Raw genomic sequence first — 54,863 nt, 5'->3', positions numbered from 1 at the left:
GCGCCAGCGCCGGGGTCGACCCGGACGTGATGGGCATCGGCCCGGTCCCCGCCGTCCGCCGGGTGCTCGCCCGTACCGGGCGCGACATCGGCGGCCTGGACACCGCCGAGTTCAACGAGGCGTTCGCCGCGCAGGCGCTGGCCTGCGTCCGGGAACTGGGCGTCGATCCGGAGCTGGTGAACCCGCAGGGCGGCGCCATCGCCCTGGGCCACCCGCTGGGCGCCTCCGGCGCGCGGCTGCTGACCACCCTGCTGCACCGGATGGCGCGCGAGGACCTCCGCCGCGGCCTCGCCACCATGTGCGTCGGCGTCGGCCAGGGCACCGCGGTGCTCGTCGACCGCGACTGACGGCGACTGACCGCGACTCACGAAGACTCTGCTGCTCGACCAGTGTTGCTCGAACCGCGTATTCCAAGGAGCTTTTGATGACCCGTTTCACCGGCAAGGTCGCCGTCGTCACCGGCGCTGCGCAGGGCATCGGCGCGGCCACCGCGCTGCGTCTCGCGGAGGAGGGCGCGGCGGTCGCCGTGATCGACCTGACCGCCGAGCGCGCCCGGGGCACCGTCGACGCGATCACCGCCAAGGGCGGCACCGCCCGCGCCTACGGCTGCGACGTCACCGACTACGACGCCGTCGAGGCGGTGTTCGCCCAGGCGGCCGCCGACCTGGGCGGGATCCACATCCTGGTCAACAACGCCGGGATCACCCGCGACAACCTCTTCTTCAAGATGCCCAAGTCGGACTGGGACGCGGTACTCACGGTCAACCTGACCAGCGCCTACAACTGCGCCCACGTCGCCCAGACCTACATGTGCAAGCAGAAGTACGGCAAGATCGTCTCGCTCAGCTCCCGCTCCGCGCTGGGCAACCGGGGCCAGGCCAACTACGCCGCCGCCAAGGCCGGTATCCAGGGCCTGACCGCCACCCTGGCCATCGAGCTCGGCCCGTTCAACATCAACGTCAACGCCGTCGCCCCCGGCTACATCGCCACCGGGATGACCGCCGCGACCGCCGAGCGGGTCGGCGCGACCGCCGAGGAGCACCAGGCCGCGGTGGCCGAGCGGACCCCGCTGCGGCGGGTCGGCCAGCCGGAGGAGATCGCCTCGGTGGTCGCCTTCCTCGCCTCCGAGGACGCCGCCTACGTCAGCGGCCAGACCCTCTACGTCAACGGCGGGGCCCGCTGATGATCACGCTGTCGCTCGCCTCGGTCCTGGCCGAGAACGCCCGCCGCCGGCCGGACCACACCGCGCTGGTCGAGGGTGCCACCCGGCTCACCTTCGCCGAGCTGTGGCAGCAGTCGCTGGCCCAGGCCGCCGCCCTGGTCGAGCTGGGCGTACGGCCGGGCGACCGGGTCGCGCTGATGGCGCCCAACGTCGCCGAGTTCCCGCGTGCGTACTACGCGATCCTGGCGGCGGGCGGTGTGGTGGTGCCGGTGCACCTGCTGCTCACCGCCGAGGAGGTCGGCTATGTGCTGCGGGACAGCGGCGCCACGGTGCTGCTGAGCCATGTCGCCATGGCGGCGGTGGCGGCGGAGGCCGCCGGGATCGCGGACGTCCCGCTGCTGACGGTGGGCCCCGAGGTCCCGGTGCCGGGGTCGAAGGGCCGCCTGGAGCAGCTGGCCGAGCAGGTGACGCCGCTGACGCACTTCGTCGGCCGGAAGCCCGAGGACCCGGCCGTGGTCTTCTACACCAGCGGCACCACCGGCCGGCCGAAGGGCGCGGTGCTGAGCCACCTCGGCCTGGTGATGAACGCCACCGTCAACGCCTTCGACGCCAACGACATCCGGCAGACGGACGTGGCCCTGGGCGCGCTGCCGCTGTTCCACACCTTCGGGCAGACGGTCAGCATGAACTCCACCTGGCGGGCCGGCGCGACCCTGGTGCTGCTGCCCCGGTTCGACGCCGCGCAGGCGATCGAGCTGATGCTGCGCGAGAAGGTCAACACCTTCCACGGGGTGCCGACCATGTTCATCGCGCTGCTGGAGGCCGCGAAGGCCGCCGCCGAACTGCCGGAGCTGCGGGTGTGCATCTCCGGCGGCGCCTCGCTGCCGGTCCCGGTACTGGAGCGGTTCGACACGGTCTTCGGCACCAGCATCTGGGAGGGCTACGGCCTGTCCGAGACCTCGCCGACGGTCGCGGTCAACCAGCCCGACTTCGGCACCCGCGCCGGGACGGTCGGCCATCCGGTGTGGGGCGTGGACGTGGAGATCGCCCGCGCGGAGCTGGACGACCGGATCGAGCTGCTGCCCACCGGCGAGCTCGGCGAGATCGTGGTGCGCGGCCACGGCGTCTTCCTCGGCTACCTCGGACGCCCGGAGGCCACCGCGGAGGCGCTGGTCGACGGCTGGTTCCGTACCGGCGACCTGGGCACCAGGGACGCCGACGGCTTCGTCGCCATCGTCGACCGCAAGAAGGACGTGGTCATCAGGGGCGGCTACAACGTCTACCCGAGGGAGGTCGAGGAGGTCCTGCTGCGGCACCCGGCCGTCGCCGAGGCCGCCGTCATCGGCCTGCCCGACCCCCTGCACGGCGAGGAGGTCTGCGCGGTGCTCGTGCTCGTGGTTGCCCCGGACGTGGAGCGGCCGAGCGCGCAGGAGATCGTCGACTGGTCGAAGCTGCACCTCGCCAAGCACAAGTACCCGCGCCGGGTCGAGTTCGTCGACTCCTACCCGCTGGGCCCCAGCCACAAGGTGCTCAAGCGCGAACTCCGGGCCCGCTACAGCGCTTAGTGGTCGACGCTGGAAGTCCTTCGGGGGTTGATCAGACTGCCGGGGCGATGGGGGATTCTTGGTGTCGGTCGGCGGATGTGTGTTGGTCGAGCCGGGCCAGCAGATCGTCCAGGTCGGAGGTGGTGAACCTCCACTGGAACGGCTGTGCCGCGGCGTTGTATCGGTCTTCGAATACTCGGAGCCGGTCCCGGACCTGGCTCAGGTCCGTGAAGTCGTTGGGTGAGACGACCTTGCGCTGGACGATTGAGAAGAAGATCTCGATCTGGTTCGTCCAGGAGGCGTGGACGGGGGTGTGGACCATGACTGCGTTCGGAAAGGCCTTGGTCAGACGGTCTATGGCCTTCTTCCCCCGGTGGGAGGAACCGTTGTCGACGATCCAGAAGACGCGTCTGGCGCTGGCGTAGGGCTCCTGGGTCATGACTTGTTCGACCAGGGCCATGAACGGTGCGATGCCGGTGGTGGCCTCGCAGCGGCCGAAGACTCTCGCCCGGTGTACGTCGTAGGCGGCCAGGTAGGCCACGGCTCCGCCGCGGCTGTATTCGTGGTTGACGCGCATCGCCCTGGCCTGGCCCGGGGCGAGGGTCGGGTGGCAGCGGCAGCGGGCCTGGATCGAGGTCTTCTCGTCGCTGGAGAGCACGTACTCGTCCGGGCCGAGGGGTTCGCCTTCGTATGTTCGAGCGTACAGGTCAAGGACGCGCTGGGCCTTGGCGCGGAAATCCGGGTCCCGGATGAAGATCCAGGACCTGTACTGCCAGGGTTTGAGCGCGTCCTGGCGCAGCCAGCGGCGCACGGTGGAGGCCGAGACGGTGTCGGTGATGCCGCGCGCGGTCAGCTCGGCGGCCAGTTCCGGGCATGACCAGCGCGCCAGCGGTACCCCGGTCTCGGCCGGGAGTTGGCGGGCCAGGGCTTTGGCCTCGGCGACCTGCACGGGGGTGAAGCGGGCCGGGCGCCCGGAGCGCTTGCGGTCGGCCAGAGCCGGTATGCCGCCGTGGGCGAAGCGGCTCCGCCAGGTCCGCACTGTGTCCACGTGCAGGTGGGTCTCGGCGGCGATCCTGGCGTTAGCCCGGCCGCGTGCTGCGAGGAGGACGACAGTGGCACGCTGCCGGGTCTGGTGTGGGGTTTTGCTGCCGTAGGCCATCTTTTTCAGCCGGTGGCGCTCGGTGGCGGTCAGCACCACCGTCGCGGCAGCGCGTATGGGCATGTGGCAGGGCGGCCTATCTTCCGAAGGCGGTGCGCGAGGCGCGGGTCAGGGGCCGCCTGGTGCTGCCGCAGGCTGTCCTGTGGCCCGCGGCAGCACCAGGCGGCCCCTGTGCGTGGACAGCTGCTACCGCACGGCGTTCCTGCACGGCGGCTCCATGGAGTTCTCGGAGCCCGTGTTCTGAGTGGAAGACCGTGCCTGCCGATGCGGCATCGCCGACCCCGCCTGGCGTTGACCGGCTGAGCCGACACGGTCCGGGCCCAGCCCGAGGGATATCCCAGGACTGCTGGAACGGTGGTGCGTGGGTGCGTCAGGCCCAGACTGCCGCAGCCGGGTCGATGCCTCGGGCGCGGGCGTTGGCGTCGATGATGTCGCGGAGCCAGGTGCTCAGGCCCGGCTCGATCGCGTCGTAGTGGGCTGCGTAGCCGGGATCGGCTGCGTGCTTCCTCCCCAGGCAGACGTGCATGGAATGGGTGCAGTCGAAGTAGGTGCCGATGGAGGCCCGGTGTCGCTCCGCGAGGGCGTTGGCTTCCGCACTGCCCGGGGTGACGCCGGCGCGGTTGGCCGCCGCCAGGTCGTTGTTGAGCATCGTGGTGTCGTCCGCGATCTGCTGCCAGTCCTGCGGGGTCATGTGCGCGGAGCGCTCGGCGTACTGCGCCCACTGAGCTGTGCTGCCCCACCGGGCACGTGCGTCCGCGCCCCATGACGGCTGCCAGTTCTGCCCGAAGATCGCAACTTGCTCCTCCGCGGACAGCAGGATGCCGGTGCTTGCCGCTTCGATCATGCGATCGACCGCATGGACCATTCCCTGCAAACGGGAGATGCGATCGAGGAGTTGGGCGCGCTGCTGCCGCAGAGGCACGGCCGCATCGAACTTCGGGGCATCGAGGAGCTCGCCGATGGCGTCGAGGGGCAGTCCGAGCTCGCGGTAGATGATTACCCGGTGGATGCGTGCGATGTCGGCCGCTGCGTAGAGCCTGTATCCGCTTGTGGTCCGCTCGGACGGGCGGACGAGCCCGATCGCGTCCCAATGGTGCAGGGTGCGGACGGTAACTCCCACGCCCGAGGCCGCGGCCCCGACCGTCAACCCGTCGGGTTCCGCGGCCCCGTCCATTTCTGTGCTTGTCACACCCTCCAGTCTGACATTGGCGGGTTTCACTCCTTGGGGGCAGTGATGCCGACTGCTTCGAGGTTCCGTGCCTCGGCGCTGTCGGGGTCCACGGGCCGGGCGGCGGTCATGATCACACGAGCGTTCTCCGGCGTGAGGACTTCCAACTCCACCGTGTTCCACGGGGTCTGCCGCGGTCCGCTCGTGCACCCGGGCAGCAGTGCGGCACACGCGTGCGCGATCTCGTCGACCTGGCTCAGCACGCACGCGAAGCTGATGCTCGCCGTGGGGGGTTCGGCGGGACCGTCGGCCGGGACGAGCAGAGCGTCCTGGAACGCCCACCGCCGAACGTGCGTGAGCCGGCCGGGGATCGTGAACAGGTCGATGAAGCCGAGCCCGCGGATCCAGAAGTCCACGGATGCCGCCAGGTCGGATGTCGGCACGGTGACGAACATCGGCATGCCGTAGATACCCCGGTAGACCTCAGGCGGCTTCACGTCGAGCGCGGGCGCAGGGACAGGGCTGATTTCGAATGCGTTGTAGAAGTCGGTCATGCGCTCATCGTGAGGCCTTACGCAACGTCAGGGTCAAGTTCCGCAGCGCTGCAACGGTCGGGACCGGCAGTGCATGATCTTGGAAGCCGTGCCTGCTGCGTTCCCGGGGCCGACCACCCGACAGATCGCCATGAACCGGATATCGCCATGTGTTCGAGGAGCGCGAGGGGGCGTCGAGGGTGGCGGGCATTGCGGCGGAGACCGGCTGCGCCGAAGCTCTGTACGACCACCGACATCTGACCAGGCACCACGTACGGCACCGGCTCCAGAGTCAACCCCCGAAGGACATCCGGAACGGACCACTTAGCCGCGATGCGCGGCGGCGGTGAGACCGCCCGAGGAGCGGGGAGCCCGCTCCTCGGGCGGCCTCACCCGTGCTCCGGGCCGGTCAGGCGTGGGGCCGGTCAGGCGTGGGGCGGGCGGCCCAGGCGGCGAGGATCGCCTGTTCCTTGTCCGGGGCCAGGCCGCGCCCCTCGGAGGGGGCGTGGTGGGGGGCGTTGGCCTCCTCCAGGCCACCCGGGGCGAACAGCCACTCCGCAGTGTCGCGGATCGACTCGGTGACCGGTCGGCACCGCAGCCCCGCAGCCACGGCCTTGGCCGAGCTGTGCTGCCAGACCGCCGCGAAATCCTCGCTCAGCGGCGACCACAGCGGCAGCTCCATCCACGGATCGACCTTCTGGTCCAGCAGGAACCGGTCGTCGTCCACCCACTCCAGGGTCGCCTTCCCGCCGGTGGCCTCGACGCAGGTGCCCAGGTACTCGCCCCAGGTGGTGTTCGGCCCCGGGCCGCCGGTGAGGTACGTGCCGGCGTCCCCGGCCACGATCCGGTCCAGGCCGAAGGCCGCGATGTCGCGGGAGTCGATCAGCTGCATCACCCGGTCCGGCGAACCCGGGGCGAGCATCCGGCCTCCCCGCGCGGCCCGCTCCAGCCACCAGGCCAGCCGTCGGGCCCGGTCGCCGGGTCCCATGATCAGCCCCGGCTGGATCACCAGCGCCCGACCGGGGAAGCCCTCGGTCACCGCCCGCTCGCAGCCCACCTTGAGCGTGCCGTAGTCGCCGTCCTCGGTTCCGGCGTCGGGGGCGCACTCGTGGCGGGGCGAGGTCTCGTCCACCGGGACGGCCGGGAAACCCGGGTAGGCGTTGATCGAGGAGATGTACAGGTAGCTGTCGGCCGACCCGGCCAGCGCGGCGACCGAGGCGCCGACCACGCGCGGGGTGTAGCCGCAGACGTCGACGACGGCGTCCCAGGGGCCGTGCGCGGCCAGCCCGGCCAGGTCCTCGGGCCGCTCGCGGTCGCCGCGCACCACGGTGACCCCGGGCTCGTCCACGCCGGACTCGCCCCGGTTGAAGGTGGTCACCTCCCACCCGCGCGCCGCGGCCTCGCGGACGAAGGCCTGTCCCAGGAACACCGTTCCGCCGATCACCAGTAGTCTCATGTGATCGAGTGTCAGGGCCGGGGCCCGCCCCGGGAACCTGTGTCCGCCGTGGGCGAAGGGTGTCAGCTGAGAGCGGACGCGGACACGGACGGGTCGAGGAAGTCCGGCGAGTCGAGGAAGTCCAGCACCAGCGGTCCGGCGAGGGCGCGGAACTCCTCGAAGTAGGCGTGCCGCGCGCCGGGGATCAGCCGCAGCCGGGCGCCGGGGATCCGGCCGGCGATCAGCGCCGCGTTGGCGGTGGGGTTGAACCGGTCGTCGTCACCGTGCAGGACCAGGGTGGGCGCGGTGATCCCCGGCAGCACGTCCCAGGCGTCGTGCCGGTTGCTGGCCACCAGGTGCCTGCGCCGGGCGTAGGGCGGCATCGCCGGGTCGCCGAGGGTGTTGAACGGCCCCTCGTGGGCGGCCTGCCAGCGGGGGGTGTACATCAGGTCGAGCAGCGTCTGCCGGGCGACGGCCGGGTCCGGTCCGGCCAGCGCCATCCGGATGTCGTTGCCGCGCTCGAAGGCATGCGGACCGCCGGGCGAGGTGCAGCCCAGCACCAGCGCGCGGACCCGCCCCGGGTGGCGGGCGGCCACCCACTGGGCGACCCTGCCGCCCATGGACGTCCCGTAGACGTCGGCCCGCTCCACGCCGAGGTGGTCCAGCACCGCGATGACGTCCTCGGCGAAGCCCTCGGTGCTGTACGCCTCGTCGGGCTTGTCGCTGTCGCCGGTGCCCCGGTAGTCCAGGGTGACGGTGCGCCGGGTGGCCTCGAAGTCGTCGCGGACCCGGTCCCACCAGCGGTGGCTGTTCGACTGCCCGGAGAGCAGCAGCAGCGGGGTGGGCCCGGCCGGGCCCCCGCCCCGGGGCTGGTAGGCGATACGGACCCCGTCGGCGGTCATGGCAAGCGGCACACCGTGCAGCCTAGCCCGTGCCCCCGCGCCCGGCCGCGCGGCACCGGCCGCCGGGCCCCGTGCGGTCGGGCCCCGTGCGGTCGGCGTCAGCTCACTGCGCCTGCGCGCGCCACGCGTCGACGCCGGCCCGCGAAGCGCTCTTGGCCTGGCGCAGCGCGCGGGTGGCGAGCTCGCTGGGCGGGGTCTCCAGCTGCTGGACCCAGCCCCGGCCGGCACTGGCCAGCGCCGTACCCGCGATCGCCGTACCGAGCATGGTGAGCAGCGCTCCCACCCCGGTGAGTACCGCGCCGGCCGTGAGCAGTCGCCGGTTCACCTTGAACGAAGCCATCTCAGAAGTCGCCATGACTCGAGTCTGGTCCGCTCCGGCCTCCCCCGCGCGGTGGGCGCCGCCGACCGGGTGGCGTCGCGCAGCTCACACCGCTCCACGTCCGGGTCCGCACCCGGCTAGAGTCGAGGGCTGGAACCCGAGGAGTTTGTCTGTGATGAGCGCAGGTGTGATGAGCGTAGGACCTGATGGCGGCGGCACGACCCTGATCGATACCCCGGCCGACGAGATGGACGGCATGTCGGTCGAGGGCGACGCGGAGGAGTACGTCGGCGGGATCGACCCGCAGCGGCTGGAGCTGGCACTGTCAGTGCTGGCCGAGCTCGACGAGCTGCCGGTCGACCACCCGGACGCCATCGCCGTACGCCGTGCCACGGCCGGTCTGTACCGGACCGTGAAGCAGCGTCGCCGCCAGGAGCGCCGGGCCTCGAAGACGGCCAACGACCGGGCCGTGACCGAGGCCACCGCGACCGGCGCGGCCGACCGTATCGACGACGAGACGCAGGGTCTGCAGCTCACCGCCACCACCAGCGGCCCGATCGCCGGGGTGCTGGAGCGTCCCCGCTCCTGCTACGTCTGCAAGACCCGCTATGTCGAGGTGGACGCCTTCTACCACCAGCTGTGCCAGCCCTGCGCCCACGAGAACCGGGCCCGGCGTGACGCCCGTACCGATCTCTCCGGCAAGCGGGCGCTGCTCACCGGTGGCCGGGCGAAGATCGGCATGTACATCGCGCTGCGACTGCTGCGCGACGGTGCCCACACCACCATCACCACCCGGTTCCCCAACGACGCCATCCGCCGTTTCACCGCGATGCCGGACAGCGCGGAGTGGCTGCACCGGCTCCGCATCGTCGGCATCGACCTGCGCGATCCCTCGCAGGTCATCGCGCTGGCCGACTCGGTGGCCGCGCAGGGCCCGCTGGACATCCTGATCAACAACGCCGCCCAGACCGTGCGCCGCTCCGCGCAGGCCTACGCCGAGCTGATCACCGCCGAGGACGCGCCGCTGCCCGCCGGGGAGCTGCCGGAGGCCGTGGTGCTCGGCGGGTTCGACCTGAGCCGCCAGCCCGCGCTGCCCAGCCAGTCGCGCGGCGAGCGTGGCTCCCTCAGCGCGCAGGCGCTCACGGCGCTGGCGCTGACCAGCGGCTCAGCCGCACCGGCGCTGGTCGAGGCGGGCACCGCGATCGACGCGGGCGGACTGGTCCCGGACCTGGACCCGGTGAACAGCTGGAGCCAGAAGGTCGACGAGGTCGACCCGATCGAGCTGCTCGAAGTCCAGCTCTGCAATGTCACCGCGCCGTTCATCCTGGTCAGCCGGCTGCGCCCGGCCATGGCGGCCTCGGCCGCCCGCCGCAAGTACGTGGTGAACGTGTCCGCGATGGAGGGCCAGTTCAGCCGCGGCTACAAGGGCCCCGGCCACCCGCACACCAACATGGCCAAGGCCGCGCTGAACATGCTGACCCGCACCAGTGCGCAGGAGATGCTGGACCAGGACGGGATCCTGATGACCGCCGTGGACACCGGCTGGATCACCGACGAGCGTCCGCACCCGGACAAGATGCGGCTCGCCGACGAGGGCTTCCACGCCCCGCTCGACCTGGTCGACGGCGCGGCCCGGGTCTACGACCCGATCGTGCGCGGCGAGCAGGGCGAGGACCTCTACGGCGTCTTCCTCAAGGACTACACACAGTCCGCCTGGTAGTCAGTCCGCCCGGTAGTCAGTCCGCCCGGTAGTTCAGTCCAGCGCAGTGTTCAGTCCAGCGCAGTGGTTCAGTCCAGCGCAGTGGTTCAGTCCAGCGCGGCGGAGGCCGGGCTGGGGACCAGCGTCCCGTTCAGGCGGGCGAGGTGCCTCAGCACGGCCCTCAGGCGCCTCTCGTCGGGAACGCTCTGACGGAGGTCGAGCAGGTCGGGCCCCAGCCGGCGGGCGTCGGCGTCGTCCTCGACGGCCCGCCAGCAGGCCTCGGCGTTGGCCGCGGCCTGGCGGGTCTCGGGGTCGTCGGCACCGCGTGCCGCGAGCAGGCTCAGCGCGACCGCCCGGTACAGCTCGGCCGCGTCGGCCTGGCGGCCGGCCAGCCGGGACACGTGCGCCCGCACCTGGCGGACCTGCAGCGACAGTTCGGCGTCCGGGCCGTGCGCGTCCAGCGCCTCCTGCTCCAGCTCGCGGGCGAAGGCCTCGGCCCGGGCGTGCTCCCCGTTGTCGGCGGCGGCGACGATGACGGCGATGGCCTGCTGGTAGTCGGCGACATCGACCAGATGGGCGGTCGGCGCGTGGGGTGGCAGCGGCGGCGTGTCGAACGGAAGGACCTCGAAAGCCACGGCATGGCTCTCCGGGGGGCCCGGGAGCTCCTCCGGCGGCAGCGGCATCTGCAGCGTCGACGCGTCCTGGCCGGGACGGCGGGCCGTGTTGCGGAACATCTCCCAGCCGGGCCCGTGGGTGATCACCAGCAGCACCTCCGGGCGCAGCACCGAGTGGACCTGCTGGTGCAGCTGTTCCGGCGTCAGCGCCTGCCCGGCGCCGGGACGTCCGCCGTGCAGCGCCTCGACCAGCGCCCGGGTGAAGGTGCCCACCTGCTGCGGGTCCGGGTTGACCGCCGCCCACAGCGGCAGCCCTGCGCCCAGCGGCGACGGAATCACCCGCAGCGGCGGCAGCACGGCCTCGTCGGCGCTGAGGTCGGCGACCAGCAGCGTGGTGGTCTCGGTGGGTCGCAGCCGCAGTTCGTCCGCGAGCGTCTGCCACGGCAGCAGTGAGTCGCCCAGGTCGAGTTGGGCCGCGCCGGTGCGGCGGTCCCGGACCAGGTGGCCGCCGAGGTGCACCAGCAGCGGCCCCGGATGCCGTACGGCGGAACGCAGATGGGCCAGGATGCTGGTCGCCGACATCGCGGCCGGCAGGTGCACGGTGTCCACCGCCTGCGCGGCGAGCAGCACCTGCGGGGCTATCGCCGCCAGTATCGCCGACAGTTCCGGTGCGGGACGGCCCGGTCGCGGCGGGAAGCGGCGCGACCGCTGACCGCTGCCGCCCTCGATCACCAGTACCCGCCCGCGCAGGCCATCGCCCAGGGGAACCGTCTCGCCCGTCGTCACCACGCCACCCCCGTCCGGCACGTCACAGCCGTACCCATGCCCACGATCCTGCTGCGACACCCTACCGTCGGGGTCAGACCGACTCGACCGCCCCCCGCAGCTCGGCCAGCAGCGCGCGGGTCTCCGGCTCCAGCGGACGGCCGGTGCTGGACGGGAGTTGCTCCAGGCGGGAGACGGCTTTGTGCAGCTGGTCGAGCGCGCCCGCGTCGGCGTAGACGCAGAGCAGATCGCGGTGCAGGAGTTCGGCGCCGGGCGCGCCGCCGAGACCCGCGAAGGCGGCGGCCTCGGCGGCCTGGTGGTCGCCGGCACGGAGGCGACGCAGCGTCAGCTCGTGCGCGGACTCGACGTCGTCGGAGTGGGGTGGGGCGGAGCCCCAGGGGTCGAGGACCGGCGCGGGGTCGCCCGCCGGGATGGCGCTTGCGCGGCCCCGGGCGGGGCCCGAGGCGGGACCGGGGTCAGACGCTCCGGCGGCGGCCGAACGGCCGGGGGCAGCAGCGCTGCCGGGGGCCGGATCGGGGGTGGACCGGCGGCCGGGAGCCGTGGTGGGGTCGATCGCGAGGCGGGAGAAGGTGCCGGGGGCGGACACCCCGCCGGGGGGCGTGCCGGGGGCGGACGGGTCGGGGTCACCGTACGGGTCGGTGGTGGGGTCCGGTGCCGTGGGGTGGGGGGTTGTGAGGTGGGGAGTTGCGGGGTGGGGGGTTGCGGGGTGCGGTGCTGACGGGGCCGGTGCGGTGGGGGCGGTCTCGTACTCTGCCTCCGCGCCGATGCCCATGAGTTCCAGCCATTCCTGGTACTCGCGGGAGCCCAGCCGTTGCAGCTCCAGGCTCATGTCCAGCCCCGGCAGGTCGGTGACGCCCCGGACCGCCAGCGTCCAGCGGGCGACCGGACCCGCCCCCGGCGGGGGCGCGGCGACCACGACGGCGACGCTGCCGCGCGGTGACGCGTCCAGCAACCGGCCCAGCGCCTCGGGGGTTCCGCCGCTCGGCGCACTCGCGCACAGCACGATCTCCGGCGCCCACGACTCGCTCGCCACCCCCCGGCCCCTGGCCTCCCTCGGCGTACCGGCCGCCGCGTCCTGCAGCGCCAGACGCACGGCCTGGTCCCGGGCGGCCACCTGCGCGACGGCCGCCTCCAGGGTCGGATGCGACCGCAGCCGGCCCTCCGACGCCTCCTCCAACTCCTGGGCCACACCCACCGTGTGGACGGTGATGTGGTCCGCGAGCGGGGTGAAGGCGAGCTCCAGGGCGAGGGTGCGCAGCACCTCGGCCACCTCGCCGGGCGGCCCGGACAGGTGCAGCAACCGCACCGCCTCCAGATCGACCAGCACGGTGCTGCCGTCGACCGAGGTGCCCAGGCTGACCAGGGCCGGAAACGGCGCCGGGACGGACCCGGCGCTGCCCGCGTCGAGAAGCTGCTCGGCGTCGGGCGTGCACCACCACACCGTGGAGGCGTGCGCGGCGCGGAACGGCGCGATGGGCACGCCCGGCGCGGAGAGGTGCAGCTCGACGGTGTGCGAGGGGGTGATCCGGACGGCGGTGAGAGCGGGCAGCCGGCGGCCCTCCCGCTGCGCGGTACGGGCGAGGGTGCGCAGGGCGCGGTCGAGCAGGTCGAGCCCGAGGGCGTCCTGACGGGCCGTGAGCGCCGCCTCCAGGTCGCGTTCCTGTCGCTCAGCGCCTGTCGTACCGGTGAGCGCCGCCACAGCTCTGCGGCGCGCCGGAGCGCGCCGGATCCGGCGGCGCAGCGCACCGAGCAGTACCGCCGCGAGCAACGCGCTCCCGCCGAGCAGCAGTTCCCCGGGGACGGACGAGGAATCGCTCCGCGCGACCGGCGTCCCGCTCGCCGGGGAAACCCCGGTCGTCGAGGGCGAGGGTGAGGGCGAGCCAGACCCCGCACCGCCCCCGCCCGCACCGACGTGCGGCGCCGTCGCCCCCGCGGACGAGGTCACGCCCCCTCCGCCGACCACCCCCGACGAGCCGCCCCCACCCCGAGCCCCCGCCCCGGACGACGCCACCCCCGACGGTCTCCCACCCCCGGCGCCTGCGCCCGCACCGGGTGACGCGCCCGCACCCGCCCCACTACCCGCGCCCGTACCGGCACTCGCTCCCGCACCGGGCGACGCCCCGCCGCCCCCTCCTGCGCCCGTACCGGCTCCCGCTCCCGCACCGGGCGAGGCGCCGCCGCCCCCGCCCGAGGGCGCGCTGCCGGCGCCTGCGCCCGCACCGGGGCCGGGGCCCGCGCTGGGGCCGGGGCCCGCGGTGGGGCCGGTGCGCGGGTTGCCGGCTGGGGGTGTGCCCGGGACGGCGCCCCGGTGGGGGGCTGTGCCGGGGAGGGTGAGCACCATTCCCGGTTCGATCAGGTCCGGGTTGTCCAGGCGCACCCCGTCGGGGGCCTCCACTCCCTTGTTCGCCTCGAACACAGCGGGCCACTTCGCCGCGTCGCCGAGGTCCCGCTGGGCGATGCCCGACAGCGTGTCCCCGGGCGCGACCACCACCGTCGCGTCCCCACCCGCGCCCGCGCCCGCACTCGCGCCTGCAGCCGCAGGGCCCACCGCGGTAGCCGACGCCGCGTCAGCGGGCAGCAGCAGGACCCAGCCCGGCTGGATCGGCCGGTCCTCGTCGAAGCGGGTGCCCCCGGCGTCCATCGGACGGCCCTGGTTGATCCGGGCGATCTCCTTCCAGCGCGCGCCGGAGCCGAGCTCCTTCTCGGCGATGCTCCACAGGCTCTCGGCCGGCCGCTGGTCCCGCACCGTGTATCTCGGCTGCTGCGGCTTCGCCGGAACCGCCGCCACCGCCGCCGTGCCGGTCCGGGCCACCGTCCCGAGTCCTGCCCGTACCGGCGCGGCGGCGACCGGCGTGTGGGCCGCGACGGTGGCGGCGGTGGGGGTGACCGCCAGGGCCGCGCCGGCCGTCGGCAGCAGCGCGAGCACCGCGCCGACCAGGCCGCCCGCCATCCGCTGGCTCCAGCCCAGCGCCGGTACCCGTCGCACCGTGCGGCCGCGCAGCTGCGCGGGCACCTCCATCAGCACGGAGACGGCGAAGCACAGCCAGGCACCCCAGCCCACCACGACCAGCGCCCACAGGAACAGGTTCCCGTCGTCGGGCCGGGTCAGCATGTCGACGACGCTCAGGTTCTGCGGCAGTGCCTGTCCGGTGACCGCGAGCGTCCCCACCGTCAGCAGTGCGGGCAGGCCGACGAGCAGGAGCAGCAGCGCGGTCAGCGCCGCCGTGCCTCGGCCGAGGGTGCGCAGCATGGGACGTACTCCCTCTGGATGGTTCCGGTACTGGTCGTTCCGCTTACCCGGTGGTGACGATCGGCGCGTCGATGCCCGGCACTATCCGGGCCACGCCGACGCCGGTGACGGTGATGGTGTCGATGCCGATCAGGCCGAGCAGGGCGGTGTGGTACGGGATGGTGACGGTGACGGTCACCGTGGTGGCGGTCGCCGTGGCGACCCCGCCCACGTTCTGGCCGCCCAGGTACGCCTCGGCGCCTGCCTTGGCCTTGGCCGGGTCGAGTGCGAAGCCCTTCCCCTGCAGCAGTTGGGCCTGGTCGACCTCCTGGCCGCCGGCCCGGGCGGCCTCCTGCGCGTACGCGTCCGCGCGCTCCATCGCGCGCAGCCGTCCGCCGCCGTCGATGACCAGCCCGGCCAGCATCAGCAGCGACACCGCGGAGATGGCGACGAACAGCGAGATCGCGCCGCGGTCGGCGCCGCGGTCCTCGTCCCGGTCGTGGTCCTCGTCCCGGTTGTGGTCCGGGTCCCGGCGGCCGGTCATCAGGCCCGGTAGCGGTCGACGACGGAGGTGAAGGCGCTGCGCAGCGAGTCGTGCCCGGGCATCCCGGGGACCGACAGGTCGGAGAGCGGGACGTCGCAGGTGACCGTCGCGGTCACCGTCCCGGTGGTGCCGGGCTGCGCGAAGGCGGGGACCACCGACACCGAGATGCTCTGGCACGACACTCCTTGCTGGGCCAGCGTCACCGCGGCCGCCTGGATCCCCGCCTGCTGCGCGGCCGCCGGGGTACGGGCCAGCGAGGCGCTGCGCGCGGCATCGCGGGCGGCCGCGTCCACCACGCCCCCGGCGGTCTCGACCCGGCCCGCCGCCAGCACCACCAGCAGGAAGAACAGCAGCACCGGGACCAGGATCGCCGCCTCGATCGCGATCCCGCCCCGATCCGTCCGATCCGTCCGATCCGTCCGGTCCGTCCGATCCGCCCGGTCGGTCCGGTGCCGGCCGCCGGTCACGGCGCCGGGACGAAGCGCTCGACCGGCTCGGAGACCTGCTGGGTGACCAGAATGCCCGGGACGAAGGGCAGCAGCGACTGGGTGCGCACCGTCACCTTCACCACCACGGTGACGCCGTCCGAGTTGATCTGCACGGTGCGGTCGGTCAGCCCGCCGCCGGCCCGGTCCAGCAGGCTGTTCGCGGCCGCCGCGCCCGCCCCCGGGGCGGCCTGGTAGCCGCGGGCCGCCTCGCCGCCCTCGCGGGCAGCCGTGAGCGCGACCTGACGGTCGTACCACCACAGCGCCGCCTGGACGGTGAGCAGGATCAGCGCCAGCACGGCCGGGAAGACCATCACCAGGCTGATCGACATCGTTCCGGCGTCCGCGCGGCGCCGGCGTTTCGCGGTCAAGGCGTCGTGCCACCCGTGCTGCCCCCCGCCGTCGCGCCGGCGGTGCCGCCGGTGGCCCCGCCGCCCCCTCCGCCGATCTGGCCCGCCTTGGACTTGACCAGATTGGTGATCGCCAGCACCACCACTCCGGCCGCGAAGATCAGCACGATCACCAGCAGTGCGAGCTCGATGCTCAGCGCGCCCCGGTCGCGTTGCTCGCGCGCCACGGTGACCCGTTGCGCGCGGTAGCGCACGTGGTGTGCGGCCATGGTGAGGATCATCAGCACGGTCAGCCTCCTTGGAACATCCGGTAGACGGCGGGAAAGGCGATCAGCAGCGTCATCAGGGTGACCAGTGCGGAGCCGGGCGCCACCATCCGCTCGCTGTCGACGTTGGCCCGGGCCAGGTCGTCGGTGAGCAGCTCGGCCCGCAGGTTGCGGGCCCGGGCCCGGAGGGTGCGGTACACGGCGGCGCCGTCGGTGCCGGAGATCCGCATGATGTCGGCGAGGTCCTGAAGCGGCGTCAGGGCGAGTTCGGCGGCGAGCACGTCGAGCCCGTCCCAGGGCGGGAGCCGGTCCAGGGCGGCCCGGTCCAGCGCGTCCGCGATCCGGCGGAACACCGTGCCCCGGCCGATCCCGGCGGCCCGGTGCAGTGCCTCGGCCGGGCCGCAGTCGGCGGCCCGCTCCAGGGCGACCAGCTCCAGGTAGGCGGCGATGCCGTGCAGGTACTCGATCCGGGCGTCCTTGGCCTCGCTGCGGACCACGGCGTCCGGGACGAACCAGAACGCGGCGGCGAGCAGCAGCGCGCCGGCGATCGGGACCAGCAGCGGCAGCGAGCCGCCCATGACCAGGTCCAGGAACTGCAGCAACGTCGGCACCAGCAGCCCGACCAGGGCGAACAGCAGCTTGTGCGCCATGAAGCGGGCCGGGGTACGCCCGATGAGTGCCAGCTCCCGGGTCGGGATCCGCAGCCCGGGCAGCCCGACCAGCCGGGCGCCGAGGCGTTCGCCGAGGTCGGGGTCGGCGGCGCGGGCCCGGCCCCCGGGGGTCGGGTCGCGGTGCAGCCGGTCCAGGGCCGAGCCCAGCTCCGGCGGCGCGGGCCGCAGCTCGGCCGCGAGCAGGGCCAGGCCCACGCCGATCACGGCTCCGGCGAGCATCAGCCAGGTCAGCATCAGCGCACCTCGGTCTTCGACGGGGTCGCGGACGCCGGGGCGTCGGCGTCCTCGGGCGGCGCGGGGAGGGGGGCGCGCCCGGTGCGGCTGCGCCGGTCGGCCTCCAGGAAGCGCGGGGTGGGTTTGTGGCTGGCCAGGTTGCGCATCCACCAGACGACGGCGAAGAACGCCAGCGCGACCAGCGCCAGCACCAGTTGCCCCAGACCGGTGCTGTAGGGGGCGGTGTAGGAGCGGTTGAGCGAGCCGAAGGCCACCACGCCGAGGATGATGACGACCAGCCAGCGCACGGTGGCCCGGTGCTTGGCCCGGTCCGCCTCGATGGCGCGCCGCTGGCGTACCTCCTCGCGGACCGACTCGGCCAGGTCGGCCAGCGCCCCGGCCAGTCCTGGCCCCCGGTCGGCGGCGCGCAGCAGCAGGGCGGCGATCACCTTGTCGGCGGTGGCGTCGTCGAACTCGTCGGCGAAGGCACGCAGCGCGTCGGCCGGGCTCCAGCGCGACTGCAGCCGGCCGGCCAGGTCGGTGATGCCGCGCTCCAGCGCGGCCGGGGCGGTGCGCCGGCTGGTGATGATCGCCTGTTCCAGCCCGACGCCGAGCAGCAGCACGTCGGCGAGCCGCTGGGTCCACTCGGCGAGGGCTTCGAGGCGCTCGATCCTGCCGGTGTGGGCGCGGGTGGAGTCCAGCAGCCACGGCACCGCGAAGACGATCGCGGGCACCAGCAGGGCGCTCAGCGGGATCCCGGTGATCAGCCAGGCGGCGGCCGCCCCGGTCAGCGCGAGACCGCCCTGCAGCCGGCGCCGTCGCATCCCGGCGACCAGGCGCTCGGTGCGCCGGGGGGCGGCGGCCACGGTCTCCTCGGGGAGCTCGGTGCCGCGCCAGAACACCACCAGGGCGACCAGTCCGCCGACCACCGCCACGCCGACCAGGACGTAACTGACCAGGTAGGGGAAGCCGTTCACCAGGCACCTCCGGAGGCGCGCACCCGCAGGTCCAGCGGCCCGGTCCAGGAGCCCTGCGGGGATCCCAGCAGCCGGGCGTCGAAGCCGACCCGGCGCAGGTCGTCCAGGCAGGCGGGCGGGGTCTGCGGCACCGCCCTGGGCTCGTCGCCGGAGGGGCCGAACACGGTGTTGAGGGCCGGGCGGCCGCTCTCGCCCATCCCGACGACCTCCAGCACATGGGAGACGAAGCGGTGCCTGCGGCCGCCGACGGCGGTCTCGTCGAGCATGGTCACGTGCACCACGAAGTCCAGGGCGTTGGCGGTGAGCCGGTAGGCCAGGGCGTCGGTCATCTGCGCGCCGTACTCCAGGCAGAGTTCGGCGATCCGGTCGACCACCATGTGCGGGGTACGGGCGTGCAGGGTGCACATCGAGCCGCCCTCGCCGTTGGTCATCACCCGGAGCATGGGCACCACCTCGGCGGAGCGGACCTCGCCGACGATGATCCGGGTGAGCGTCATCCGCAGCGCGGCGGGGATCAGCTCACCGATCGTCAGCTCACCGGCCGAGCGCCCGTCGACCCGTTCGCCGTTGCCCTCGCGGGCCTCCATCGGGACCACCTGGCGCAGATGGCCCAGGGTGTGCAGCCACAGCTCGTACTCGGACTCCAGCGTCCCGACCCGCTCGTCCTGCGGTATCTCCCCGGCCATGGCACGCAGCAGGCTGGTCTTGCCGACGCCCTGGGTGCCGGTGATCATGACGTTCTTGCGGGCCCGGATCGTGGCGGCCAGAAAGGCCGCCAGGGTGCTGTCGACCGTGCCGAGGGCGACCAGGTCGCCCAGGGTGGCGCTGGCCACCCGGTGTCGCCGGATGGCGACGTACGGACGCGGGGTGACCCCGGTCAGCGCCTGCAGCCGCATCCCGCCCTCCAGCCGCAGCGCCAGGGTGGGGCTGGCGGTGGACAGGCTGCGCTCGCCGCCGCCGTGACGGCGCGCCAGGTCCTGCAGCAGCTCGACGAGTTCCTCGTCGCTGTCGGCGATCGGCGGCACCTGGCGCAGCGGCTGGTGCGCCCGGGAGATCCAGACGTCGTCGCAGCCGTTGACCAGGATGTTCTCGATCTCCGGGTCGTCCAGGTACGGCTGCAGCCGGCCCGCCCGGAACAGCAGGTCGTAGACGGCCTCGGCGAGCGTCCGGTCCTGCTCCCGGGTCGGCGGCGCACCGTGCGTCAGCGCGTAGGCGTCCGACCAGCGCGCGACCGCGTCCTCGATCAGCGCCCGCCCGCGCTGGCGCCGGGTGGCCGGGTCGGTGGCCGTGCCGCGCTGGTCGTCCAGCAGCGCCAGCTGCTCGTGCAGCTCGGCGGCAACCTGCCGCTTCAGTACCCGCGCCACCTGCGCGTCCGCCGCCAGGGTGGCCCCCGGAACGGCGACTCCGTTGCCCACCATGCCGCTGCCGACCGTTCCGTTGCCCGCGATCCCGTTGCCCGCCGTCCTGTTGCCCGCGATCCCGTGGTGGGGCAGGCCGTTGCCCGCCACGCCGTTCCCCACCACGCCGTTGCCCGCGCCATAGCTAGCCACGGCGCACCCCCGCACCGTCAGCGTGCACGGGCCACCTCCTGTCCCGGTCCCCCGGTCTGCGGCCGGAAGGCCTCCGGCGCGGCGGGCCTCGGCGCGAAGCCCGCCAGCGGCGCACCCGCACCCGGCACGGCCCCCACACCCGGTGGCGCCATCGGCGGCATCGGTGGCGGCGCCGGCGGCACGCCAGGTGCCCCCGGCTGCGCCACGGTCCCCGGCGCGCCGGGCCGCCCGTCGACGGCCGGTCGCGCGGCTCCGAGCCGCAGCCGCCGCCGGGCGGTGAGCAGCCGGACCTCGTCCGCCGTGGTCCGCGCCCCGCGCATCAGCCCGGAGCGGACGAAGCGCCGGTCCGCGCTGTCACCCCCGTCCGACAGCACCCGGGCGCTGCGCGGCTCGTACGGCAGCAGGCCCAGCACCGGCACACCGCCCAGCGCCCGGCTGACCTCGCTCGGCGAGTACGGCCCCTCCTGCACCAGCACCACCCGCAGCGCGTCCGCACCGGTCCCCTCCGCGTCCAGGTCGGCGCCCAGCGCGGCGATGCGCGGACGTGCCCCGCTCACCCCGCGCAGCGTGGAGCGGACCACCACCAGCGCCGCGTCGGCCCGGCGGGCCAGCGCGGCCGAGGGCCCGTGGGCCCCGCTGCGGCCGAGGTCGATCAGCACGTCGCAGCCGTGGGCGTCCAGGTCCTGGCAGGCGGCCGCCAGCGGCTCCCAGGTGTAGGCGAGGCCGGCCGACTGCGCCGGATCGGTGAGCCCGGGCAGCAGCAGCCGGTCACCGGTGCCCTTCGGCGAGACGTCCACCAGCTGGGCCCAGAGCGTCTCGGCGAGCCGGCCCCTGCGGTCGGCGACGGCCAGGTGCCGCAGTCCGTAGCCGGCCTCCACCCGGCCCTCCAGCGCGCCCGCGAGCACCGCACCGCCGTCCGGGTCGCACTCCAGCAGCAGTACCCGGCGGTCCTCCTCCAGCGGCCAGGCCAGCAGCAGCGCCAGCGCGGTACTGGTCGCGCCCGGGGCGCCGGGGCCGCCGCTGATCGTGACGACCGCCATCAGCCGCCCCCCTTCGCAGCCAGCACCAGCGCGAACCTGCCGCCGGCGGCCAGATCCGCCACCGCCGCGCCCTGCGCCGCCGGGACGGCGACGTCCACCACGACGGTGCCGTCGCTGTCCGGCGCGCCGACGTCGACGACGGTGACCGTCAGCGCCGTGAGCGTGCCGGGCGCGGGAGCCCCGCCGCCACCGTTGCCGGAGGCCGACGGGGTGGCCACCAGCACCACGGAGGTGCCCGGTTGCAGCCGCACCGCGGGCAGTTGGGTGTGCTTGGCGGCGATGCCCACCACCTGCTGCCCGGCCTGCACCAGCGGAGCATCGGTGAGGTCCGCTCCGGTGAGCAGGGTGCCGACCTTGAGGTCGGTGGTGGCCCGCATCCCGACCACCCTGCTGTCCACCGAGAGCGGCTTCAGCGCCGGGTCCAGCGAGATCCTGGCCTCGGCCAGGTCGTCGCTGGTGAGGGTCTGCCCGGCCGGGACGTTACGGGCCAGGGCGATGACGGCGACCCGCTTGCCGGTCGTGTTGTAGAGGGCGGCACCGCCCAGGCCCCCGGCCGCGACCAGGGCGACGGCCAGGGCCAGGACGGCGGGTCGGCGTCGCCGAGCGGCGCCCATCCGGTGCGGAGCAGCGCCCGCGCCGACGGGTGGGCGGGTCGTGGTCAGCGGCCCTGTGGGGGATTCCACCGTGCACTCGCCTCTCGGTCGGTAACGATCGGAACAGGTCGGGACAACGGACAAACACTCAATTCGTGCTCTTGGTAACGGAGTTACGGCTGCGCATAGTTCGCACTGTGCTCAGTTCAAGACCTGCACCTCGGAGACCCCCAGGGCCTCGGTGTGAGCGGGCAGGGCCGGCATGTCGAAGGCGCCGGTGGCACCGGTGCTCGCACTCCAGGTGACGGTCCAGGTCACCGTCGCGCTGATGACGTACTGCTGGCCCGGCTGGCCGATCGAGGGCTTCGCGTACACGTAGCTGCAGTCCGGTGAGGCCGCCCCGCCGTCGGACGGCTGGTACGCGGTGCCCGGCGGGGTGCAGATCGGCGCGATCCCGAGGCCGTCGCCCATGTCCCAGGTGACCGATTTGACCCAGGCCTGGGCGGTCACCGAGAGACCGGGCACGCTCGCCGTCGCCGACTGTTTGTGGGCCGCATCCTCGAACAGGTACTTCCCTGTTGTGCGGTCCAGGCCTTGGTCAACCCACAGCCAAACCGGCGCGCCGACCAGGGCGGTGGTGGCCGCACCGTTACTGCCAGCCGTGTTCGGGGCGGTGCGCACGGTGGTGTTCCCGAGCGGAATCTTGTTCGCGGCCACCAGGGCAAGCGCGCCGGGCGTCATCACCGGCGCGGCCGGTCCCGCCGCCATCCACACGTCCGCCCGGCCGCCGCCGCCGGTCAGCGGGCAGGTCTGCACGTAGATCATGCCGTCCCCGGGCTGGTGGCCCTGCCAGGCCAGGTCGCCGGCCGGGGGCTGCGGCTGCGCGGGTGCGTAGTAGCAGCCGTCGGCGGAGTCGAAGGTGCCGAAGTCGGTGGTGCAGGGCACGGTCTGCCCCTTCCACTGGCATGTCTGGCTCCCACCGCCGCCACCGTTGCCTCCACCGCCCTGGGTGCTGCCGGGCGAGGCCGGCGCGCTGGCGCCGACACAGACGTAGGTGTTGACGCACGGACCCACCGGTGGGTCCGCCGCCCTCGCCTGCGCCCCCGCCCACAGTGGCGCGGTGGCCACCCCGAGCACCAGCAGTAGCGCGGTCAGCCACCCGGCTGCCCGCCGACCCGTCGTCAACATGACTGCCCCACCTCCGTACGCACTTCGGAGACCATCCAGATCCCGCCCACGGTGCGGGCCGTGGCCTGCACCCGGTAGCGGGTGAGGCCCCTCGCCGGGTCCTGCCGCTGACCTGTCCTCAGATTCACCTGGTGCCAGCCGGAGACGTCCAGGCAGTCCTGGATCCTCGCGGTCTGCCCGCTCGGCTGGCCCGGCGTGGGGCCGATCGCGGTCACCGACGGGTTGTTGTGCGGCGCTCCGGCCATGCCGAGCCCGGCCTGGCTCAACTGGAACGAGGCCGCATAGGCGGCGCTGAGCGCGGCGCCGGTGGCATAGGTCTCCAGTCCGCTGCCGGCGGTGTGACCGCTGGCCATCGCCCGTTCCTGGGCCGTCCAGTAGCCCTGGTAGACGCGCAGGATCACCGTGGTGACCGTGCTCGACGGCACCGCGGCGGCCTGCGTGGCGGGAGCCACCGACATCCCCGGCGCGGCCGGGCTCACGGGTGCGGCCGGTGAGCCGTCAAGTGTCTGTACGCCGCCTGCCGACGCGCAGCCGGCGAGCAGCAGTGCGGCCACGGCGGCAACCGCCGCCCCGGACCCGAACGTTGCACTCTTTGGTCGCATCCACGCCCCCTCGCCGCGTTCTGCCCGCTTGGCGATGAATCAGCACACTATTACTCCACCGTCGTTGTGTCCCGACTGTGGCCGATTTTCGCCTGAACATAATGTTCACGTCAATCAACGATCACTTCGTGGACCCCGCAACGCCCCGCGCAGCACCGCACGGTTGCGCAGCAGCAGCCGGGAGTCCGCCGGCGGGCCGAGCCAGGTCGCGGCCGCCTCGTCCCGGGCCGCCAGGGTCGGGTGCAGCGAGACGGGGTCCAGCACCGCCGGAAGCCCGGGCAGCCCCTCCGCCAGCGCCCCGGCCAGCAGCCGGGACAGCCCGCCGGCGTGCTGCTCCCCCTCGACCCGCCCCCAGCGCGACGGCGCGTACGGGCGCAGCCGCCCCCAGAGCGGGGAGTCGCCGACGAAGGCGGCGCCCTCGCGCGAGGCCGTCCAGGCCTCGGCGCCGACGGCCGCGTCGACCACCAGCAGCGCCTCGCCCCGGCCGTCCTTGGCCCGTTGCGCCAGCGCGCTGACCACCCACTCCCAGGCCAGGCCGCGCGCATGGGCGTTGTCGCGGGCGCTGTCCGCGGTCACCAGCACCGCCCGGCGCCGCCGCACGTCCCAGGTGAACTGGCCGCCGAGGTAGACCAGCAGCAGACCGCTCTCCTCGGCGGCGGCCTCCTTGACCGTGGTGAGCAGCGAGTTCGCGTCCGCGTCCGACGGCGCCGAGGCGACCGCCGTACGTCCGGCGCCCGCGTCGTACAGCGCCGCGGTTATCGACTCGCCGAACCTCCGCGCGCCCTCCGCCGCCCCCAGCGACCCGATGAAGGCCCGCTCCTGGGGGCACTCCACTCCCAGCAGCAGCAACCGCACCACCATTGCCTGTTCCCCCTCCGACTTCGCTGAGCGTGCGGACCCCTTGAGCCGCACGCGCCCCCTCATCCACACGGTCCCCCCGGCCCGCACGGCCCTCTCGCAGCGCACGCCCCCCGATTCTGCACAGTGCCCCTTTCCCCACTCCGGCCAGGACCATGTGCCCTAGCCCGCACGGATCTCGCCAGCCAGACTCGATCACATGACTTCCCATGGCGACCTCACGTCCCTGAGCGACGACGCGGCCCTGCGCCTGCTCACCCGGATCCCCGTGGGCCGGGTCGTCTTCACCCGGCACGCACTGCCGGACGTGCTCCCGGTGCGGTTCTCGCTGGACTACGCCGGGGTGGTGCTGATCTCGCCGCCGACCGGGTCCCGGCTGGCCGAGGCCCTGGCGGGATCGGTGGTGGTGCTGCAGGTGGAGGAGCTGGACCCGGTGACGCTCAGCGGCGCGTCGGTGGTGGTCCACGGCCGGGTCCGGCCGGGCCTGGCCGACGGTCCGCTGCGCATGGTCCCCGAACTGATCCGGGGCACCGTGCTGCGCGGCTCGGACGGCGCCGCCGCCCGGCCCGGCCCGGCGGACAGGTGACCGGCCGGTAGCGGTAGCCTCCTCCCACATCGGAGCGCCGCATCACAGCACCGCACTGCAGCGCCACGCCCCAGCACCACACCGCACCGCCACACCACAGCCCGCAGCACCGGGAGCCGCCGTATGAAGACCTTCGCATCCCTCGCCGAGTTCACCGCCGCCGTCGGCACCGAGCTGGGCAGCAGCGAGTGGCACGAGATCGACCAGGCCCGGGTGGACCTGTTCGCCGAGGCCACGGGCGACCACCAGTGGATCCACGTCGACCCCGAGCGGGCCAAGGAGGGGCCCTTCGGCACCACCATCGCCCACGGCTACCTGACGCTGTCGCTCATCCCGGTGCTGGCGAAGGAGTGCTACTCCGTCGAGGGCATCCGGATGGCCGTCAACTACGGCTCCGACAAGGTGCGCTTCCCGGCGCCGGTCCCGGTCGGGTCCTCCGTACGGGGGACGGCCGAACTGGTGTCCGCCACCGAGGTCACCGGCGGGATCCAGGCCGTGGTCCGGGTCACCATCGCGGGGCGGGACGGCGGGAAGCCGCACTGCGTCGCCGAGACGATCACCCGGTTCTACGCCTGAACCGACCGGCACCGTTCCACCGGAACATGAGAAGAACTGCCGGGCCCGGCGCTCCGCACCCGGGTACGCTGCCCAGGACTTCAGCGAACGCCGTTCAAGGAGGCGCCGTGCCCGGCTCCCGCCCGTGGAACCCCGTCGCAGCGCTGCGGCCCGACGCCTTCGGCGCCGAGCCCGGCGGGGAACGGCTGGCCCGCATCCTCGCCTCGCCGCAGTTCGTCGACGGGTCCTTCCGCAACCCGGTACCCACCACACGGCTCGTCCCCGGGGCCTTTCCCGGCATGCTGCGCGCCGCGGTCGAGAAGACCAGGACCAAGCGCTCCCGCCCCGCCGCCGCGATCCCGGTGCACCCGCTCAGCGCCGCGGAGCTGGCCGTGCCGCCGGCCGACGGCCTGCGGCTGACCTGGCTGGGCCACGCGACCGTGCTCGCCGAGATGCAGGGCCGCCGGGTGCTGTTCGACCCGGTCTGGGGCGAGCGCTGCTCGCCCTTCCCGGGCTGGCTCGGGCCGGGCCGGCTGCACCCCGCCCCGATCTCGCTGACCGAACTCGGCCCGGTGGACCTGGTGGTGGTCTCCCACGACCACTACGACCACCTGGACATGGCCGCCATCCGTGCCCTGACCGGCTCCGGGGCCGACTTCGCGGTGCCGCTGGGCGTGGGCGCGCACCTGGAGCACTGGGGCGTCCCGGCCGACCGGATCGTGGAGCTGGACTGGCACGAGTCGGCGCGGGTGGCCGGGCTGACGCTGACCGCGACCCCGGCCCGGCACTACTGCAGCCGGGGGCCGCGTACCAGCACCCACCAGCTCTGGGCGTCCTGGGTGGTGGCCGGTGACGACCACCGGCTGTTCCACAGCGGCGACACCGGCTACTTCCCGGGCTTCGCCGAGATCGGCGCGAGCCACGGCCCGTTCGACGTGACGATGATCCAGGTCGGCGCCTACAGCGAGTTCTGGCCCGAGGTGCACATGACCCCGGAGGAGGGCGTCCGCGCCCACGGCGACCTGGGCGGCGACGCGCTGATGCTGCCGATCCACTGGGCCACCTTCGACCTCGCCCCGCACGCGTGGGAGGAGCCGGTGGAGCGCACCCTGGCCGCCGCGGCGGCGGCCGGCTGGACCGTGGCCACGCCGCGTCCGGGCGAGCCCTTCGAACCCGCCGACGCGCCGGAGTTCCAGCCCTGGTGGCGCGCGGTGGCCCGGCCGGCCGGCACTCCGGCCACGGTCGGGGCCGGCACCCCGCAGCAGCCCGAGCACGAGGGCGCCGTGGTCTGACGCCCGGCCGCGGGGCCGGGCGGCCGAGGCGTTGATCGGTGCGGCGAACGGTGTTGATCCGTTGTTGAGTGCCGCGCCCGAGGATGGGCGCATGACCAAGACCACCGGTGACCGCCGTGACTCGCAGCCGCTGAGAACCGCGACCGTGATACCCCTGAACGCGGCCCTGCGCCCGCCCGTGTCCCGCCCCGAACGGACCGACCGCGGACGGTCCGTGGTGGTCCCCGGCCCGTGGAAGTGGTTCGTCCACAGCGACATACCGCGCACGGACGAGGACGGTTTTTGAGTTCGTGGCGTTCGAGCGCGCCGTTTTCGAACCCGCGGGGTTCGGGCTCAGTCGGCCGCGAGGCGTTCCAGCAGCTCCCGGGTGGCCGGTGCGTCCGGCGCCTGCAGCTGCTCGAACAGGGCCAGGGCCTCGGTGAGGCACTCGCGGGCCCGGTCCACCCTGTGCTGGCCGGACAGCGCGCGCCCCAGCGCCGCCTGGGCCAGCGCCCGGGCGTACCGGGAGTCCAGCTCCTCGGCGATGGCGGCCGCCTGCTCGGCGCAGGCCACCGCCTCCGACAGCAGTTGCTGGTCGGTCAGGCACTCGGCCAGCCGGGCCAGTGCCAGGCCCTCGAAGGAACGCCGCTGCTGCTCCCGGAAGTAGCCGAGCGCGCGGCGCAGCCGTACCCCGGCCTCCTCGGCCCGGCCCGCCCCGCGCAGGGCTATGCCCAGCTGGTAGCTGGTGTCGGCGATGCTGGTGGCGCTGCCGGAGCGCTCCGCGGTGACGCCCGCCTCCTCGGCGCAGGCCACCGCCTCGTCCGCACGCCCGGCGGCCAGATGGGCCCGGGCGATGTTGCTCAGCACCCGGGCCTCACCGGCGATGTTGCCCAGCTCCCGGCAGAAGGCCAGCGACTCCAGGAAGCAGACCAGCGCCTCCTCGGTCCGCGAGGTGAGGTTGAGCAGCAGCGCGATCTCGTTGGTGACGGTGGCCCGCAGCGCGCGGTCCGCCGCGTCCTGCGGGTCGAGCAGGGCCAGGGCCTGGCGCAGCTCCGGTTCGGCCGCCCGGTGGTTGGCCGCGAGGCGGTCCAGCAGCCCGGTGAGGTAGCAGACCCGCGCCTCGGCGGTACGGTCGCCGCGCCGCCGCGCGGCCACTCCGGCCGGACGCAGCACGTCGCGGAAGCGCGAGGCGTGCACCTGGCCGTCGAGCAGCCAGACCAGGCCCAGCAGCAGGTCGACCGCCGGACGCAGCTCCAGCCCCGGCGCCGCCGGGTCCTCGTCGGCGGCGCTGCGCACCATCTGCTCGGTGATCGAGAAGATCAGCGCGCTCTCGCTGTGCGGCCAGCGGGCCGCCTTCTCCCGGTCGGCGAAGGCGACGCCGACCGCCCGGGTCGGCTGGAAGTGGCGGACCAGGACGCTGTCCGGGTCCAGTGCCCGCGAGGCGTTGCCCATGGACGCCAGCAGATGGTCGACCAGCAGCTGCACCGCCGCCACCCGGTCCTCGGCGCTGTCCTCGTGCTCGCTGCGGCGGCGGGCGAACAGCCGCAGCAGGTCGTGGTACTGGTAGTGCCCGGGCATCCGGGCCAGCAGCAGCCCGGCCTCGTAGAGCGACTCCAGGACGGCCTCGGCCTCGCGCTCCGGCAGCCCGATCACCGCGGCCGCGGCGGCCGTGGGCAGGCCGTGCCCCTCCGGCAGGGCCAGCAGCCGGAACGCCCTGGCCTGGTCCGGGCGCAGCTGCTCGTAGCTGAGCTGGAAGGTCGCCTCCACGCCGAGCGCCCCGAGGTGCAGTTCGTCCAGCCGGCGGCGCTGGTCGGCGAGCCGCTCGGCCAGCGCCGCGGCGCTCCAGGCGGGGCGTACCGCCAGCCGGGAGGCGAGGATCCGCACGGCCAGCGGCAGGTAACCGCAGGCCGCGACGAGCGTGTCCACGGCCTCCGGCTCGGCGGCCGCCCGCTCGGTGCCGACGATGGCGCTGAACAGGTCGAGCGCCTCGGCCCGTTGGAAGGTCTCCACCTCGAACAGCCGCGCCCCGGGGAGCTCCGCCAGCTGGACCCGGCTGGTGACCACCACCGCGCAGCCGGGGGTGCCCGGCAGCAGCGGCCTGATCTGGGCCGCGTCCCTGGCGTTGTCCAGCACGATCAGCAGCCGGCGGCCGTCGACCAGCGAGCGGAACAGCGCGGATCGCTCCTCCAGCCGCTCGGGGATGCTGCCGGGCGCGGTGCCGAGGCTGTGCAGGAAGTCGACCAGCACCAGGCCCGGGTCGGCGGTGACATGCTCCGCACCGCGCAGGTCGGCGAAGAGCTGCCCGTCGGTGAACTCGGCGCGGACGCGGTGCGCGGCGTGCACGGCCAGGGTGGTCTTGCCGGAGCCGCCGATGCCGGACAGCGCGGTCACCGGCACGGCCTGCCCGGCCGGTGCCCTGAGCGCGGCGACGACCTGCTGCAGCTGCTCCTCGCGTCCGGCGAAGTCGGCTATGTCGGTGGGGAGCTGGGCCGGGCGCACGACCGCGTAGGAGGGGTCCGCGGGCGGGGGCGGCGGCGCGGCCAGCTCCGGATCGGCGTTGAGGATGCGCTGGTGCAGCCGGGTCAGCTCGGGGCCGGGCTCCACGCCCAGCTCCTCGATCAGCAGGGTGCGCACCTCGGCGAAGCAGGCCAGTGCCTCGGCCTGGCGGCCGCCGCGGTACAGGGCGAGCAGTTGCAGTCCGCGCAGGTGCTCGCGCAGCGGGTGCTCCGCCACCAGCGCGCCGACCTCGGCCGACACCTCCACATGCCGGCCCAGCTCCAGGCCCAGCTCCAGCCGGGCCTCCACGGCGGCGATGCGGCGCTGTTCCAGCCAGCCGCGGTGCTGTTCGGCGTAGGGGCCGGGCACTCCCGGCAGCGCCTCGCCCTGCCAGAGCGCGAGCGCGGCGCCGTACTGGTCGTAGGCGTCCTGGGTGGCGCCCCTGCCGCGCAGCCGGACCGCCTCGGCGCATCCCGCGGTGAAGCTGTGCGCGTCGACGGATCGGGCCGGGTCACCGCCGGTGCGCAGCGCGTACCCGTCGCCGACCGAGACCAGTACCACGCCCGGCGCCCGGCGCGGGCGGTCGGGCTCCAGCACCGAGCGCAGCCGCGAGGCGTAGGTGCGGACGGCGCCGACCGCGTGGTCCGGTACCTCGTCGCCCCACAGGTCGTCGATCAGCTGCTTCAGCGGCACCGCCTGTCCCGGCCGCAGCAGCAGCGAGGTGAGCAGCGCGACCTGCTGGGGCGAGCCGATCGGCAGCGGCTGGTCGTTCCGCCATGCCGCCATCGTGCCGAGAACGTGAAAGCGCAGCAGTGCGGGCGCAGGTGCTGTGCCGTCGTCCATGGTGACTCCCCGTCGGCCCGAGTTCCTGATCCGACCCCATCCGAGCCAGGCCGAACGTACACCACAGCCCCAGCTCGTCATAAACCCGCCGCTGTCCTTGAACTACGCGCGTCAAGAATGGCGTGAATCAGACGTTGAGTCACCGTTGATTCAGGTGTGCGAGAGTTCCGCCGTAAGGATCCACAGAGGAGGGAGCAGCGAATGGAACTGCCTGAGAGTGTCGTGCCTGTCGAAGAGGACACCACCGTACCCACAGACGGTGCGTCGGTCGTGACCACTGCCGAGGCCCAGACCCCGCCGGCGGAGCCGGACGAGCGAGAGGGGACGCTGCGTCCGGCCGATTTCTCGCCGCACCCGTAAGTCCCTCGCGGGACTTCTCCGCGCCGCCCCCCTCTGGTCCCCTGACATCCGGGGACAGGGGACAGGGGTGGCGGCGCGGATCCGCGGGGAGCCGAGCCGCTCGGCGCAGGAGTGGCCTCCGCCCGCTACGAGCAGATCGACGCCCTCGTGATGCTCGCCACCCTCGGCGCCTCGGCGCCCGTCATGTCAGTGCCGCCTGGAATCATGGTCCTGTGTCCGAGCCCCGTTTCCCGCCCGACCTGATCCGCCTCCAGCAGGACGTGTGGGCGGCCGAGCAGCGTGCCCGGGGCTGGATTCTCGCCGGACCCGGCACCCCGCCCACGTCGTGGTCGCTGCCCCGCCAGGCCGAGTACCGGCGGCTGGCCGCCGATGTCCGCTGCGCGCGCCGGGCCGTCGAGGAACACCCCGTCATGGCCGAGGCCATCGCCCGACGCGAGTGGGCTCCGACCGCGCGGGCCATGCGTCAGGCCGCGCGGGAGGCCGAGGACAAACCCGCGCCCGCCCCGGTCCGCGAGCTGTGCGGCAGCGGCGCCGCCTGACACCGGCACCCGGGCGGCGCCAAGGCCCCGACCGGGTGCCCGACGCGCGATCACGCCGCAGTCGGTGCAGCCTGGCAGCATGAACATCTCCGAGGAGCTTCATCTCATCTGCAAGAGCTGCGGAAAGAGGTTTCCCTCGCCGGTTCAGATGCCGCGCGAGGCCTTCGACAAGCCCGCCGCGATGCCGGGGACGAACTCGTACGCCTGCCCTCACTGCGGAGTCCCGCACCACTACGCGAAGGCCGACTACTTCTTCGCCTGAGCGGACGACGGCAGGGCGGGCAGAAAATGCCGGCAGGCCCGCCCTCGCGCCCGCTACGGTCCACGGATGCGTCTGTATCTCTCTTCCTTCCGCATCGGCGACCACCCCGACCGGTTGATCGCCCTGCTCGGCGACGTCGGACCCGGCGACATCGCCGTGATCGCCAACGCGATGGACTCCGTCCCCGAGGACGTTCGCCGCAGCGCGGTGGAACTCGAGGTCGACGCGCTCACCGCCCTGGGCTTTCACCCCAGGGAGCTCGACCTGCGCGACTTCTTCGACCAGCCCCAGGCTGCCGTCCAGGCCGCCCTGGACCGGTTTCCCGCAGTCTGGGCGCGCGGCGGAAACGCGTTCATGCTCCGCTACGCCCTTGCCCGTAGCGGAGCCGACGAGGCCCTGACCGGCCTGCTGCGGCGCGACGCGATCGTCTACGCCGGGTACAGTGCCGGCCCCTGCGTGCTCGCGCCGAGCCTGCGCGGGCTGGAGTACTGCGACTTCCCCGAGCACGTCACCGAGACCTGGGGCGACGAGCCGGTCTGGGACGGACTGGGCATCCTCGACCACGCCTTCGTGCCCCACATCGACTCCCCCGGCCACTTCGAGACGGAGATGTGCGGCGTCGTCGCGGAGCACTACCGAACCGACGGCACGCCGCACCGCACCCTGCGCGACGGCCAGGCCCTCGTGGTCGACGGGGACCTGGCCCGGATCATCTGACCGGTACCGGGTCGTGTGGCCCGGTCAGCCCTCGGCCGGGAGGTCGTAGACGTGGCCCGGGGTGGCGAGGGAGGTGATCGCCTTGGCGAAGAGGGTGCTCGGCTCGTTGCCGTTGTACAGGATGTCGGTGTTGAGCAGGATCACCAGCGTGGCGTCCTGCTCCGGCAGGTACACCGTCACCGACTCGTAGCCGGGCAGCGAACCGTTGTGCCCGATCCAGCCGTGGGTCTGGAACAGGCCCAGGCCGTACCCCGCGCCGTCGAAACCCGGTACCGGGATGAAGTTCTCCCGCTGCGCCTGGGTCGCCGGGGAGAGCAGGGCACCGGTGGCGACCCCTTTGGCCCAGCGGTGCAGGTCGCTCAGGTCGGAGATCATCGCGCCGGCGGCCCAGCCCCAGCTCGGGTTCCAGTGGGTCGTGTCGGCGATCGCACCCGTCGGCGTCTGGTTGGTGTAGCCGTGCGCGTGCGGCCTCGGGAACTCGGCGCCCAGCGGGAAGGGCGTTCGGTGCAGGTGCGACGGCCGGGTGACGCGTTCGCGGATGAACTCGGCGAGCGGCATCCGGCCGAGCTTCTCCACCAGCAGGCCGAGCAGGATGTAGTTGGTGTTGGAGTACTGGAACTGCGTACCCGGGGCGAAGACGTTCGGGTGGCGGAAGGCGTACGCCAGCAGCTGGTGCGGGGTGAACGGGCGGGTCGGGTGGCTCAGCAGGGCCGTGACGAAGCCCTGGTCGGCGCTGTACGAGAACAGGCCGCTGCGCATCTCCAGCAGTTGACGGACGGTGATGTGGTCGCCGTCGGGGACGCCGTGCAGGTAGGCGGAGATCGGGTCGTCGAGCCGGACCAGCCCGTCGTCGACCAGCTCCAGAACGGCGGTGGCGGTGAAGGTCTTGGTCTCGCTGCCGATCCGCATGTTGAGGTCGGGCGTCATCGGCGCGCCGGTGACCTTGTCGGCCACCCCGAACGAGCGCACGTAACTTCCCCGGCCGGGGATCCACAGACCGACGGTCACGCCGGGAACGCCGGTCTGCTGCCGGACGTCTTCGATCGCCTTGTCCAGGCCGGCCACGAGCGCGGGATCCAGACCATGGGGCGGGCAGTCGTCCGCCTGGGTGCCGGTGGCGGAGACGGCGGCCCTCGGCGGGGCGGCCTGGACCGGGGGCGCGACCAGGGCGAGGGGTACCAGGGTGGAGAGGACAAGCACGGCGGTGGCGAGTCGGCGGGCGGAGGCACGGCGCATGACGGGACATCTCTTCCGGTAGGAGAGGACCTTGCCAGCCAACGTCACCACCCGCCCCGGCCCAGCCCCCCGCACTCCCGTTCACCCCCCGGCGAGTCCACCCGTACGGACCTGCCCCGAGTGCCCCCGGTCCCGCAACCGCCCCATAGCGGTCAGGCCGGTGCGATGACCGAGCGCGAGGACGTGACGGGACAGCCGCTCAGGGAACGCGGGCCGTGCCGATGAGAGTGCCGACGTGGTCCGGATCAGGGGCCTGGACGATGTCGACGCGGATGTCGGTGAAGCCGTGGCGCTTCAGCAGGCCCTCCCAGGTCTCGGGGTCGTAGGACCAGCGCACGACGGTGAGGCGGGGGCCGTTGAAGCCGTTGCCGTACATGGCCTCCGGGCCGTAGAACCCTTCGAGCGGCTCGGCGTGGGAGAACGCGAACACGCCACCTGGATTCAAGCCCTCGCGAACAAGCGGAAACAACTCCTCGGGGTCGGTGAACCACGCCGCGCCCCACACCGAGTAGATCGCGTCGTACGTCGTGCCGGTAGTGCCGAGGAAACGGCAGGCTTCGGCCTGGACCAGGCGCAGTCCCCTGGTGCCATCCGGCGCTCGGGTGGAGCAACTCGGTCTGGCGACACGAGACGAGGTGCGCGGCTGCCGGCTGCTGCTTACGGACGCGATCAGCGGTTCGTCGGATGGGTCGCTCGGGACAGAACTACGCCGTCAGGTCGGTTGGCTCTCGGCGCTGCTCGGCAACCTCGCCCACCACTTGGCCGACGACACCGGGGCCCGCACTCACCTGACGCTCGCCGTGGACCTGGGCGAGCGTACTGGGGAACCCACTCTGGCAGCGTGGGCGTCGGGAGCCCTCGCAATGGTCGCCACAGCCAGGCAGGACTGGCGGCACGCCCTCGCCCATGCCGAGCACGGGCTCGGGCACGCGCCTGACGGGTTGCGTCGTGCCCAGCTGATGGGTTGGGCACAACTCCCCGCGCTCGCCGGACTCGGCGACGCGCACCAGGTCGACACGGTCCTCGAGGAGGCCGACCGGATCCTGGAGAGCGCGGGCGAGATGCCCGGCAGGTTCGGCTACGACCTCGCAGAGCACCGGCTGCACGCCGCCGAGGCGAACCTGACGCTGCGCAGGTACGACCGGGCCGCGCGGATCGCCGAGGAGTCGATCGCCGCGAAGGCCCCGGAGACACCGGGGTGGGCGGCGGCGACTCTGGTGCTCGCGTTGGCCGAGGCGCAGGACCAGCCTGCCGACGCCGCACTGCGGGCACTGGATGTCCTGGACCGGATTCCGGCTGCGCGGCTGCGGGCGACCGCACGGTCCCGCCTGGCACGACTGAACGCCAAGCTCGCGGGCACGGACGCGACCGCCGTACGGGACCTGGCCCAGCGGCTGCGTGTCCTGCCGGCCCCGATCGGCGAGGACGGCCGGGCGACGGCCTGAGGCCGTTCATTGCCAAATCCTCCTGCAAGCTGCAGATTGCAGGGCCCTTGGGGTAATCGACGGGATTCGAACCCGCAACCACCGCGACCACAACGCGGTGCTCTGCCAATTGAGCTACGACCACCGTGCGCCGCCAGGGAATTGAACCCCGCCCGGGTCAGACGGGGGTTCAGAAACCTGTGCGCGATGACGCCCACCCCGGTCCGAGGACAAAAGCCCACGAAACCGGGCCCAGGACGCCCACCCGGGTCCAAGAACCGGCACCCGGCCCCGCGGCACGACGTGGGACGCGTCCTGGCCAACGGCGAACCCTACGTACGCCCCGCCCACCACAAGACCGGTACCAAACCCCGGCGCACCGGCGAACAGCCTGCAGCGTCGACGGTCGTGGCCGCACCCCGTCGGTAGGGCCCGGCAAGCTCAGAGCGCGGGCGGTATACCGGACCGCTTCCGGTGCCCGGCGATCCAGTCCCGTGTCTGCACTCGCCCCCCGAGACCGACCGGAAGGCCGCGATGCAGGATGAGCCAGCCGATGCCTGCGAGGACCAGGCCGAACGGGAGCGAAACGGCCCCACTGCCCGACGAACGGGGGCGGATTTCGTGAACTAACCCTCCACCTCGCCCGGATCGACCAGGTCTCCTGGGTCGCCCCGGTCAGCTGCCTCGACGGCAGGGGCCGTGGGATCGGCCACTGTGTCCTGGCTCGGCAGGGGAGTCGCTGGCAGCAGAGCGTAGGAGAACCAGGTCGACTCGAGTGCTACGAGCGGTCGCCAACGGTGGGCGAGGAGCGCGGTGATCTCGCTCTCGTCGATCCCGCGGGGGCCGATGCCGCGGCGTCGGCGCGGCGCGGCGCGCACCAGGAGGACGGCCCCTGGTGCGGCAAGGGTGCTGACCGTGGTGGCCCATCCCGTCCGGCGTCCCACCGGGACCCCGTGCAGGCAGCCGTTGTCGAGCAGGAGTGAGGTGGCACCGGCGAGTCGGCCGTCGGGGTCGACCGCACCGGGCTCGGTCACGTCCGCGACACGCCAGACGACGTGGCCCGGCGCATGGCTGCGGCGGGCAGTGGCGATGGCCTCGGGTGCGTAGTCGACGGCCGTGACCGACCAGCCGTGCGCGGCGAGGTAGTGGGCCTGGCGGCCGGTACCGCAGCCGAGGTCGAGGGCCTGGGCGGGTGGCAGCGCTGTCGGGCCCTCGACGATGCCGACGAGAGGGGCCGGCGCCCCTGGCTGGTCCCAGGGAACGATGCCCAGCCGGTAGAGCGTGCGGTAGGTGCGGCGCATGGGGGGACTCCTCGGCTGTGGTCGGCGGTCAGCGGTTGGCCGGCAGTCGGCGCGGGTGGAACCACAGGAGCGCGCCGATGAAGAGCGCCGGCGCGAACGCGGCGGTGCTGACCTGGCTCAGGCTCAGGTCTCCGCCGGCCAGGTAGGCGAGCGTGGCGATCCAGTCGATGGCCTGGATGACGATCATCGTGTCGATCCAGCCGACGCGCAGGCGCGGTGCCCGCGCCGCGGTGAACATGCCGTAGGCGTAGCCGAGGAAGCGGCCGGCCATCATCGCGAACAGCCAGTTCGCCCACGAGGGTGCTGCCGGGCGCAGGCCCAGCGCCTCGGCGCCTGCCACGGGTGCCAGCAGGAACAGTGCCCCCAGGGCCAGTTGGAAGACTCCGACGGTGACAAGGGTGATGCGTAGTGCTCGCACGGGTGGTGCTCCGTTCAGCAGGTGGACGATGCCGTGACGGTAGGCGAGCACCAGGGTCGATTGTCAAAGAGTGAACTAGTATCCATAATTGAACTATTGGGTCCGAACAGGGAGATGTCATGGATGAGGAATGCGCCGACGACGGCTGCCCGGTGGCCCGGGCCGTGCAGATCCTCGACGGCAGGTGGACGATGCTCGTGATTCGTGACCTGCTCGGCGGCACCAAGCGCTTCACAGAGCTGCGGACCTCGCTCGTCGGCATCAGCCCCAAGACCCTCACCGACCGGTTGCGCTCCCTGGAGGAGCACGGGCTGGTCCTGCGCGTCATCTACGCGGAGGTCCCCCCACGCGTGGAGTACACACTGACCGACACAGGCCTCAGCCTCGAGCCCGCGATTCGCGCGCTGGGCGCCTGGGGCGCAACGATGACTCCAGCACCGGCGGGATTCGAACCCGCGACCTGAGGCTTATGAGGCCCCCGAGCTGACCGAACTGCTCCACGGTGCTGTGAACGAGCCTACGGACGCGCCGCATTGCGGGCGACCGAATTTCGGCGCGCCCCGTGCGCGGCCCGCCGCCCGGGCGGCTGCGGGTCCGTGCCCGGGCGGGCCCGAGCGAATCCGCTTCGCCACGATCTTGTAAGGGAATTGTAGGTGTCGCTTGGGATTGTGATCATCACGGCCTGCTCAGGCCGACCCTCTGCACGAGAGATATCAGCGATGAAATTCAAGAAGGCACTTCACGCGGCGCTCGCTACGGCGGCCCTGGCCACCGGGGTGGGCGTCCTTTCGGCGACACCGGCGTCCGCCACGTCCTTTGTCTGCGTCACGCTCAACGGCGCGAGCAGCGCCCCGTGCGGCCACCAGTCCACCCTCTACGCCAACAACAGTAACTTCAACGGTCAGCACGAGTGGTGGGGACCGTACACCGTCCTGAAGCTGCAGAACGACGGCAACCTGGTCCTGTACTGCCAGGGAGACGGCTCGAACAAGGCCGTCTGGGCGAGCAACACCAGCCAGTGGAACATCGACAACGTCCATCTGACCTTCTGGAACGACGGCAACCTGGCCCTCTACATGTCGACGATCATGAGCGAGACCGGGCAGCCGGTCGGCGGGCAGGTCGCCTGGAACTCCCAGACCTGGGGCGGCTCCGGCTCGACCGCCGTCGTCCAGGCCGACGGGAACTTCGTGATCTGGGCCAACGGCAAGGCCATGTGGGCGTCCAACACGTACCACGCCTGCCCCGGCACCGAGAACTACTGGAACGGCTACCAGTAGGCACAGGAGACAGAGACGGCGCCCTCCCCGCCAGGGCTGGGGAGGGCGCCGTGCTTGACCGTCGAAGTGCATGACCGTTGGATGGCCGCTCCAGCCGGGGGTTGGTTCATGTCTGACGTCGCCCCTGGCCACGACGGGTACATGAGCCCACCACCGTCCGGCAGGTAACCGCCTGGCTGACCCGACACCCCGGCAGCCTCATCGACGAGGAGACGCTGCAGCTCAAGCGCGGCAACTTCGCCCGCAACCTCAAAACGACCTCCCCGCCGTGATCCAGGGCCCGAGCACACACTGGACGGAAATCTTGGCAGAGCCGTTGAGACTCCCACGGGCGGCCACTTGACGGAGAATCAGGTAGCCGCCGCTGCGATCTCGCCGTGCAGTCGTGAGCCCTTCGCTGACCCGGCTCCGGGGCGGCGCTCGGAGGGCGACCTGGTCGCCGCGGGCGTGGTGTGAGCGCCCGTGTGCTGGGCGCGAAGCGCTCGGGCCCGTCGCACTAGGACGGTTGGCTGCTCCCGCCGACGAAGGTGTAGAGCTCTACGATGACGCCGTCCTTGCAGCGGGCGATGTCCATTCCGGTCGCGACGGGCGGTTGACCGGCGGGGCCGAACTGGAAGCCGAGGTGGCCGAGGTCGTCGTTGACGGAGACGGGGCCGTCGGGCCGGAAGACCCAGTCTGGGGTCTGCGCACGCAGTTCTGTGGCGCGCTGGGCGAGTGCCTCGCGGCCTCGGATGACGCGGTCGGGTTCGTGCCACACGACGTCCTGGGCGTAGGTCTGCGCGATGGCCGCGTTGCGGCGCTCGGGGGCCGGTTCGTTGAAGACGTCGAGAAGGTTGCGGCGCATCAGGTCGGCGACGGTGCTGTTCATGGGCGGTCCTTCGGGTTGGCCTGCAGGGTGAGTTCTGGCCCCGGCCGGCAGTCCACGCGAAATTTGTGCGCACTCCAAGTCGATGCCGGAGCAGCCACCCGGGATCAGCGCTGTTGGTCCTGCGATTTCGTCAGGGTTGCGGAGTGCGAAGAGACGGAGGATCAGGTGCGGATGAGGTCGAGTGAGACCTGCCACAAGCGTGCGGCGTTGTCCTCGTCGAGCGCGTACGCGGCGACTCCGCGGCGAACACCGGGCTCGTTGGGGCCGGCTTCGTTGCAGTCCTCGAAGTAGCGGCCTCCAACGAGTTCGGCGTAGCCACCGAGGCCGGGCAGGAAGACCGCGACCTCGTCGCCGGTCGAGACATCGGTGACCGCGCTTCCGACGGCATCGACCACTCCTGCGGCCTCGAAGCCGAGCACCGCGCCCGCAGAGGCGGGGAAGACAGTGCGCAGACGCCCGGATCTGATGGCCAGATCCGTGGGTCCGACACCGGCGAAGCGAACGGCCAGGCGGATTTGGGTCGGGCCCGGGTCGCCGATCTCGATATCGCCGAGCTTGAGTACCCCGGGGGGTCCGAAATCGGTGAGCAGGACTGCCTTTGACATGAGGTGCTCCTTCTGGAACGTCGTGTCAGAACTGCGTAGGAGTGGTGCGGAGCGCGCGCGGGCGGCCGCGGGTGCGACTACTGCTGTTCTTCTCCGCCGTCGGCGAAGAGTTCGCTGCCGGTGACGAAGCTGCTCTGGTCGGAGGCGAGAAACAGCACGGCGTTGGCGATCTCGCGGGGGCGGGCGACTCGTCCCAACGGCACTCCGCTACCCAGTTGAGCCATGAGCCCGTCGGCCTGGGCTGCGTCGCCGGCCAGGCCGCGCAAGCCGGCGGTCTCGGTTGGGCCGGGCACGATCACGTTGACCCGTACGCTTCGGCCGGCCAGCTCCACCGCCCAGGTCCGTCCGAACGACCGGATAGCGGCCTTGGTCGCGGCGTAGACGCCGAAGGCGGGAGTGCCGCTGGTGGCGGCGGTCGAGCCGGACAGGATGACCGAGGCACCCTCGTTCAGCAGGGGCAGAGCCTTCTGCACGGTGAACACCGTGCCCCGGACATTGACGGCGAAGATCTGGTCGAAGTGCGCGGCGTCCAAATCTTCGAGCGTCGCGAACGACCCACCACCGGCATTGGCGAACAGGACATCCAAACCGCGACCGCGTTGAGAGATCTTCGCGTAGACCGCATCGAGATCGGTCAGGTCGGACACGTCGCCGCGGACGCCGACCGCGCCGTGACCGATCGAAGTGACCGCCTGATCGAGCTCGGCTTGGCGGCGGCCGGTGACGAACACCTGGGCGCCCTCCTCGGCGAAGCGCTGGGCCGTCGCGAGCCCGATCCCGGACGTGCCGCCGGTCACCAGGGCCGTCTTGCCTTCAAGCTGGTTCATCGCCGTCCTCCGCTGCAGATTACGTGACATGTCAAGCATAAGCGCGTGGTGGACCGCACTATTCCTGGCGCCACGCCGAAGGTGTGAGAATGATGCAGACGAGCCGATGACGGCTGGACCGAGGAAGGCCTGCACGTGATGCCCCGCAAGCGGCCCGCACCGGAGCCCGTCAGATGGCGGCGTCGTCGATGCTGAACCCGGCTCCGGTGGGTACTGACGTGCCCCCCGGGAACCTCCGGCCCGACGACAAACGCAGGTTCACCGCCCGGGGAGTCATCTGGCCACGCTTGACACTACGGTGAGTGACGATGCCAGCCCCAACCGTCCGTACAACCGACGTCCGCCTGACCGCACCCCACGCCCGCCTCTCGACGGAGGAGGTGGTACGAAACGCTCGGAACGTTTCGCATGCGCGTCCAAACAGCTGGCGGGCGCGTCCGCTTCCGTAGGATCCTCGTTCCGGACGGCTGGCTCGCCACGCAGGGAAGCCCCGATCCCCCAGGCTGAGCCTGCCTCAAGTTGATCTCCCATTTTCGCCCAAGCGATCAACTCGGCCAGGGACGCGCACATGTGACACCTCGACCACAGTGACCGGAAGAGCCGCTGTCGATGCGCGTCCCGCTGCCAACTCGCTCAGCGGATGGGCAGGCCGGAGAGGGTGCGGGCGATGACCAGGCGCTGGATCTCGCTGGTGCCCTCGAAGATGGTGTAGATGGCCGCGTCCCGGTGCATCCGCTCCACCGGGTACTCGCGGGTGTAGCCGTTGCCGCCGAGGATCTGGATCGCCTGGGCGGTGACCCACTTGGCCGTCTCGCCCGCGTAGAGCTTGGACATCGAGCCCTCGGCCGAGGTGAACGGCTTGTTGTTGTTGGCCATCCAGGAGGCCCGCCACACCAGCAGCCGGGCGGCGTCGATCCGGGTGCGCATGTCGGCCAGGGTGAAGGCGATGCCCTGGTTGTCGATGATCGGCCGGCCGAACTGCTCGCGGGTCTTGGCGTAGTCCAGCGCCACCTCGTACGCCGCCCGGGCCACGCCCACGGCCTGGGCGCCGACCGCCGGCCGGGAGGCCTCGAAGGTGGCCATCGCCGCGTTCTTCACCTTCTCCCCCCGCTCGCCCCTGGCCTCGGCGGCGGCCCGCTCGCGGGCCCTGGCCAGCCGCTCGTCCAGCTTCTCCTTGCCGCCGAGCAGGCAGTCGCCGGGCACCCGGACCTGGTCCAGGACGACCTCGGCGGTGTGCGAGGCGCGGATGCCGTGCTTCTTGAACTTCTGACCCTGGCTCAGCCCCTTGGTCCCCGGCGGGACGATGAAGGAGGCCTGGCCGCGCGCCCCCAGCGCCGGATCGACCGAGGCGACCACGACGTGGACGTGAGCGATGCCGCCGTTGGTGGCCCAGGTCTTGGTGCCGTTCAGCACCCACTCGTCGGTGGCCTCGTCGTACACCGCGCGGGTGCGCATCGCGGCGACGTCGGAGCCGGCGTCCGGCTCGGACGAGCAGAAGGCCGCGACCTTGACGTCGTCCGGGGTTCCGAACATCTGCGGCGCCCAGAGTCCCACCTGCTCGGGCGTGCCGTTGGCGACCACGCCGACCGCCGCGAGCGCGCTGCCGACGATCGCCAGGCCGATGCCGGCGTCGCCCCAGAACAGTTCCTCCATGGTGAGGGGGATGCCGAGGCCGGTCGGGTCGAACTGCTGGGTGGCGAAGAAGTCCAGCGAGTAGATGCCGACCTTGGCGGCCTCCTGGATCACCGGCCAGGGGGTCTCCTCGCGCTCGTCCCACTCGGCGGCGGCGGGACGGATGACGTCGGCCGCGAAGCCGTGCAGCCAGTCGCGGACGGCGATCTGGTCCTCGTTGAGGTCGAGGCTGAAGGCAGTCATGGTCGGTGTGTCTCCCCGGCAGATCGAGCATGGGTACGGATACGCTTTGGTGTTACCTTCGGTAACTGCGTACCAAGTTTGTTACCCCCGAGTAAGGAAAGTCAATGGCCGACCGCCGCAGCGACCTGCTGGACGCCGCCGACCGCGTGGTGCGCCGCGACGGCCCGCGCGCCAGCATGAACACCATCGCCGCCGAGGCAGGCATCACCAAGCCGATCCTGTACCGGCACTTCGGCGACAAGAACGGCCTCTACCGCGCCCTCGCCGAGCGCCACACCACCGGACTGCTGGACGCGGTGCGGGCCGCGCTGGCGCTGCCGCTGGAGCGGCGCGACCGGGTCGAGGCGGTGCTGGACACCTACCTCGCCGCGATCGAGGCCCGCCCGCAGGTCTACCGCTTCCTGGCGCACCCCGACCCGGCGGCCGACGGCCTCTCCCCGGCCGGTCCGCTGGCCCCGGCGCTGCGGCTGATCGCCGACGAGCTGTCCCGTGCGGTCCGCGAGCAGGTCGACCTCGGGCCCGAGAGCGCGGTCCTCGCGGAGGCCTGGGGCCAGGCCATCACCGGCATGGTCCTGGCCGCAGGCGACTGGTGGCTGGAGACCCGGCCCTTCCCCCGCGACCGGATGGTGCAGACGCTCGCCGACCTGCTCTGGGGCCGCTTGGCTGCTGCTGGGGACCGACCGGGGGCGTAGGCGCGGAGCGCTGCGGTGCCAACGGTGCGGGTCGTGGGTGGTTGGCAGCGCACGGGGTTAATCAGGCACAGTCCCGCGCCCCTGGGCAGGTGGGTGGTACCACCGCGCAGTTCCCCGCGCCCCTTCAGGAAACGGGGTGGTACCACACTGAGCGGCGGGTGCGGCGCAGGGCCAAGCTGCGGCGGGGGCCGGTGAGGCGGTCGAGGAAGACGCCGCCGTCGAGGTGGTCGGTCTCGTGCTGGAGGCAGCGCGCGAAGAAACCGGTCCCCTCGATCTCCAGCTCCGCGCCGGTCAGGTCCTGGCCGCGCACCACCGCGCGGTCCCACCGCACCGTCGAGGCCCGGACGCCGGGCAGCGAGAGGCAGCCCTCCTCCCCCGGCACCCGGACCCCGTCCGCCTCCAGCAGCACCGGGTTGACCAGGTGGCCCAGATGCCGGACGTCCTCGTCGTCGGGGCAGTCGTAGACGAACACCCGTAGCCCGACCCCGATCTGATTGGCCGCCAGGCCCACCCCGTCATGCGCGTACATGGTCGCGTAGAGATCCTCGACCAGCCGTTCGAGCGAGCTGTCGAACGCGGTGACGGGGGCACAGGCGGCGCCCAGCACCGGCTCCGCCCAGGGAATAACGGGGTGCACGGTGCCGCTGCTGCCGGGGATGCGGGGACGGGTCGAAGCCATGACGCAGAAGCCTAGATCCAGTGCCACCGCTTGGCAGAATCGCGCTGCCGGTAGGCTGACCCCGTCCGAACCGAGGAGGAGAGCGACCACGATGCCAGCGAACCCCGAGCCGGCCGGCCCTTCGGCCACGTTGCCCCCGCGCGCCAAACTCGCCGTGACGGCGGGCAAGGTCGCCGCCGCGGTGTCGCGGACGGCGGGGCGCGGCAGCGGTTCAGTGATCGGCGGCAAGGTCGCCCTGCGGCTCGACCCCGACCTCCTGCGCACCCTGGCCGAGAACCTGGACGTGGTGCTGGTCTCCGCGACCAACGGCAAGACCACCACGACCCGGCTGATCGCCGAGGCGCTGAAGGCGGCCGGCGTCGTCGTCTCGAACGCGCTGGGCGCCAACATGCCCGCCGGGATCACCTCCGCGCTCGCCGACGCCAGCGAGGCCCGCTTCGGCGTGATCGAGGTGGACGAGAAGTACCTCGCCACGGTCGCCCGCGACACCGCGCCCAAGGCCATCGCGCTGCTCAACCTCTCCCGGGACCAGCTGGACCGCTCCTCGGAGACCCGGATGCTGGCCGAGCACTGGCGCGAGAGCCTGCAGGGCAGCGAGGCGGTGATCATCGCCAACGCCGACGACCCGCTGGTGACCTGGGCGGCCTCCTCCTGCCGCAAGGTGGTCTGGGTGGCGGCGGGTCAGGCCTACCGCGAGGACGCCTGGTCCTGCCCCAGCTGCGGCGGGGTGATGCAGCGTCCGGGCGAGGACTGGTTCTGCCCGACCTGCGGCTTCCGCCGCCCGCAGCCGCACTGGGCGCTGCGCGGGGACCAGGTGGTCGACCCGCAGGGCTCGTCCTGGCCGATCCGGCTGCAGCTGCCGGGTCGCGCCAACCTGTCCAACGCCACCAGCTCGGCCGCCGTCGCCGCCGTGTTCGGGGTGCACCCGCAGGTCGCGCTGCAGCGGATGGAGGCGGTGCAGGCGGTCGCCGGACGCTACGAGTCGGTGTTCGTGGCCGGCCGCGAGGTGCGGCTGCTGCTGGCGAAGAACCCGGCCGGCTGGCTGGAGACCTTCACCCTGATCGACCCGCCGCCGTCCCCGGTCGTGCTCTCGGTGAACGCGCAGTCCGCGGACGGCACCGACACCTCCTGGCTCTGGGACGTCGACTACGAGCGCCTGGTGGGCCACCCGGTGTTCGTGATGGGCCAGCGCAAGCTGGACCTGGCGGTGCGCCTGGAGGTCGCCGGCGTCCAGTTCCAGGTGGTGGACTCGCTCGCCCAGGCGGTGGCGATGGCCCCGCCCGGCCGGATCGAGGCCATCGCCAACTACACCGCGTTCCAGCAGCTGCGCCGCGACGTGCGCGGCTGACGGGAGGACTGAACTCATGAGCGAGAGCGCACTGCGCGTGGTCTGGATCTACCCGGACCTGCTGAGCACCTACGGCGACCGCGGCAACGTCCTGGTCGTCGAACGCCGGGCGCGCCAGCGCGGCCTGGACGTCGCCCGCATCGACGTGCGGTCCGACCAGCCGGTGCCGACCAGCGGCGACATCTACCTGATCGGCGGCGGCGAGGACCGGCCGCAGCGGCTGGCCGGCGAGCGGCTGCGGGTCGACCCGGGCCTGGGCCGCGCGGTGGAGAACGGCGCGATCGTGCTCGGCGTCTGCGCCGGGTACCAGATCATGGGCCACGAGTTCATCGACGACCAGGGCCAGCGCGCGCCCGGCCTCGGCCTGCTGGACGTGTGGAGCACCCGTGGCGAGAGCCACCGCAACGTCGGCGACATCCTCGCCGAGCCCGACCCCCGTCTCGGCCTGCCCACTCTCACCGGGTTCGAGAACCACCAGGGCGTCACCCATCTCGGCCAGGGGGTGTCCCCGCTGGCGCGGGTCACCGTCGGCGGCGGCAACGGCACCGGTGACGGTACCGAGGGCGCCTGGCGTGACACCGTGTTCGGGACCTACCTGCACGGTCCGATCCTCGCCCGCAACCCCGCCGTGGCGGACCTGCTGATCAAGCTGGCGCTGGACGTCAGCGCGCTGCCGCCGGCCGACAACACCTGGTACGACGCGCTGCGCGCCGAGCGCATCGCCGCCGTCCAGCAGCCGGCCTAGCGCCGGTCCGGCCGGAGCACCACAAAGCCCAGGTCACCGCCGGGAAGCAGAGGCGCTTCGGTCAGGCGGCGGTCACCCGGGAGCAGTCATCACACCCTGCCCGCGGGGGTTCGGCGACGGCGCCGTGCCCGCGTCCGCCCCAGCCTGACCGGAGGCTGCCGGCGGTATCATCACGATGGGGCGAATAGTCCGATTTGCCATGCCTTCTCCTGGTTGCCAGGTCCACTCCCGACCCCCGTGGACAAGCGCCGGTACGATTGGGGTGGTTGTTCGGGCCTGCACATCCGGTTGTCCGGTTCTGCTCGGGAGTTGCAAAAACGATGCGTATTGGTGTGCTGACCAGTGGCGGTGACTGCCCGGGTCTGAACGCCGTGATCCGCTCCGTGGTCCACCGCGGAGTCGTTGACCACGGCGACGAGATCATCGGATTCGAGGACGGCTGGAAGGGCCTGCTGGAAGGCCAGTACCGCGAGCTGACGCTGGACTCGGTCAGCGGCATCCTGGCCCAGGGCGGCACGATCCTGGGCTCCACCCGGGTGCAGCCCAGCCATCTGCGCGAGGGGGTCGCCCAGGCCAGGGCCTACTGCGAGGAACTCGGCCTGGACGGGATCATCCCGATCGGCGGCGAGGGCACCCTCAAGGCCGCGCGACTGCTGTCCGACGGCGGGCTGCCGATCGTCGGCGTGCCCAAGACCATCGACAACGACATCGCCTGCACCGACGTGACCTTCGGCTTCGACACCGCGGTCTCGGTCGCCACCGAGGCGCTGGACCGGCTGAAGACCACCGCAGAGTCGCACCAGCGGGTCATGGTGGTCGAACTGATGGGCCGCCACACCGGCTGGATCGCCCTGCACGCGGGCATGGCCGCCGGCGCCCACGCGATCATCGTCCCGGAGCGCCCGTTCGACATCGAGCGGGTCACCGCGGTGGTCCGCGAGCGCTTCGAGCGCGGCAAGAAGTTCGCCATCGTGGTCTGCGCCGAGGGCGCCAAGCCGGAGCCCGGCACCATGCACTGGGAGGAGGGCACCGTGGACATCTACGGCCACGAGCGCTTCACCGGTGTCGCCACCCAGCTGTCCATGGAGCTGGAGCACCGCCTGGGCAAGGAGGCCAAGCCGGTCATCCTCGGCCACGTCCAGCGCGGCGGCACGCCCACCGCGTACGACCGCGTGCTCGCCACCCGCTTCGGCTGGCACGCCGTCGAGGCCGTCCACAAGGGCGCCTTCGGGCACATCACGGCGCTGCAGGGCACCCAGATCAACCTGGTGCCGCTGGCCGAGGCCGTCGCCGACCTGAAGACCGTACCGGCCGAGCGCTACGCCGAGGCCGAGACCGTCGTCTGAGCGGACGGCTCCGCCGGATCGACCCCGCGCCGCCGACCGTCGCCGAAGGCACGGGGTCGGCGGCGCGGGGGGCTCGTCCCCGACGTTCCCCGACGTGCCCGGGCCGGGTTCCGCGCCTAGCGTGAGCGCATGGAGATCCTCGCGTACGGCGTGCAGGCCGACGAGAAGCCCCTGATCGAGCAGGCCTTCGCCGGCCGCCACCAGGTCCGCTGCCTGGAGGTGTTCCTCAACGGCGACACCGCACCGCTGGCCGCCGGCCACCGGATCGTCAGCACCAGCGTCAACGCCCGGCTGGACGCCGCCACGCTGCGGATCCTGGCGGCCGGCGGGACCCGGATGATCGCCCAGCGCTCCACCGGGTTCAACAACATCGACCTGGTGGTGGCCGCCGACCTCGGCCTGACCATCGCCCGGGTCGGCTACTACTCGCCGTACTCGGTCGCCGAGTTCGCCTGGGCCCTGGCCCTGGCGGTGAACCGGCGGATCACCCGGGCCGCCGGCCGCACCCGCGAGTTCGACTTCCGCCTGGACGGCCTGATGGGCAAGGACGTCCACGGCATGACCGTGGGCGTCGTCGGCACCGGCAAGATCGGCGAGTGCTTCGCCCGGATCGCCCACGGCTTCGGCACCACGCTGCTCGGCTGGGACATCGCGCAGAACCCGGCCTGCCTGGAGCTGGGCATGACGTACACCCCGCTGGAGCAGCTGCTCGGCGAGTCCGACCTGATCAGCCTGCACGTCCCGCTGCTGCGGGAGACCCACCACCTGATCGACGGCTCCGCGCTGGAGCGGATGCGCCCGGACGCGATCCTGATCAACTCCAGCCGGGGCGGCCTGGTGGACACCGCCGCCCTGGTGGAGGCGCTGCGCTCGGGCCGGCTGGGCGGCGTCGGCCTGGACGTGTACGAGGAGGAGACCGGGCTGTTCTTCTTCGACAAGTCCCTGGAGGTGGTCACCGACGACACCCTGGCCCGGTTGATGACCTTCCCGCAGGTGCTGGTGACCTCGCATCAGGCGTACTTCACCCGCACGGCCGTGGGCCAGATCATCGACACCACGCTGCGCAACGTCGACGACTTCCTGGCCGGACGGACCAACGAGAACACCCTGATCCCCCACCCCTGAGAGGGTTCCCGAGGCGGCGCCCGAGGGGGGTGGCTGATGGGAGCAAAACGGACAGTTCTACTCTGGTCGGGACGCACGCACGACTCGACGAAAGCAGGGACGGCCCATGGGCGACATGCCGGGGATGCCAGGCATGGTGCACGACCTGCCGCCGCTGACGCCGGGTCGGGCGCTCGCCTTCGACCCGGGCACCAACTGGCCGTTCCTGGTGCTCTGCACCCTGCTGCTCGGCTTCTACCTGGCCGGCGTGGTCCGGCTGCGGCGGCGCGGCGACAGCTGGCCGGTGGGCCGTACCGTGTCCTGGGTCCTGGGCGTGCTCACCGTCGGCCTGGTGACCTGCACCGGGCTGAACGAGTACGGGATGCAGCTGCTCAGCGCCCACATGATGCAGCACATGGTGCTGTCGATGCTCTCCCCGATCATCCTGCTGCTGGGCGCGCCGATCACCCTGGCGCTACGCGCCCTGCCCGCCGCCAGGGGCCGTTTCAGCCCGCGCGACCTGCTGGTGTCACTGCTGCATTCGCGCTACCTGAAGGTGATCTCGCACCCGGCGTTCACCATCCCGCTGTTCATCGCCAGCCTGTACGGGCTGTACTTCACCCCGCTGTTCGACTACCTGATGCGATCGACGGCCGGGCACACCCTGATGATGGCCCACTTCCTGGCGGTGGGGCTGCTGTTCTTCTGGCCGATCATGGGAGTGGACCCCGGGCCGCACCGCGCCGGGCACCTGATGCGGATCCTGGAGCTGTTCATCGGCATGCCGTTCCACGCCTTCTTCGGCGTCGCGGTGATGATGGCGTCCGGGCTGATGGTGACGTCCTTCGCGCACCCGATGGCCTCGCTCGGCGCGAACCCGCTCACCGACCAGCACCTGGCCGGCGGGCTCGCCTGGGCGTTCAGCGAGATCCCGACCTTCATCGTGCTGATCGCGCTGACCTTCCAGTGGGCGAAGTCCGAGGAACGGCTGTCCCGGCGCAAGGACCGCACCGCGGACCGCGACGGGGACAGCGAGCTCAACGCCTACAACGCCTACCTGGCAGCTCTGGAACGCCGCTCCGCCTGACCGGCCCCCCACAGGTCGGCGCACCCGCCGTCAGGCCACCTGCCGCAGGTAGAGCGCGCCGCAGGTGTGGCAGACCGGTTCGGTGGTGTGGCTCCACGACTGGTCCGTGGTCTTCGCGGCGTCCGGGTCCAGATCCCGCCCGCAGAGCGCGGTGGTGGATCCGTCGCTGGTCATGTGCCAGTAGGTCACCGGCCCGGTCGTGCCGGGGCCTGCGTACTGGGCGTGCATCTCGTAGACGTGCATCTGGCCACCTCACGGTAGAGCTGCGAGCCCCCCGACCTCCTATGAGACGCCTACGCCTGCTCGCGCGCCACAAGACCGGCGAGAATGACGCCCACACCGAAATCGAAGCGCTCGTCGCCCTCGTCACGGGTGAGTTCCGGGACCATCGAGGTGAGCACCGGGAAGCGGTCCGCCGGCAGTGACGAGAAGAAGCCGCGGACCCCGTCCAGGTAGTCCTGCGCCTGGTCCCGGGTGACCGCCTCCCCGCGCTCGCTCATCTCGTAGGCCGACGAGGTCACGTAGAGCGCCAGCAGGTCCACCCCGTACGCGGCGACCTGCTTGGAGAGTCCGCCGGCGCGCAGCAGCGCCAGCATCGTCTCCGCGGCGTCCAGGGCGTTGGGCGTGGTCGGGATGTTGACGGCCATCGCCACCCGGGCCAGGTCGCGGTGGGCGACCAGGTTGTCGCGTGACCGCCGCAGGTACTCGGTGACCTGCTCGCGCCAGCGCCCGGGGTCGGGGACGGGATGGTCCATGTCGCCGTAGACCCGGTCCAGCAGCAGCTCCACCAGCTGCTCCTTGCCGCTGACGTGGGCGTAGAGCGAGGCCGGGCCGGTGTTCAGCTCCTGCGCGATCCGCCGCATGCTCAGCGCGCCCAGACCCTCGGCGTCGACGATGCCCAGGGCCACCTCGACGATCGCCTCACGACTGAGGCTGCGCCGCTTGGGCTGACGGGATCCGTCGTCCCAGGTGCTGGGCCAGGCAGGCGTGGCGGCTGCGGACATCGGGCGCTCCGTGGGTTCGGGGATTGTGATTCTAGTTGACACGAACAGCGTTCGTCAGTAGAACGGTGTTCGTCCAACGCGAACAGCATTCGTTTGCAGTCGCCTCGCTTCCCACCATCCGGAGCACCCCGTGAGCACCCTCGACACCACTCAGGACCCACCCCTCGACCAGGCCGATCCGCGCCCACCCGGATACCGGTGGCGCTGGCACATCCTCGGCGTGATCCTCGCCGCCGAGATCATGGACCTGCTCGACACCACCATCGTCAACGTCGCCGCGCCCTCGATGGCCCGCGGCTTCGGCGGCGGGGACACCCAGATCCAGTGGATCAGCGCCGCCTACACCCTGACCTTCGCGGTGTTCCTGATCACCGGAGGCCGGCTGGGCGACCTGGTCGGCCGGCGCCGGATGTTCCTGGTCGGCACGATCGGCTTCACCCTCTGCTCCACGCTGTGCGCGGTGTCCGTGGACTCCGGCATGCTGATCGGCAGCCGGGCCCTGCAGGGCGCCTTCGCGGCCATGATGATCCCGCAGGGCCTCGGCATCCTCCGGGAGACCTTCCCGCCCGAGGAGACCGGCTCCGCCTTCGCCGCCTTCGGACCGGTGATGGGCCTGTCCTCGGTGCTCGGCCCGACCCTCGGCGGGTTCCTGGTCACCGCGAACCTCTTCGGCACCGGCTGGCGCATGATCTTCCTGATCAACCTGCCGCTGGGTCTGGCGGCCGCCGTCCTGGCCGCCCGGCTGTTCCCGCGCGGCACCCGCAGCGCCGACGCCACCAGGCTCGACCTCCCCGGGATGGCGCTGCTCAGCGCCGCCGTGCTGCTGCTGGTGTTCCCGCTGGTCCAGGGCCGCGAGCTGGGCTGGCCGGGGTGGACTTTCGCGTCCATGGCCGGGTCCCTGCCGATGCTGGGCCTGTTCGGCGCGTACCAGCGACGACTCAAGCGCAACGGCGGCTCGCCCCTGGTCGAGCCCGGGCTGTTCGGGCACCGCGGGTTCACCGCGGCGCTCGGCGTCGGCGTGGTGTTCTTCGCGGCCATGACCGGGCTGATGCTGACCATCACCCTGGTGCTGCAGCTCGGCGCCGGCTGGAGCCCGTTGCATGCCGGAGCCACGATGATCCCGCTGTCGCTGGGCATCGTCGGCGGCGCGATCCTCTCCGGTTCGGTGCTCGGGCCCAGGTTCGGACGCCATGTCCTGCACGGCGGCCTGCTGGTCATGACGGCCGGAGCGCTCGGGCTGCGCGCCTCGTTCGGCCACTGGGGTGTGCAGGTCACCAGCTGGGAGCTGATCGCGGCGCTGGCGGTCACCGGTTTCGGGATGGGCCTGCTGATGGGCCCGTTCTTCGAGATCGCCCTCGCCGGCGTCACCGAGCAGGAGACCGGGTCCGCCTCCGGCGTCCTCAACGCGGTCCAGCAGCTCGGCGGCTCCATCGGCGTCGCCGCCCTGGGGACCGGCTTCTTCAGCTGGGCGGCACGGCAGGGCTTCATCCACGCGGCGGGCTGGACCCTGCTCTGCGCGGCCCTCGCCCTGCTGGCCTCCGGCGCGCTGGCCTTCGCCCTCCCCAAGCGGGCGCGCCCGTAGGCAGCGGCAGCGGCTAACGGTCCGGGATGCGATTCAGGGCGCGGCGGAGCAGCAGGCCGTCGGGGGCGGCGGCGGTGAGCAGTTCGGCGGGACCGGCCAGCGGCATCAGGACGGCCTCCGTCCGGGAGTCGCCGAGGAGGCACGCGGCGGGCGGGAGTTCGGTGCGGGCGGCGTCGCTGCGCAGCAGTTGGCCGATGGCACGGTAGCGGGCGAGGACGGCGGGACCGTCCCAGCCCGGGGCGCCGGGGCCGAGGTCGGTCTGCTGATCGAGCAGCAGCCGGCCGTCGTGGCGCAGGATGAGACGGCTGGTCAGCCGACCGGGCGGCTCGTCGCTGCGGCCGAGGATCTGCTCCTCGCGCAGCAGCAGTCGCGCGCCGCGGGCGATGCTGATCCGGGTGGTGAGGCGGAGCTCGCTGCCGGTCGCGGCGATGACCGGTTCCGGCAGCCACTCCAGGCTGCCGCCCGGGTCCACCCGCAGGTCGAGCTCGTAGTACGCCGGAGCCGGGACCGGGGCGGGCAGGCTGACGGTGGCGGCGGCGCTGCCGACCCGCAGCTCGGCGCCGGGCCCGACCCGGACCTCGATCCGCAGCCGGTCACCGCCGAGCGGGGCGGCCATCGCCCCGACCAGGGTGACCTGGGCCGCCGTCGGCGAGTCCGGGTGGGTGGTGCGCCGGAGCGCCAGCGGACCGTCCCCGGCGAGCAGCGGCAGCACGGTGTGGCCGCGGCCGTCGAGCGCTGCGGTGATCCGTGCGACGGCACGGACGGCGGAGGGCAGTGTCGTGGCGGGTGCGGTCATGCGGTCATCGGTTTCCCTGGTCCATAAGTCGACAGATCGTCAGGAGGGCTCGCCTCCTCGGCCGGGCCGGACCGGTCAGCCGGGCCGGGCTGCCGGGCTGGTCAGCCGGGCCGGGCTGGTCAGCTGGTCCAGTCGCGCAGCCTGGCGCGGACCCACGCTGCCACCGGGGCGATGCCGTCGGCGGTCGCGAGGGAGCTGAAGACCACCGGCAGTTCCCCGCGCTGGGCCTTCGCGTCCCGGGCCATCACCCCGAGGTCCGCGCCGACCAGGGGTGCCAGGTCGGTCTTGTTGATCACCAGCAGGTCGGAGCCGGAGACTCCGGGGCCGCCCTTGCGCGGGATCTTGTCGCCACCGGAGACGTCGATGACAAAGATCTGGAAGTCGACCAGCCCCTTGCTGAAGGTCGCGGTCAGGTTGTCGCCGCCACTCTCGACCAGGACCAGGTCCAACGGGCCGACGCCCTGCTCCAGGTCCTCCACGGCTTCGAGGTTGGCCGAGATGTCGTCGCGGATCGCGGTGTGCGGGCAGCAGCCGGTCTCCACGGCGGTGATCCGCTCCGGCGGGAGCACCGCGTGCCGCAGCAGGAACTCGGCGTCCTCGGTGGTGTAGATGTCGTTGGTGACGACCGCGAGCGAGAGTTCGTCGCGCAGTTCCCGGCACAGCGCCGCCACGGCGGCGGTCTTGCCGGAGCCGACCGGGCCGCCGAGGCCGATCCGCAGGGCGCGGCGGCGACCGTCCTGGCGCGGGGGCTCGGCGCCGGGGAGTGGCGCCTGAAGGTCGTGGTCACGGTGCATGGGGGTTGCTCCTAGCTGAGGGAGGGTCAGGAGGCGAAGAGCCGGACCGGCCAGGCGGCGTGCTGCTCGGCGTAGAGGTCGAGCAGCGGCGCGGAGGCGGCCGGCAGCGCGTCGACGCCCGCGTCGCCGACGGTCTCGACGGCGACGGCCGCCTCCGCGGCCGCCCGGACCGCGTGGGCGGTCACCTCGGCGAGGTCGGGCGCCAGCCGGGCCAGGACGGCGGTGGCCTGGAACGGGTCGAGGCCCAGCAGCCGCACCGCGGCGGTGACCGGTCCTGCGACGCTCTCGTAGGCGGCGGCTGACGCGGCACCGGCCGGGCCCAGCCCGGCGGCGGCAGCGGTCAGGCCCAGGACCACCGGCTGGTGGGCGCCGCGCGGTCGGTCGCCGACGAGCCGGTCCAGGGCGGGGTCCGGCCACACCGCGCGGGCCGCCCGGATCAGCTGGCGGCCCAGGCGCCGCGAGGCGGCCCGCAGCGCGGGTGAGGGCGTACGGGCGTCGGCGGCGTCGTCGAGCAGCAACGGGTCGATCCGGCGTCCGGCCGCCGCCGCGGCGAGCGCGGCGGCGGTAAGGCCGGCGGTGTGCAGCCGTCCGGTGCAGAACGCCCGCAGGCTGGCGGCGTCGTGAACCCGCCCGGCCTTGACGGCGGCCTCGCAGCCGCCGGAGTGGGCGTACCCGCCCGCCGGAAAGCGCCCGTCGGTGAGCACGAGCAGCGCCGGATTCGGCACTGCGGTGCCGGGCCGGGGCGTGGCGGGCTTCGGAGGAGTGGGTGCCAGAGGAGTGGGGGTCGCTGGGGTGGGGGTCGGTGGGGTGGACATCAGAACAGGAAGTAGCGCTGGGCCATGGGCAGTTCCGTGGCGGGTCGGGGTTCGACGACATCCCCGTCGATCCGCACGGTGAAGGTGTCCGGTTCGACGGTGACCTCCGGCCTCGCGGTGTTCTCGTGCAGGTGGTCCTTGGTCACGCCTCGGGTGTTCCTGATCGCGGTGAAGCGCTTGGCCACGCCCAGTTGCTCCGCGAGCCGCTCCGGCAGGCCGTCGTCCAGTGCGGTCCGGGTGACGAAGTTGAGCGAGTTGCCAGCCGGAGCCCGGCCGATGGCTCCGAACATCGGGCGCGGCAGCACCGGCTGCGGGGTGGGGATGGAGGCGTTGGCGTCGCCCATCTGCGCCCAGGCGATCTGACCGCCCTTGATCACCAGGTCGGGCTTGACCCCGAAGAACGCCGGGGTCCACAGCACCAGGTCGGCGAGCTTTCCCGCCTCCACTGAGCCGACCTCACCGTCCAGGCCCTGCGCCACGGCCGGGTTGATGGTGTATTTGGCGACATAGCGACGTGCACGGTGGTTGTCGGCCCGTCCGTCCCCCGCCAGCGCGCCGCGGCGGCGCTTCATCACGTGCGCGGTCTGCCAGGTGCGCAGGATCACCTCTCCGACCCGGCCCATCGCCTGGGAGTCCGAGCTGATGATCGAGATGGCGCCCAGGTCGTGCAGGAAGTCCTCCGCGGCGATGGTGGAGGGGCGGATCCTGGACTCGGCGAAGGCCAGGTCCTCCGGCACCTCGGGGCTGAGGTGATGGCAGACCATCAGCATGTCCAGGTGCTCGTCCACGGTGTTCCGGGTGTGCGGACGGGTCGGGTTGGTGGAGCTGGGCAGCACGTTGAGCTGCGAGACCACGGTGATGATGTCCGGTGCGTGGCCGCCCCCGGCGCCCTCGGTGTGGTACGCGTGCACCCCGCGCCCGGCGATGGCGGCCAGGGTGTCCTGGACGAAGCCGGCCTCGTTCAGGGTGTCGGTGTGGATGGCCAGCTGCGCGCCCGACTCCTCGCAGACGTTGAGGCAGGCGTCGATGGCGGCCGGGGTGGCCCCCCAGTCCTCGTGGATCTTGAAGCCGAGGGCGCCGCCGCGCAGTTGGGCCCGCATCGAATCGGTGTTGACCGTGTTGCCCCTGCCCAGCAGCCCGAGGTTGACCGGGTAGTGCTCGGCCGCCGCGAACATCCGGGCGAGGTGCCAGCCGCCGGGGGTGATCGTGGTCGCCTTGCTGCCCTCGGCCGGTCCGGTGCCGCCGCCGAGCAGCGTGGTGATGCCCGACGCGAGCGCCTCCTCGACGATCTGAGGGCAGATCAGGTGTACGTGGGCGTCCACCGCCCCGGCGGTGAGGATCTTCCCGTTGCCGGACACCACCTCGGTCTCCGGGCCGATGACCAGCTCGGGGTGCACCCCGTCCATGGTCTCCGGGTTGCCGGCCTTGCCCAGCGCGGTGATCCGCCCGTCCCGGATGCCGAGGTCGGCCTTGACGATGCCCCAGTGGTCCAGCACCACCACCCCGGTGATCACGGTGTCG

At 72.7% G+C, this 54,863-nt stretch carries 57 protein-coding genes and 2 tRNA genes (2 of these 59 running past the window's edge); 21 read left to right on the top strand and 38 right to left on the bottom strand.

Annotated features, from left to right (window positions below; translation table 11 throughout):
- The 3 genes from ABH925_RS21100 to ABH925_RS21090 all read left to right on the top strand — a co-directional run.
- A protein-coding gene (locus ABH925_RS21100) for an acetyl-CoA C-acyltransferase (protein WP_370150094.1) crosses the window boundary here: on the top strand, window positions 1-347 show its 3' portion. It extends 847 nt beyond the left edge of the window; 347 of the gene's 1,194 nt are visible here — the last part of the coding sequence; its start codon lies beyond the left edge, outside the window; it ends in the stop codon at window positions 345-347.
- A 77-nt stretch (window positions 348-424) separates the two neighbouring features.
- Window positions 425-1,183: a 3-oxoacyl-ACP reductase FabG gene (fabG, locus tag ABH925_RS21095; RefSeq protein ID WP_370150092.1), complete on the top strand. Its 759-nt coding sequence runs from the start codon at window positions 425-427 to the stop codon at window positions 1,181-1,183.
- Window positions 1,183-2,727 carry a long-chain fatty acid--CoA ligase gene (locus ABH925_RS21090; RefSeq protein ID WP_370150091.1) on the top strand — a complete coding sequence of 515 codons (1,545 nt, stop codon included), beginning with the start codon at window positions 1,183-1,185 and terminating at the stop codon, window positions 2,725-2,727. Before fabG ends, ABH925_RS21090 begins: the two co-directional genes overlap by 1 nt.
- A gap of 31 nt (window positions 2,728-2,758) precedes the next feature.
- On the opposite strand, the gene ABH925_RS21085 is transcribed toward ABH925_RS21090, so the two are convergent.
- The 6 genes from ABH925_RS21085 to ABH925_RS21060 all read right to left on the bottom strand — a co-directional run bounded on the left by ABH925_RS21085 (window position 2,759) and on the right by ABH925_RS21060 (window position 8,258).
- Window positions 2,759-3,928 carry an IS630 family transposase gene (locus ABH925_RS21085; RefSeq protein WP_370150089.1) on the bottom strand — a complete coding sequence of 390 codons (1,170 nt, stop codon included), beginning with the start codon at window positions 3,926-3,928 and terminating at the stop codon, window positions 2,759-2,761.
- Between the two features lie 307 nt (window positions 3,929-4,235).
- Complete coding sequence (locus ABH925_RS21080; protein ID WP_370150086.1) at window positions 4,236-5,039, bottom strand: MerR family transcriptional regulator; 804 nt, start codon at window positions 5,037-5,039, stop codon at window positions 4,236-4,238.
- 41 nt (window positions 5,040-5,080) lie between these two features.
- Window positions 5,081-5,587 carry a VOC family protein gene (locus ABH925_RS21075; protein ID WP_370150085.1) on the bottom strand — a complete coding sequence of 169 codons (507 nt, stop codon included), beginning with the start codon at window positions 5,585-5,587 and terminating at the stop codon, window positions 5,081-5,083.
- 388 nt (window positions 5,588-5,975) lie between these two features.
- The gene (locus ABH925_RS21070; protein WP_370150083.1) at window positions 5,976-7,022 is read right to left on the bottom strand and encodes an NAD-dependent epimerase/dehydratase family protein; all 1,047 of its coding nucleotides are present in this window, start codon (window positions 7,020-7,022) and stop codon (window positions 5,976-5,978) included.
- Window positions 7,023-7,084: 62 nt separating this feature from the next.
- The gene (locus ABH925_RS21065) at window positions 7,085-7,903 is read right to left on the bottom strand and encodes an alpha/beta fold hydrolase (protein WP_370150132.1); all 819 of its coding nucleotides are present in this window, start codon (window positions 7,901-7,903) and stop codon (window positions 7,085-7,087) included.
- 103 nt (window positions 7,904-8,006) lie between these two features.
- On the bottom strand, window positions 8,007-8,258 hold the full coding sequence (locus ABH925_RS21060; protein WP_370150082.1) for a hypothetical protein: 252 nt from the start codon (window positions 8,256-8,258) through the stop codon (window positions 8,007-8,009).
- 211 nt (window positions 8,259-8,469) lie between these two features.
- Here ABH925_RS21060 and ABH925_RS21055 point away from each other — a divergent pair, with 211 nt between their 5' ends.
- Entirely contained in the window at window positions 8,470-9,942 is a 1,473-nt protein-coding gene (locus tag ABH925_RS21055) for an SDR family NAD(P)-dependent oxidoreductase (protein WP_370150131.1), read from the top strand.
- Window positions 9,943-10,028: 86 nt separating this feature from the next.
- Here ABH925_RS21055 and ABH925_RS21050 read toward each other — a convergent pair whose 3' ends face one another.
- The 14 genes from ABH925_RS21050 to ABH925_RS20985 form a co-directional block, all read right to left on the bottom strand.
- On the bottom strand, window positions 10,029-11,321 hold the full coding sequence (locus ABH925_RS21050) for a hypothetical protein (protein ID WP_370150081.1): 1,293 nt from the start codon (window positions 11,319-11,321) through the stop codon (window positions 10,029-10,031).
- A 73-nt stretch (window positions 11,322-11,394) separates the two neighbouring features.
- A complete protein-coding gene (locus ABH925_RS21045) occupies window positions 11,395-14,571 on the bottom strand; it encodes a hypothetical protein (RefSeq protein WP_370150080.1) in 3,177 nt (1,058 codons plus the stop codon).
- A gap of 43 nt (window positions 14,572-14,614) precedes the next feature.
- Window positions 14,615-15,094, bottom strand: coding sequence for a pilus assembly protein TadG-related protein (locus tag ABH925_RS21040; RefSeq protein WP_370150079.1), 480 nt, complete (start codon window positions 15,092-15,094; stop codon window positions 14,615-14,617).
- Window positions 15,094-15,561: a TadE/TadG family type IV pilus assembly protein gene (locus ABH925_RS21035; RefSeq protein WP_370150078.1), complete on the bottom strand. Its 468-nt coding sequence runs from the start codon at window positions 15,559-15,561 to the stop codon at window positions 15,094-15,096. Before ABH925_RS21035 ends, ABH925_RS21040 begins: the two co-directional genes overlap by 1 nt.
- Window positions 15,558-15,950 (bottom strand): TadE family protein, encoded by a 393-nt coding sequence (locus tag ABH925_RS21030; RefSeq protein WP_370150077.1) that lies wholly within the window; start codon window positions 15,948-15,950, stop codon window positions 15,558-15,560. The genes ABH925_RS21035 and ABH925_RS21030 overlap by 4 nt, the downstream gene beginning before the upstream one ends.
- On the bottom strand, window positions 15,947-16,216 hold the full coding sequence (locus ABH925_RS21025) for a hypothetical protein (protein ID WP_370150075.1): 270 nt from the start codon (window positions 16,214-16,216) through the stop codon (window positions 15,947-15,949). Before ABH925_RS21025 ends, ABH925_RS21030 begins: the two co-directional genes overlap by 4 nt.
- Window positions 16,217-16,218: 2 nt before the next feature.
- Window positions 16,219-17,100, bottom strand: coding sequence for a hypothetical protein (locus ABH925_RS21020; protein ID WP_370150073.1), 882 nt, complete (start codon window positions 17,098-17,100; stop codon window positions 16,219-16,221).
- Complete coding sequence (locus tag ABH925_RS21015; RefSeq protein WP_370150072.1) at window positions 17,100-18,056, bottom strand: type II secretion system F family protein; 957 nt, start codon at window positions 18,054-18,056, stop codon at window positions 17,100-17,102. The genes ABH925_RS21020 and ABH925_RS21015 overlap by 1 nt, the downstream gene beginning before the upstream one ends.
- Window positions 18,053-19,606: a CpaF family protein gene (locus tag ABH925_RS21010; RefSeq protein ID WP_370150071.1), complete on the bottom strand. Its 1,554-nt coding sequence runs from the start codon at window positions 19,604-19,606 to the stop codon at window positions 18,053-18,055. Before ABH925_RS21010 ends, ABH925_RS21015 begins: the two co-directional genes overlap by 4 nt.
- Before the next feature lie 17 nt (window positions 19,607-19,623).
- The gene (locus tag ABH925_RS21005) at window positions 19,624-20,646 is read right to left on the bottom strand and encodes a hypothetical protein (protein ID WP_370150069.1); all 1,023 of its coding nucleotides are present in this window, start codon (window positions 20,644-20,646) and stop codon (window positions 19,624-19,626) included.
- Window positions 20,646-21,329, bottom strand: a complete 684-nt coding sequence (locus ABH925_RS21000) for an SAF domain-containing protein (protein ID WP_370150066.1) — start codon at window positions 21,327-21,329, stop codon at window positions 20,646-20,648. Before ABH925_RS21000 ends, ABH925_RS21005 begins: the two co-directional genes overlap by 1 nt.
- A gap of 111 nt (window positions 21,330-21,440) precedes the next feature.
- Window positions 21,441-22,427 (bottom strand): hypothetical protein, encoded by a 987-nt coding sequence (locus ABH925_RS20995; RefSeq protein ID WP_370150064.1) that lies wholly within the window; start codon window positions 22,425-22,427, stop codon window positions 21,441-21,443.
- Window positions 22,421-23,029, bottom strand: coding sequence for a hypothetical protein (locus ABH925_RS20990; RefSeq protein WP_370150062.1), 609 nt, complete (start codon window positions 23,027-23,029; stop codon window positions 22,421-22,423). Before ABH925_RS20990 ends, ABH925_RS20995 begins: the two co-directional genes overlap by 7 nt.
- Window positions 23,030-23,143: 114 nt before the next feature.
- Window positions 23,144-23,890, bottom strand: coding sequence for a hypothetical protein (locus ABH925_RS20985; RefSeq protein ID WP_370150061.1), 747 nt, complete (start codon window positions 23,888-23,890; stop codon window positions 23,144-23,146).
- A 196-nt stretch (window positions 23,891-24,086) separates the two neighbouring features.
- Here ABH925_RS20985 and ABH925_RS20980 point away from each other — a divergent pair, with 196 nt between their 5' ends.
- From ABH925_RS20980 to ABH925_RS20965, 4 genes are all read left to right on the top strand, one after another.
- Window positions 24,087-24,473, top strand: coding sequence for a pyridoxamine 5'-phosphate oxidase family protein (locus ABH925_RS20980; RefSeq protein ID WP_370150059.1), 387 nt, complete (start codon window positions 24,087-24,089; stop codon window positions 24,471-24,473).
- A gap of 123 nt (window positions 24,474-24,596) precedes the next feature.
- Window positions 24,597-25,049, top strand: coding sequence for a MaoC family dehydratase (locus ABH925_RS20975; RefSeq protein ID WP_370150057.1), 453 nt, complete (start codon window positions 24,597-24,599; stop codon window positions 25,047-25,049).
- A 107-nt stretch (window positions 25,050-25,156) separates the two neighbouring features.
- Window positions 25,157-26,320, top strand: a complete 1,164-nt coding sequence (locus tag ABH925_RS20970) for an MBL fold metallo-hydrolase (protein ID WP_370150055.1) — start codon at window positions 25,157-25,159, stop codon at window positions 26,318-26,320.
- 91 nt (window positions 26,321-26,411) lie between these two features.
- Entirely contained in the window at window positions 26,412-26,606 is a 195-nt protein-coding gene (locus ABH925_RS20965; RefSeq protein ID WP_370150053.1) for a hypothetical protein, read from the top strand.
- Between the two features lie 47 nt (window positions 26,607-26,653).
- On the opposite strand, the gene ABH925_RS20960 is transcribed toward ABH925_RS20965, so the two are convergent.
- Window positions 26,654-29,638: a BTAD domain-containing putative transcriptional regulator gene (locus ABH925_RS20960; RefSeq protein WP_370150051.1), complete on the bottom strand. Its 2,985-nt coding sequence runs from the start codon at window positions 29,636-29,638 to the stop codon at window positions 26,654-26,656.
- A gap of 572 nt (window positions 29,639-30,210) precedes the next feature.
- Between ABH925_RS20960 and ABH925_RS20955 the strand changes: the two genes are divergently transcribed.
- From ABH925_RS20955 to ABH925_RS20945, 3 genes are all read left to right on the top strand, one after another.
- Complete coding sequence (locus ABH925_RS20955) at window positions 30,211-30,537, top strand: hypothetical protein (RefSeq protein WP_370150050.1); 327 nt, start codon at window positions 30,211-30,213, stop codon at window positions 30,535-30,537.
- Between the two features lie 79 nt (window positions 30,538-30,616).
- The gene (locus ABH925_RS20950) at window positions 30,617-30,799 is read left to right on the top strand and encodes a hypothetical protein (protein ID WP_370150048.1); all 183 of its coding nucleotides are present in this window, start codon (window positions 30,617-30,619) and stop codon (window positions 30,797-30,799) included.
- Window positions 30,800-30,865: 66 nt separating this feature from the next.
- Window positions 30,866-31,516 (top strand): Type 1 glutamine amidotransferase-like domain-containing protein, encoded by a 651-nt coding sequence (locus ABH925_RS20945; RefSeq protein ID WP_370150046.1) that lies wholly within the window; start codon window positions 30,866-30,868, stop codon window positions 31,514-31,516.
- A 24-nt stretch (window positions 31,517-31,540) separates the two neighbouring features.
- On the opposite strand, the gene ABH925_RS20940 is transcribed toward ABH925_RS20945, so the two are convergent.
- On the bottom strand, window positions 31,541-32,752 hold the full coding sequence (locus ABH925_RS20940; RefSeq protein ID WP_370150044.1) for a serine hydrolase domain-containing protein: 1,212 nt from the start codon (window positions 32,750-32,752) through the stop codon (window positions 31,541-31,543).
- Between the two features lie 199 nt (window positions 32,753-32,951).
- The gene (locus tag ABH925_RS20935; protein WP_370150042.1) at window positions 32,952-33,182 is read right to left on the bottom strand and encodes a hypothetical protein; all 231 of its coding nucleotides are present in this window, start codon (window positions 33,180-33,182) and stop codon (window positions 32,952-32,954) included.
- A gap of 154 nt (window positions 33,183-33,336) precedes the next feature.
- Between ABH925_RS20935 and ABH925_RS20930 the strand changes: the two genes are divergently transcribed.
- Complete coding sequence (locus ABH925_RS20930; protein WP_370150041.1) at window positions 33,337-34,197, top strand: hypothetical protein; 861 nt, start codon at window positions 33,337-33,339, stop codon at window positions 34,195-34,197.
- Between the two features lie 48 nt (window positions 34,198-34,245).
- On the opposite strand, the gene ABH925_RS20925 is transcribed toward ABH925_RS20930, so the two are convergent.
- The 3 genes from ABH925_RS20925 to ABH925_RS20915 form a co-directional block, all read right to left on the bottom strand.
- Window positions 34,246-34,321 (bottom strand) — tRNA-His (locus tag ABH925_RS20925).
- Window positions 34,322-34,802: 481 nt separating this feature from the next.
- Window positions 34,803-35,477 (bottom strand): class I SAM-dependent methyltransferase, encoded by a 675-nt coding sequence (locus ABH925_RS20920; RefSeq protein ID WP_370150039.1) that lies wholly within the window; start codon window positions 35,475-35,477, stop codon window positions 34,803-34,805.
- A gap of 28 nt (window positions 35,478-35,505) precedes the next feature.
- Window positions 35,506-35,946: a hypothetical protein gene (locus ABH925_RS20915; protein WP_370150038.1), complete on the bottom strand. Its 441-nt coding sequence runs from the start codon at window positions 35,944-35,946 to the stop codon at window positions 35,506-35,508.
- A 68-nt stretch (window positions 35,947-36,014) separates the two neighbouring features.
- On the opposite strand from ABH925_RS20915, the gene ABH925_RS20910 reads away from it, so the two are divergent.
- Complete coding sequence (locus tag ABH925_RS20910) at window positions 36,015-36,359, top strand: winged helix-turn-helix transcriptional regulator (RefSeq protein ID WP_370150036.1); 345 nt, start codon at window positions 36,015-36,017, stop codon at window positions 36,357-36,359.
- Here the strand turns inward: ABH925_RS20910 and ABH925_RS20905 are convergent.
- Window positions 36,328-36,402: transfer RNA gene (locus ABH925_RS20905), tRNA-Met, on the bottom strand. The genes ABH925_RS20910 and ABH925_RS20905 overlap by 32 nt on opposite strands.
- Window positions 36,403-36,614: 212 nt before the next feature.
- Here ABH925_RS20905 and ABH925_RS20900 point away from each other — a divergent pair.
- On the top strand, window positions 36,615-37,175 hold the full coding sequence (locus tag ABH925_RS20900) for a hypothetical protein (RefSeq protein WP_370150034.1): 561 nt from the start codon (window positions 36,615-36,617) through the stop codon (window positions 37,173-37,175).
- Window positions 37,176-37,671: 496 nt separating this feature from the next.
- Here ABH925_RS20900 and ABH925_RS20895 read toward each other — a convergent pair whose 3' ends face one another.
- The 4 genes from ABH925_RS20895 to ABH925_RS20880 form a co-directional block, all read right to left on the bottom strand.
- Window positions 37,672-38,043, bottom strand: coding sequence for a nuclear transport factor 2 family protein (locus ABH925_RS20895; protein ID WP_370150033.1), 372 nt, complete (start codon window positions 38,041-38,043; stop codon window positions 37,672-37,674).
- 161 nt (window positions 38,044-38,204) lie between these two features.
- Window positions 38,205-38,648, bottom strand: coding sequence for an alcohol dehydrogenase catalytic domain-containing protein (locus tag ABH925_RS20890; RefSeq protein ID WP_370150031.1), 444 nt, complete (start codon window positions 38,646-38,648; stop codon window positions 38,205-38,207).
- A gap of 77 nt (window positions 38,649-38,725) precedes the next feature.
- Window positions 38,726-39,475, bottom strand: a complete 750-nt coding sequence (locus tag ABH925_RS20885; RefSeq protein ID WP_370150029.1) for an SDR family oxidoreductase — start codon at window positions 39,473-39,475, stop codon at window positions 38,726-38,728.
- Between the two features lie 633 nt (window positions 39,476-40,108).
- Window positions 40,109-41,350, bottom strand: coding sequence for an acyl-CoA dehydrogenase family protein (locus ABH925_RS20880; RefSeq protein WP_370150028.1), 1,242 nt, complete (start codon window positions 41,348-41,350; stop codon window positions 40,109-40,111).
- A 104-nt stretch (window positions 41,351-41,454) separates the two neighbouring features.
- On the opposite strand from ABH925_RS20880, the gene ABH925_RS20875 reads away from it, so the two are divergent.
- The gene (locus ABH925_RS20875; RefSeq protein ID WP_370150026.1) at window positions 41,455-42,042 is read left to right on the top strand and encodes a TetR family transcriptional regulator; all 588 of its coding nucleotides are present in this window, start codon (window positions 41,455-41,457) and stop codon (window positions 42,040-42,042) included.
- A gap of 124 nt (window positions 42,043-42,166) precedes the next feature.
- On the opposite strand, the gene def is transcribed toward ABH925_RS20875, so the two are convergent.
- Window positions 42,167-42,721: a peptide deformylase gene (gene def, locus ABH925_RS20870; protein ID WP_370150023.1), complete on the bottom strand. Its 555-nt coding sequence runs from the start codon at window positions 42,719-42,721 to the stop codon at window positions 42,167-42,169.
- Window positions 42,722-42,812: 91 nt separating this feature from the next.
- On the opposite strand from def, the gene ABH925_RS20865 reads away from it, so the two are divergent.
- The 5 genes from ABH925_RS20865 (at window position 42,813) to ABH925_RS20845 (ending at window position 48,351) form a co-directional block, all read left to right on the top strand.
- The gene (locus ABH925_RS20865) at window positions 42,813-44,069 is read left to right on the top strand and encodes a MurT ligase domain-containing protein (protein ID WP_370150021.1); all 1,257 of its coding nucleotides are present in this window, start codon (window positions 42,813-42,815) and stop codon (window positions 44,067-44,069) included.
- 16 nt (window positions 44,070-44,085) lie between these two features.
- On the top strand, window positions 44,086-44,814 hold the full coding sequence (locus ABH925_RS20860) for a type 1 glutamine amidotransferase (RefSeq protein ID WP_370150019.1): 729 nt from the start codon (window positions 44,086-44,088) through the stop codon (window positions 44,812-44,814).
- A gap of 320 nt (window positions 44,815-45,134) precedes the next feature.
- On the top strand, window positions 45,135-46,160 hold the full coding sequence (locus ABH925_RS20855) for a 6-phosphofructokinase (RefSeq protein ID WP_370150017.1): 1,026 nt from the start codon (window positions 45,135-45,137) through the stop codon (window positions 46,158-46,160).
- Window positions 46,161-46,289: 129 nt separating this feature from the next.
- Window positions 46,290-47,285 carry a 2-hydroxyacid dehydrogenase gene (locus ABH925_RS20850; protein WP_370150015.1) on the top strand — a complete coding sequence of 332 codons (996 nt, stop codon included), beginning with the start codon at window positions 46,290-46,292 and terminating at the stop codon, window positions 47,283-47,285.
- A 106-nt stretch (window positions 47,286-47,391) separates the two neighbouring features.
- Entirely contained in the window at window positions 47,392-48,351 is a 960-nt protein-coding gene (locus ABH925_RS20845) for a cytochrome c oxidase assembly protein (protein WP_370150014.1), read from the top strand.
- 30 nt (window positions 48,352-48,381) lie between these two features.
- Here ABH925_RS20845 and ABH925_RS20840 read toward each other — a convergent pair whose 3' ends face one another.
- Both ABH925_RS20840 and ABH925_RS20835 read right to left on the bottom strand, forming a co-directional pair.
- Window positions 48,382-48,594, bottom strand: coding sequence for a hypothetical protein (locus ABH925_RS20840; protein WP_370150013.1), 213 nt, complete (start codon window positions 48,592-48,594; stop codon window positions 48,382-48,384).
- Window positions 48,595-48,644: 50 nt separating this feature from the next.
- Window positions 48,645-49,355 (bottom strand): TetR/AcrR family transcriptional regulator, encoded by a 711-nt coding sequence (locus ABH925_RS20835; protein WP_370150012.1) that lies wholly within the window; start codon window positions 49,353-49,355, stop codon window positions 48,645-48,647.
- Window positions 49,356-49,485: 130 nt separating this feature from the next.
- On the opposite strand from ABH925_RS20835, the gene ABH925_RS20830 reads away from it, so the two are divergent.
- Window positions 49,486-50,937, top strand: a complete 1,452-nt coding sequence (locus ABH925_RS20830) for an MFS transporter (protein WP_370150009.1) — start codon at window positions 49,486-49,488, stop codon at window positions 50,935-50,937.
- Window positions 50,938-50,950: 13 nt separating this feature from the next.
- Here ABH925_RS20830 and ABH925_RS20825 read toward each other — a convergent pair whose 3' ends face one another.
- The 4 genes from ABH925_RS20825 to ABH925_RS20810 form a co-directional block, all read right to left on the bottom strand.
- A complete protein-coding gene (locus ABH925_RS20825; protein ID WP_370150008.1) occupies window positions 50,951-51,733 on the bottom strand; it encodes an urease accessory protein UreD in 783 nt (260 codons plus the stop codon).
- A gap of 119 nt (window positions 51,734-51,852) precedes the next feature.
- A complete protein-coding gene (gene ureG, locus ABH925_RS20820; RefSeq protein ID WP_370150007.1) occupies window positions 51,853-52,527 on the bottom strand; it encodes an urease accessory protein UreG in 675 nt (224 codons plus the stop codon).
- Between the two features lie 26 nt (window positions 52,528-52,553).
- Entirely contained in the window at window positions 52,554-53,252 is a 699-nt protein-coding gene (locus tag ABH925_RS20815; protein WP_370150129.1) for an urease accessory protein UreF, read from the bottom strand.
- 89 nt (window positions 53,253-53,341) lie between these two features.
- On the bottom strand, window positions 53,342-54,863 hold the 3' portion of the coding sequence (locus ABH925_RS20810) for an urease subunit alpha (RefSeq protein WP_370150126.1). It continues 191 nt past the right edge of the window; only the last 1,522 of its 1,713 coding nucleotides appear in the window; the start codon falls outside the window, past its right edge — the gene reads right to left on this strand; it ends in the stop codon at window positions 53,342-53,344.

Source organism: Streptacidiphilus sp. EB129 (assembly GCF_041262645.1).
Classification (GTDB): domain Bacteria; phylum Actinomycetota; class Actinomycetes; order Streptomycetales; family Streptomycetaceae; genus Streptacidiphilus.
This window is presented reverse-complemented; position numbering and strand designations above follow the sequence as displayed.

Coding starts and splice junctions, on each gene's coding strand:
- fabG (WP_370150092.1), top strand. CDS start 425: ATGACCCGTTTCACCGGCAAGGTCGCCGTCGTCACCGGCGCTGCGCAG.
- ABH925_RS21090 (WP_370150091.1), top strand. CDS start 1,183: ATGATCACGCTGTCGCTCGCCTCGGTCCTGGCCGAGAACGCCCGCCGC.
- ABH925_RS21085 (WP_370150089.1), bottom strand. CDS start 3,928: ATGCCCATACGCGCTGCCGCGACGGTGGTGCTGACCGCCACCGAGCGC.
- ABH925_RS21080 (WP_370150086.1), bottom strand. CDS start 5,039: ATGGACGGGGCCGCGGAACCCGACGGGTTGACGGTCGGGGCCGCGGCC.
- ABH925_RS21075 (WP_370150085.1), bottom strand. CDS start 5,587: ATGACCGACTTCTACAACGCATTCGAAATCAGCCCTGTCCCTGCGCCC.
- ABH925_RS21070 (WP_370150083.1), bottom strand. CDS start 7,022: ATGAGACTACTGGTGATCGGCGGAACGGTGTTCCTGGGACAGGCCTTC.
- ABH925_RS21065 (WP_370150132.1), bottom strand. CDS start 7,903: ATGACCGCCGACGGGGTCCGTATCGCCTACCAGCCCCGGGGCGGGGGC.
- ABH925_RS21060 (WP_370150082.1), bottom strand. CDS start 8,258: ATGGCGACTTCTGAGATGGCTTCGTTCAAGGTGAACCGGCGACTGCTC.
- ABH925_RS21055 (WP_370150131.1), top strand. CDS start 8,470: ATGGACGGCATGTCGGTCGAGGGCGACGCGGAGGAGTACGTCGGCGGG.
- ABH925_RS21045 (WP_370150080.1), bottom strand. CDS start 14,571: ATGCTGCGCACCCTCGGCCGAGGCACGGCGGCGCTGACCGCGCTGCTG.
- ABH925_RS21040 (WP_370150079.1), bottom strand. CDS start 15,094: ATGACCGGCCGCCGGGACCCGGACCACAACCGGGACGAGGACCACGAC.
- ABH925_RS21020 (WP_370150073.1), bottom strand. CDS start 17,100: ATGCTGACCTGGCTGATGCTCGCCGGAGCCGTGATCGGCGTGGGCCTG.
- ABH925_RS21005 (WP_370150069.1), bottom strand. CDS start 20,646: ATGGCGGTCGTCACGATCAGCGGCGGCCCCGGCGCCCCGGGCGCGACC.
- ABH925_RS20995 (WP_370150064.1), bottom strand. CDS start 22,427: ATGTTGACGACGGGTCGGCGGGCAGCCGGGTGGCTGACCGCGCTACTG.
- ABH925_RS20990 (WP_370150062.1), bottom strand. CDS start 23,029: ATGCGACCAAAGAGTGCAACGTTCGGGTCCGGGGCGGCGGTTGCCGCC.
- ABH925_RS20985 (WP_370150061.1), bottom strand. CDS start 23,890: ATGGTGGTGCGGTTGCTGCTGCTGGGAGTGGAGTGCCCCCAGGAGCGG.
- ABH925_RS20980 (WP_370150059.1), top strand. CDS start 24,087: ATGACTTCCCATGGCGACCTCACGTCCCTGAGCGACGACGCGGCCCTG.
- ABH925_RS20975 (WP_370150057.1), top strand. CDS start 24,597: ATGAAGACCTTCGCATCCCTCGCCGAGTTCACCGCCGCCGTCGGCACC.
- ABH925_RS20965 (WP_370150053.1), top strand. CDS start 26,412: ATGACCAAGACCACCGGTGACCGCCGTGACTCGCAGCCGCTGAGAACC.
- ABH925_RS20960 (WP_370150051.1), bottom strand. CDS start 29,638: ATGGACGACGGCACAGCACCTGCGCCCGCACTGCTGCGCTTTCACGTT.
- ABH925_RS20950 (WP_370150048.1), top strand. CDS start 30,617: ATGAACATCTCCGAGGAGCTTCATCTCATCTGCAAGAGCTGCGGAAAG.
- ABH925_RS20945 (WP_370150046.1), top strand. CDS start 30,866: ATGCGTCTGTATCTCTCTTCCTTCCGCATCGGCGACCACCCCGACCGG.
- ABH925_RS20940 (WP_370150044.1), bottom strand. CDS start 32,752: ATGCGCCGTGCCTCCGCCCGCCGACTCGCCACCGCCGTGCTTGTCCTC.
- ABH925_RS20920 (WP_370150039.1), bottom strand. CDS start 35,477: ATGCGCCGCACCTACCGCACGCTCTACCGGCTGGGCATCGTTCCCTGG.
- ABH925_RS20910 (WP_370150036.1), top strand. CDS start 36,015: ATGGATGAGGAATGCGCCGACGACGGCTGCCCGGTGGCCCGGGCCGTG.
- ABH925_RS20900 (WP_370150034.1), top strand. CDS start 36,615: ATGAAATTCAAGAAGGCACTTCACGCGGCGCTCGCTACGGCGGCCCTG.
- ABH925_RS20895 (WP_370150033.1), bottom strand. CDS start 38,043: ATGAACAGCACCGTCGCCGACCTGATGCGCCGCAACCTTCTCGACGTC.
- ABH925_RS20890 (WP_370150031.1), bottom strand. CDS start 38,648: ATGTCAAAGGCAGTCCTGCTCACCGATTTCGGACCCCCCGGGGTACTC.
- ABH925_RS20885 (WP_370150029.1), bottom strand. CDS start 39,475: ATGAACCAGCTTGAAGGCAAGACGGCCCTGGTGACCGGCGGCACGTCC.
- ABH925_RS20880 (WP_370150028.1), bottom strand. CDS start 41,350: ATGACTGCCTTCAGCCTCGACCTCAACGAGGACCAGATCGCCGTCCGC.
- ABH925_RS20875 (WP_370150026.1), top strand. CDS start 41,455: ATGGCCGACCGCCGCAGCGACCTGCTGGACGCCGCCGACCGCGTGGTG.
- def (WP_370150023.1), bottom strand. CDS start 42,721: ATGGCTTCGACCCGTCCCCGCATCCCCGGCAGCAGCGGCACCGTGCAC.
- ABH925_RS20865 (WP_370150021.1), top strand. CDS start 42,813: ATGCCAGCGAACCCCGAGCCGGCCGGCCCTTCGGCCACGTTGCCCCCG.
- ABH925_RS20860 (WP_370150019.1), top strand. CDS start 44,086: ATGAGCGAGAGCGCACTGCGCGTGGTCTGGATCTACCCGGACCTGCTG.
- ABH925_RS20855 (WP_370150017.1), top strand. CDS start 45,135: ATGCGTATTGGTGTGCTGACCAGTGGCGGTGACTGCCCGGGTCTGAAC.
- ABH925_RS20850 (WP_370150015.1), top strand. CDS start 46,290: ATGGAGATCCTCGCGTACGGCGTGCAGGCCGACGAGAAGCCCCTGATC.
- ABH925_RS20845 (WP_370150014.1), top strand. CDS start 47,392: ATGGGCGACATGCCGGGGATGCCAGGCATGGTGCACGACCTGCCGCCG.
- ABH925_RS20840 (WP_370150013.1), bottom strand. CDS start 48,594: ATGCACGTCTACGAGATGCACGCCCAGTACGCAGGCCCCGGCACGACC.
- ABH925_RS20835 (WP_370150012.1), bottom strand. CDS start 49,355: ATGTCCGCAGCCGCCACGCCTGCCTGGCCCAGCACCTGGGACGACGGA.
- ABH925_RS20825 (WP_370150008.1), bottom strand. CDS start 51,733: ATGACCGCACCCGCCACGACACTGCCCTCCGCCGTCCGTGCCGTCGCA.
- ureG (WP_370150007.1), bottom strand. CDS start 52,527: ATGCACCGTGACCACGACCTTCAGGCGCCACTCCCCGGCGCCGAGCCC.